45 protein-coding genes, 1 tRNA gene and 1 riboswitch are annotated in these 57,671 nt (G+C 73.0%); of the genes, 21 read left to right on the top strand and 25 right to left on the bottom strand.

The annotated features are described in order from the left end of the window. Positions 1-77: 77 nt before the first annotated feature. The 4 genes from ACIBFB_RS04165 to ACIBFB_RS04180 form a co-directional block, all read right to left on the bottom strand. Positions 78-1,736 carry a glycosyltransferase gene (locus tag ACIBFB_RS04165; RefSeq protein WP_397225995.1) on the bottom strand — a complete coding sequence of 553 codons (1,659 nt, stop codon included), beginning with the start codon at positions 1,734-1,736 and terminating at the stop codon, positions 78-80. Further along, positions 1,733-3,754, bottom strand: coding sequence for a glycosyltransferase (locus ACIBFB_RS04170; protein ID WP_397225997.1), 2,022 nt, complete (start codon positions 3,752-3,754; stop codon positions 1,733-1,735). Before ACIBFB_RS04170 ends, ACIBFB_RS04165 begins: the two co-directional genes overlap by 4 nt. A 64-nt stretch (positions 3,755-3,818) precedes the next feature. Next, positions 3,819-4,847 carry an O-methyltransferase gene (locus ACIBFB_RS04175; protein ID WP_397226431.1) on the bottom strand — a complete coding sequence of 343 codons (1,029 nt, stop codon included), beginning with the start codon at positions 4,845-4,847 and terminating at the stop codon, positions 3,819-3,821. Positions 4,848-5,121: 274 nt separating this feature from the next. Beyond that, positions 5,122-7,200, bottom strand: a complete 2,079-nt coding sequence (locus ACIBFB_RS04180; RefSeq protein ID WP_397225999.1) for an acyltransferase family protein — start codon at positions 7,198-7,200, stop codon at positions 5,122-5,124. A gap of 492 nt (positions 7,201-7,692) precedes the next feature. Between ACIBFB_RS04180 and ACIBFB_RS04185 the strand changes: the two genes are divergently transcribed. Further along, positions 7,693-8,304, top strand: a complete 612-nt coding sequence (locus ACIBFB_RS04185; RefSeq protein WP_397226001.1) for a superoxide dismutase — start codon at positions 7,693-7,695, stop codon at positions 8,302-8,304. A gap of 139 nt (positions 8,305-8,443) precedes the next feature. Here ACIBFB_RS04185 and ACIBFB_RS04190 read toward each other — a convergent pair whose 3' ends face one another. Then, complete coding sequence (locus tag ACIBFB_RS04190) at positions 8,444-9,919, bottom strand: PLP-dependent aminotransferase family protein (RefSeq protein ID WP_397226003.1); 1,476 nt, start codon at positions 9,917-9,919, stop codon at positions 8,444-8,446. A 121-nt stretch (positions 9,920-10,040) separates the two neighbouring features. Here ACIBFB_RS04190 and ACIBFB_RS04195 point away from each other — a divergent pair, with 121 nt between their 5' ends. The 3 genes from ACIBFB_RS04195 (at position 10,041) to ACIBFB_RS04205 (ending at position 11,096) form a co-directional block, all read left to right on the top strand. Then, complete coding sequence (locus ACIBFB_RS04195) at positions 10,041-10,517, top strand: DUF3291 domain-containing protein (RefSeq protein WP_397226005.1); 477 nt, start codon at positions 10,041-10,043, stop codon at positions 10,515-10,517. A 109-nt stretch (positions 10,518-10,626) separates the two neighbouring features. Beyond that, positions 10,627-10,830 carry a hypothetical protein gene (locus tag ACIBFB_RS04200; RefSeq protein ID WP_075926026.1) on the top strand — a complete coding sequence of 68 codons (204 nt, stop codon included), beginning with the start codon at positions 10,627-10,629 and terminating at the stop codon, positions 10,828-10,830. Then, entirely contained in the window at positions 10,827-11,096 is a 270-nt protein-coding gene (locus ACIBFB_RS04205) for a type II toxin-antitoxin system RelE/ParE family toxin (protein WP_397226008.1), read from the top strand. The genes ACIBFB_RS04200 and ACIBFB_RS04205 overlap by 4 nt, the downstream gene beginning before the upstream one ends. 53 nt (positions 11,097-11,149) lie before the next feature. Here ACIBFB_RS04205 and ACIBFB_RS04210 read toward each other — a convergent pair whose 3' ends face one another. From ACIBFB_RS04210 to ACIBFB_RS04220, 3 genes are read right to left on the bottom strand one after another with little or no spacing between them, the layout of a single operon-like run. Continuing rightward, positions 11,150-11,890: a class I SAM-dependent methyltransferase gene (locus tag ACIBFB_RS04210; RefSeq protein ID WP_397226010.1), complete on the bottom strand. Its 741-nt coding sequence runs from the start codon at positions 11,888-11,890 to the stop codon at positions 11,150-11,152. Positions 11,891-11,935: 45 nt separating this feature from the next. Then, the gene (gene bioD / locus ACIBFB_RS04215; RefSeq protein ID WP_397226012.1) at positions 11,936-12,670 is read right to left on the bottom strand and encodes a dethiobiotin synthase; all 735 of its coding nucleotides are present in this window, start codon (positions 12,668-12,670) and stop codon (positions 11,936-11,938) included. Beyond that, positions 12,667-14,004, bottom strand: a complete 1,338-nt coding sequence (locus ACIBFB_RS04220; protein ID WP_397226014.1) for an adenosylmethionine--8-amino-7-oxononanoate transaminase — start codon at positions 14,002-14,004, stop codon at positions 12,667-12,669. The genes bioD and ACIBFB_RS04220 overlap by 4 nt, the downstream gene beginning before the upstream one ends. Positions 14,005-14,383: 379 nt before the next feature. Between ACIBFB_RS04220 and ACIBFB_RS04225 the strand changes: the two genes are divergently transcribed. Beyond that, positions 14,384-15,640, top strand: coding sequence for an 8-amino-7-oxononanoate synthase (locus ACIBFB_RS04225; RefSeq protein WP_397226016.1), 1,257 nt, complete (start codon positions 14,384-14,386; stop codon positions 15,638-15,640). A 48-nt stretch (positions 15,641-15,688) separates the two neighbouring features. Then, entirely contained in the window at positions 15,689-16,993 is a 1,305-nt protein-coding gene (locus ACIBFB_RS04230) for an SGNH/GDSL hydrolase family protein (protein WP_397226018.1), read from the top strand. An 84-nt stretch (positions 16,994-17,077) separates the two neighbouring features. Here the strand turns inward: ACIBFB_RS04230 and rocD are convergent, their stop codons facing one another. Continuing rightward, positions 17,078-18,352, bottom strand: coding sequence for an ornithine--oxo-acid transaminase (gene rocD, locus ACIBFB_RS04235; RefSeq protein WP_397226020.1), 1,275 nt, complete (start codon positions 18,350-18,352; stop codon positions 17,078-17,080). Positions 18,353-18,727: 375 nt separating this feature from the next. Between rocD and ACIBFB_RS04240 the strand changes: the two genes are divergently transcribed. From ACIBFB_RS04240 to thiD, 3 genes are all read left to right on the top strand, one after another. Next, positions 18,728-20,410, top strand: coding sequence for an acyl-CoA synthetase (locus tag ACIBFB_RS04240; RefSeq protein ID WP_397226022.1), 1,683 nt, complete (start codon positions 18,728-18,730; stop codon positions 20,408-20,410). Positions 20,411-20,803: 393 nt separating this feature from the next. After that, positions 20,804-21,733 carry a DUF368 domain-containing protein gene (locus ACIBFB_RS04245; protein WP_397226024.1) on the top strand — a complete coding sequence of 310 codons (930 nt, stop codon included), beginning with the start codon at positions 20,804-20,806 and terminating at the stop codon, positions 21,731-21,733. A 38-nt stretch (positions 21,734-21,771) separates the two neighbouring features. Further along, positions 21,772-21,870: riboswitch (TPP riboswitch) on the top strand. Beyond that, complete coding sequence (gene thiD, locus ACIBFB_RS04250) at positions 21,859-22,662, top strand: bifunctional hydroxymethylpyrimidine kinase/phosphomethylpyrimidine kinase (protein ID WP_397226026.1); 804 nt, start codon at positions 21,859-21,861, stop codon at positions 22,660-22,662. Its footprint overlaps the riboswitch before it by 12 nt. A 161-nt stretch (positions 22,663-22,823) precedes the next feature. On the opposite strand, the gene ACIBFB_RS04255 is transcribed toward thiD, so the two are convergent. Together ACIBFB_RS04255 and ACIBFB_RS04260 are read right to left on the bottom strand one after the other, a co-directional pair. Further along, positions 22,824-24,242, bottom strand: a complete 1,419-nt coding sequence (locus tag ACIBFB_RS04255; RefSeq protein WP_397226028.1) for an alanine/glycine:cation symporter family protein — start codon at positions 24,240-24,242, stop codon at positions 22,824-22,826. A gap of 194 nt (positions 24,243-24,436) precedes the next feature. Continuing rightward, positions 24,437-24,691 carry a DUF6457 domain-containing protein gene (locus ACIBFB_RS04260; RefSeq protein ID WP_397226030.1) on the bottom strand — a complete coding sequence of 85 codons (255 nt, stop codon included), beginning with the start codon at positions 24,689-24,691 and terminating at the stop codon, positions 24,437-24,439. 215 nt (positions 24,692-24,906) lie between these two features. Between ACIBFB_RS04260 and ACIBFB_RS04265 the strand changes: the two genes are divergently transcribed. Then, positions 24,907-26,139 carry a glycosyltransferase family 4 protein gene (locus ACIBFB_RS04265; RefSeq protein ID WP_397226032.1) on the top strand — a complete coding sequence of 411 codons (1,233 nt, stop codon included), beginning with the start codon at positions 24,907-24,909 and terminating at the stop codon, positions 26,137-26,139. A 137-nt stretch (positions 26,140-26,276) separates the two neighbouring features. Here ACIBFB_RS04265 and ACIBFB_RS04270 read toward each other — a convergent pair whose 3' ends face one another. Further along, positions 26,277-27,605, bottom strand: coding sequence for a pyridoxal phosphate-dependent aminotransferase (locus tag ACIBFB_RS04270; RefSeq protein WP_397226034.1), 1,329 nt, complete (start codon positions 27,603-27,605; stop codon positions 26,277-26,279). A gap of 132 nt (positions 27,606-27,737) precedes the next feature. Between ACIBFB_RS04270 and ACIBFB_RS04275 the strand changes: the two genes are divergently transcribed. Continuing rightward, positions 27,738-28,700, top strand: coding sequence for a LysR family transcriptional regulator (locus ACIBFB_RS04275; RefSeq protein ID WP_397226036.1), 963 nt, complete (start codon positions 27,738-27,740; stop codon positions 28,698-28,700). Between the two features lie 118 nt (positions 28,701-28,818). Here the strand turns inward: ACIBFB_RS04275 and ACIBFB_RS04280 are convergent, their stop codons facing one another. The 3 genes from ACIBFB_RS04280 to ACIBFB_RS04290 form a co-directional block, all read right to left on the bottom strand. Then, positions 28,819-29,139, bottom strand: a complete 321-nt coding sequence (locus ACIBFB_RS04280; protein ID WP_397226038.1) for a hypothetical protein — start codon at positions 29,137-29,139, stop codon at positions 28,819-28,821. A gap of 97 nt (positions 29,140-29,236) precedes the next feature. Further along, entirely contained in the window at positions 29,237-30,466 is a 1,230-nt protein-coding gene (locus tag ACIBFB_RS04285; RefSeq protein WP_397226040.1) for a glycosyltransferase, read from the bottom strand. A gap of 10 nt (positions 30,467-30,476) precedes the next feature. After that, entirely contained in the window at positions 30,477-31,373 is an 897-nt protein-coding gene (locus ACIBFB_RS04290) for a DMT family transporter (RefSeq protein WP_397226433.1), read from the bottom strand. Between the two features lie 432 nt (positions 31,374-31,805). Here ACIBFB_RS04290 and ACIBFB_RS04295 point away from each other — a divergent pair, with 432 nt between their 5' ends. Continuing rightward, positions 31,806-33,401 carry a beta-N-acetylhexosaminidase gene (locus tag ACIBFB_RS04295; RefSeq protein WP_397226042.1) on the top strand — a complete coding sequence of 532 codons (1,596 nt, stop codon included), beginning with the start codon at positions 31,806-31,808 and terminating at the stop codon, positions 33,399-33,401. Between the two features lie 10 nt (positions 33,402-33,411). Here the strand turns inward: ACIBFB_RS04295 and ACIBFB_RS04300 are convergent, their stop codons facing one another. Together ACIBFB_RS04300 and ACIBFB_RS04305 are read right to left on the bottom strand one after the other, a co-directional pair. Beyond that, positions 33,412-34,656 (bottom strand): alanine racemase, encoded by a 1,245-nt coding sequence (locus ACIBFB_RS04300; RefSeq protein ID WP_397226044.1) that lies wholly within the window; start codon positions 34,654-34,656, stop codon positions 33,412-33,414. 131 nt (positions 34,657-34,787) lie between these two features. Then, the gene (locus ACIBFB_RS04305; RefSeq protein ID WP_397226046.1) at positions 34,788-35,756 is read right to left on the bottom strand and encodes a glycerophosphodiester phosphodiesterase; all 969 of its coding nucleotides are present in this window, start codon (positions 35,754-35,756) and stop codon (positions 34,788-34,790) included. Positions 35,757-36,014: 258 nt separating this feature from the next. Here ACIBFB_RS04305 and ACIBFB_RS04310 point away from each other — a divergent pair, with 258 nt between their 5' ends. Both ACIBFB_RS04310 and ACIBFB_RS04315 read left to right on the top strand, forming a co-directional pair. After that, positions 36,015-37,517, top strand: a complete 1,503-nt coding sequence (locus tag ACIBFB_RS04310) for a hypothetical protein (protein ID WP_397226048.1) — start codon at positions 36,015-36,017, stop codon at positions 37,515-37,517. A gap of 439 nt (positions 37,518-37,956) precedes the next feature. Then, complete coding sequence (locus ACIBFB_RS04315) at positions 37,957-39,756, top strand: gamma-glutamyltransferase family protein (protein ID WP_397226050.1); 1,800 nt, start codon at positions 37,957-37,959, stop codon at positions 39,754-39,756. Between the two features lie 455 nt (positions 39,757-40,211). Here ACIBFB_RS04315 and ACIBFB_RS04320 read toward each other — a convergent pair whose 3' ends face one another. The 5 genes from ACIBFB_RS04320 to ACIBFB_RS04340 all read right to left on the bottom strand — a co-directional run bounded on the left by ACIBFB_RS04320 (position 40,212) and on the right by ACIBFB_RS04340 (position 45,800). Beyond that, positions 40,212-41,378 (bottom strand): C40 family peptidase, encoded by a 1,167-nt coding sequence (locus ACIBFB_RS04320; protein WP_397226052.1) that lies wholly within the window; start codon positions 41,376-41,378, stop codon positions 40,212-40,214. Between the two features lie 164 nt (positions 41,379-41,542). Then, a complete protein-coding gene (locus ACIBFB_RS04325) occupies positions 41,543-43,213 on the bottom strand; it encodes a bifunctional 3'-5' exonuclease/DNA polymerase (RefSeq protein WP_397226054.1) in 1,671 nt (556 codons plus the stop codon). Between the two features lie 48 nt (positions 43,214-43,261). Further along, the gene (locus ACIBFB_RS04330; protein ID WP_397226056.1) at positions 43,262-44,182 is read right to left on the bottom strand and encodes a 2-hydroxyacid dehydrogenase; all 921 of its coding nucleotides are present in this window, start codon (positions 44,180-44,182) and stop codon (positions 43,262-43,264) included. A gap of 122 nt (positions 44,183-44,304) precedes the next feature. After that, on the bottom strand, positions 44,305-45,123 hold the full coding sequence (locus tag ACIBFB_RS04335) for a TrmH family RNA methyltransferase (protein ID WP_397226058.1): 819 nt from the start codon (positions 45,121-45,123) through the stop codon (positions 44,305-44,307). A gap of 146 nt (positions 45,124-45,269) precedes the next feature. Then, a complete protein-coding gene (locus ACIBFB_RS04340; RefSeq protein WP_397226060.1) occupies positions 45,270-45,800 on the bottom strand; it encodes a hypothetical protein in 531 nt (176 codons plus the stop codon). A 422-nt stretch (positions 45,801-46,222) separates the two neighbouring features. Between ACIBFB_RS04340 and ACIBFB_RS04345 the strand changes: the two genes are divergently transcribed. The 7 genes from ACIBFB_RS04345 to ACIBFB_RS04375 all read left to right on the top strand — a co-directional run bounded on the left by ACIBFB_RS04345 (position 46,223) and on the right by ACIBFB_RS04375 (position 55,359). Further along, positions 46,223-47,959 (top strand): substrate-binding domain-containing protein, encoded by a 1,737-nt coding sequence (locus tag ACIBFB_RS04345; protein ID WP_397226062.1) that lies wholly within the window; start codon positions 46,223-46,225, stop codon positions 47,957-47,959. A gap of 336 nt (positions 47,960-48,295) precedes the next feature. Next, positions 48,296-50,053 carry a substrate-binding domain-containing protein gene (locus tag ACIBFB_RS04350; protein ID WP_397226064.1) on the top strand — a complete coding sequence of 586 codons (1,758 nt, stop codon included), beginning with the start codon at positions 48,296-48,298 and terminating at the stop codon, positions 50,051-50,053. Positions 50,054-50,278: 225 nt separating this feature from the next. Further along, entirely contained in the window at positions 50,279-50,914 is a 636-nt protein-coding gene (locus ACIBFB_RS04355; RefSeq protein ID WP_397226066.1) for a hypothetical protein, read from the top strand. 54 nt (positions 50,915-50,968) lie between these two features. Then, positions 50,969-52,834, top strand: coding sequence for a hypothetical protein (locus tag ACIBFB_RS04360; RefSeq protein ID WP_397226068.1), 1,866 nt, complete (start codon positions 50,969-50,971; stop codon positions 52,832-52,834). 84 nt (positions 52,835-52,918) lie between these two features. Next, complete coding sequence (gene orn, locus ACIBFB_RS04365; protein WP_397226070.1) at positions 52,919-53,569, top strand: oligoribonuclease; 651 nt, start codon at positions 52,919-52,921, stop codon at positions 53,567-53,569. A gap of 67 nt (positions 53,570-53,636) precedes the next feature. Beyond that, positions 53,637-53,712, top strand: a tRNA-His gene (locus tag ACIBFB_RS04370). 291 nt (positions 53,713-54,003) lie between these two features. Then, a complete protein-coding gene (locus ACIBFB_RS04375) occupies positions 54,004-55,359 on the top strand; it encodes a tyrosine-type recombinase/integrase (protein ID WP_397226072.1) in 1,356 nt (451 codons plus the stop codon). A 62-nt stretch (positions 55,360-55,421) separates the two neighbouring features. On the opposite strand, the gene ACIBFB_RS04380 is transcribed toward ACIBFB_RS04375, so the two are convergent. The 3 genes from ACIBFB_RS04380 to ACIBFB_RS04390 all read right to left on the bottom strand — a co-directional run bounded on the left by ACIBFB_RS04380 (position 55,422) and on the right by ACIBFB_RS04390 (position 57,618). After that, positions 55,422-55,685: a helix-turn-helix domain-containing protein gene (locus ACIBFB_RS04380; protein ID WP_397226074.1), complete on the bottom strand. Its 264-nt coding sequence runs from the start codon at positions 55,683-55,685 to the stop codon at positions 55,422-55,424. Beyond that, a complete protein-coding gene (locus ACIBFB_RS04385) occupies positions 55,663-56,058 on the bottom strand; it encodes a WhiB family transcriptional regulator (RefSeq protein WP_397226076.1) in 396 nt (131 codons plus the stop codon). Before ACIBFB_RS04385 ends, ACIBFB_RS04380 begins: the two co-directional genes overlap by 23 nt. Before the next feature lie 711 nt (positions 56,059-56,769). Next, positions 56,770-57,618: a replication-relaxation family protein gene (locus tag ACIBFB_RS04390; RefSeq protein ID WP_397226078.1), complete on the bottom strand. Its 849-nt coding sequence runs from the start codon at positions 57,616-57,618 to the stop codon at positions 56,770-56,772. Between the last annotated feature and the right edge of the window lie 53 nt (positions 57,619-57,671).

Here is a 57,671-nt window from a genome sequence, read left to right on the forward strand (position 1 = left end):
GGACCCGGCCGCCACCGCGCATCGCGGTGACGGCCGGGTGGTCGGAGCGGCCTTCGAGGGGCGCCCGCACCGCAGTGTCAGCGGGCGAGCTTGCGCAGGACCCGCCCTGTCAGCCCCGGGGTGAACCAGCGCAGTTTGCGTTCGGCCCGCTTGGCCCGGGCCCGCAGCCGCTCGACGTCCGCCAGCGCGCGGTCCAGCTCGGCGCGGAGCTTGTCCGGCCGCTGGGGGGCGGACGTCTCGTCGTCGGTGGGCACGACGAACTCCTCACCGGGCATCCAGTGCGTGCCGTGCAGTTCCTCGACCAGGTGGTCCAGTTCCTTGCCGGCCGCCTCGGGGTCCAGGTGACGGGCCCGGGAGAAGGCGGTGGCGCGTTCCAGCCGCAGCACGCCGTCGTCGGCACGGGTCGCGCCGGGCAGCGGCACGCCCAGCAGGCCGACGCGGCGCTTGTTCGCGACCTCCACCAGGTCCGCCACGGCGGTCGGCGTCGGCTTCGGTCCCACGGGCACGCGCAGGACGAACGGCACCCGGTGATCGGCGTCGGGCGTCTCCTCGGTGAGCCGCACGCGGGGGTCGCCCCGGAACGTCTCCCGGATCAAACGCAGGTCCAGGCGCTCCTCGTCCAGCGGGGAGCGGCGGTCGTCGGTCAGCACGCCCCAGGGGCCGCGCAGCCACAGGCGGATGTCGGGCGTGGTCCCGTCGAGCAGGGCGGAGGCCGTGGTGTCGACGTCCTCCAGGGTGTGGCCGTCCACGTCCAGGACCACGTCGGCGAAGGGCACCTCCCACACACGGTCGGGGCGCTTGCGGCGCAGGCGGAAGTCGGGAACGCGGTTGGCCACGTACGGCGACCGGTAGCGCATGCCCGCGTCGCGGCGGGTCTGCATCTGGGAGCGGCCCAGGTGCCAGCTGCTCGTGTCCAGGTCTGGGATGAACACGGCGCCCTGCTGGGACACGCGGTAGGCGAACTCGGTGTCACCGCCCAGCACCATGCCGGCGTCCATGCCCCCGGCCGCCTCGAACAGGCTCCGGTGCAGCGACCCCGTCGCGCCGGTGAACACCCGGTAGGCCTGGTGGCCGGCCTTGCGCAGCCGGTCGTGGTCGGCGATCGGCTTCTCCACCCAGTGCGCATCGGCGCTCGCGCGGTCGAACAGGGTGTCGGCGCGGCCCTCGGCGACCTCGCCTCGGACGTGCTCGGGCGTCATGGCGGCCGGGTCGAAGTCGACGAAGAGCTTGTGCCCCATGGCCACCCCGTAGTCGACCAGGTGGTGCCAGCGCATCTGCGACTCCACGTGCTCGCGGTACACGAGCATGTCCGCGTCCAGGCGGAGGACGACCTGGCCGGAGGAGGCGGCCACCCCGGTGTTGACCGCGTGCGCCGACCCCCAGCCCCCGGGTGCGGAGGTGATCAGCCGCGTGTTCTCGGGGCGCGCCTCGGGCAGGACGAGCGGCTCCGGGCTGCCGTCGTCGACCACCACCACCTCCGTCAGGCGCGCGGGGTAGCTCTGTCCCGCCAGCGCGGCCAGGACCAGCGCCAGCTTCTCCGGGTTCCCGTGTGCGGGGATCACCACGCTGACCGACAGGGTCGGCGTCCACGCGCCCAGGGCCGGCGGTGCGAGCGGCGAGTAGTCGTTGCGCGTCAGGCGCGGCTGGGCCGCGAGGTCCAGTTCCCCCCGAGGCAGGCCGTCCCCGGCTCCAGATGCGTCGGCGTCCGGCCCGAGGCCGGTGTCCAGCGTGGTCAACGGAGTCCCCCCGTGTACTCGGTGGCGGGCTGGCCGAGAGGAGACGGTTCGCCCTCCAGGAGGGCGCTCGGACGCCAGCCGGACCACTGTTGCGTGTGGTTGTGCAGGAAGAAGCCCATGTCCTCGGACCACGTGTGCCCGCCGCCGGTGCGGCGGAGGACGTACCCGAGTCCGTGGGCGCGGTAGATGCGTCCGCCGCCTCGGATGACGGCGATGAGGAGCTGGGTGTCGATCGCCCGGGGCAGCGGCCGGAAGCCACCGGTCTCCTCCAGGACCGCACGGTCGGTGAGGATGGTGCCCCCGGCGATGAAGCGGGTGTTGGCCTCGGACTTGCGGCTGCGCCAGACCATCACGTCCAGCTCCTGGAGGTACACGAAGTCCTGTCCGACGCCGACCAGCTCGGCGCCGGAGTAGGTGCGCGCCAGGACCAGGTCGGCCAGGTGGTCTGGACCGTACCAGTCGTCGTCGTCCCACTTGGAGACGAGGTCGCCGGAGGTCCGGGCGACGGCGTCGTTGAGCACGGTGCCGAAGATCTGGTCCGCGTCGGCCTCGTGCACGATGAGGGGGACGCCGGTGGCCCGGAACTCGGCGACCGCCGAGGCGACCTCCGGCAGGGACGCCGGAAAGCCGTGCAGGGTCAGCACGACCTCGACGTCCACCCCTCGCTGGCGCGCGATCTGCGCGAGCGCGAAGCCGACCATCTCCGGACGGCGGGTGCACAGGATGACCGAGACCGTCGGCTCCGGGGGCAGCGGGACGCCCGCCTGGGCGGCGAGCGCGCGCCACCGGGCGCGGTGGCCGTGCGTGCGCAGAGCGGCGCGGCGCAACCGGACGCTGTACTCCTCGCGTCGCAGCTGGTCGGACAGGTCCGCCTCCCCCGCCCCGGTGACGAGGCCGGTCAACGGGTCGCCCAGCCCGGCGGCCCAGGTCGGAACGGGGCCGCTGACCAGGGGGACCCCGCCTGCGGCGAGCGAGGCCACCGCACGGACCGCCGCGCTGGGCCCGGTGTGCCCCGACCAGTCCACGCGCACGCCGCGCAGGTGCCGCAGCCGCGACAGGTCGACGTCGGTGACCGTACCGTCCGCGCCCACCGTGACGAGGTCCTTCCTCCCCTCGCGCACGACGGCGCGGTCGCCGCGCACGGTGAGGTCGCCCATGGGCCCGTCCGCGGACTTGGTGAACCCGACGGGGTTGACGGTGGTCTCGTCGATCGGCGCGACCGCGTGCGCGCGCGCCTCCGACGGGGCCGCGGCGGCCGCGTTGACCTCCCGCGCGCGGCCGTGTCCGGAGTCCCCGACGATCGCCGACCACGCGTCGGCGCCGGTGGCGGCCCGGTCCAGGACGGGGACGCCGGCGTCCTCCCACGCGGGGGCGCCGTCTCCGGACACGCGCAGCGCGACGTCGCCGTACGGGGTCACCCGGCGCAGCGGAACGGGCCCGGACGCCTCCACCCCGCTGGCGCCCGTGTCACCAGGGCGCCACAGCGCGCCCTCGGGGCCGTTGAGGACGGCCACGGGGGCGAGGGCGGGTCCGCGGCGTCGACCGCGGGTCCCCTGCATGAGGGCGTCGAGCACCTGCGCGGTGTCGACGGCGTTGGGGAAGAACAGCTCGCAGAGCCACCCGCGCCGGTCGAACCGGCGGACGCGCATCTCCTGGAGGTCGCGCCACTGGCCCATGCCGGGGGAGGCCGGGAGCGGGGGGTCCTGGTGCCCCGGGGTGGCCATGAGGGCGACGACCACGTGCACGGCGCGCGGCAGGTGGGTGCTCACCGTGAGCGACCGGTTCAGGTCGGTGGGGGTGGCCGCGACCACCGCGACCAGCCCGACCTCCTGCTCCGGGTCGCCCTCGCGGACCTGCTCGCCCATCGGGTGCGCGTCCAGGTCCACGAGGCGGTCCCCGGGCCCGAGCGGCAGGCGGGCGAGCGGAGCGCGCGCGGTCTCGTGCGCGCCCGTGTGGCACAGCACGGCGGGTTCGCGGCCGCGCATGCGCAGGGCCTTCCGGAGAGCGGTGGTGATCATCGGCTGACCTCGGGATCGGTGAACGGTGGAAAGGGGGATCCGTTGAGGGTTGCGGGGGGCGGGATCAGGCGCCCTTGCGGCTGAACACGTGGGCGCCCTTCTCCGTGTGCTCCTCGGTGCGCTGGAGACCGGGGTGCTCGGCGAGCCAGCGGTCACCGATGGCCCGCTCGTCGGGGCGGTCGGCGTCGTCCAGGACGATGACCGCGTCCTCGGTGCAGTGGGGCAGGACCGCGGGCACGGCCGGGTAGCGGGCGTGGCGGCCGGTGGCCTGCGGAGGGCCGTCGACGAACACCAGGCCGATGCCGTCCAGGTCGGCCAGGACCGAGGCGTCGTACCACCGGTCGGCGGTCTGGACGGTCTCGTCCCCGACCAGGACCTCCACCGACTCGACCTCCGTGAGGGGGGCGTGGCGGACCTCGATCACGTCGTCGAGGCCGTGCGCGGCGACCAGCTCGCGGCTGAGCTCGGCGTACCGGGCGTCGTGCTCGACGGCCACGAGCCGACCGCCGCCGGCCCGCCGCAGCGCGTACCCGAGCCAGACGCTGGAGGCGCCGCTGCCGAACTCCACGACGAGGTCGGGGCGCAGGAGGTCGATCTGGCGGACCAGCACGCGCAGGACGTCCGGGGAGGCCGCCCAACCGCGCAGCGGCGGCATGAACGCGGCGGTGTCGAGGTTCTCGCGCAGCTCGGTCCAGGCGACCTGCTGCTCGTAGTCGTTGCGCCCCTGGACGGTGACGGCGTGGCGGATCTCCCGGGAGACCTTGGGCAGGGAGTGCTCCTGCACGCGGTCGACCCGCCCGCGGATCTCGTCCAGAGCGGCGGTGATCTCCAGCCGGTCCCGGCCCAGCGCCTCGGTGACCGTGCGCGTGTGCGCGGCCACCCCGGCGGGCAGCGCCAGCACGGAACGGCGGAGGCGGATCAGTCCGAGGCCCAGGACGCAGACCAGGCCCCCGAGCCCGGCCATCCCGGCGAGGAGGACCGCTTCGGCCACGGTGACCAGGCCGAACACACCCAGTGCCACCAGGGTGGCCGCTGTCGCCGCGGCGGACACGGCGGCGAGGATCCGGATCGGACGGCGGCGGAGCAGGCGCATGGTGTCGACCTCCACGGGTTTCTGACACGGTCTGGGGGGTGTACGGGGGTCCGCGAAGGCGCTGTGCCGTGCGACACGACCGGTGCCGATCGTTCTCCCAGCCTAGGCGGGAAAAGGGCGGATGACGGTTGTGACACTAACGGTTCAGTGGAATGCCCGGCCCCGCCTGAGCGGGAATCGAAACACGAAGGACGAGCAATTCCCCGTCTGTTCACCGGACAATCACCGAAATCCCTCCCAGTCGAGGTCTGGAATTCTCCGGCAATGCCCGGTATCACCATCCGGTGGCCTCCAGCAGCCCCTCCTCCATCATCGGAGCGAGCGTGCGGGCGTAGGTGGCGGTCATGTGGGTGCGGTCCCAGAAGACCAGCATGTTGCCGATGACCGCGTCACAGGCTCCCTCCGGGCACACGTACTCGGTCAGGTCGAACACGCGGACGTTGCCGGGCAGGTCGGCCCGGGCGGCGGGATCGGCGGGCGCCTGACTGTAGGAGACCGGCGAGGTGCACTCGCCCGGGGAGCGGCTCTCGACGCACTCGGCCCCCGCGTAGTCGCGGCGCGGCAGGTCGCGCAGGCCCACGACGTCGATCCCCAGCTCCTCCAGCTGACTCCAGCGCTCCACGAACCCCGGGGGCACCCGTTCGCCCCCCGGGGCGGCGCGGGTGGAGGACGTGAGCACGGCGTCGGGCCGCAGCCGTTCCAGTTCCTCCATCGCCAGGGCGTCCCACTCCTGGCACTCGGTGAACACGGCGCCGTCGCGCATGGGCACGTCCGCGCTGAACTGGCAGCCGCTCTTGGTGAAGGACACCAGCCGCCACCCCTGCCGTGCCGCCGCGGTCGCCACGGCCGGGTACCAGTGGGCCGTACGCGACGCGCCGACCATCGCCAGGGTGCGCTCGGCGTCGTCCGGACCCCGTTCGCACACCACCAGCTCGGTGGAGGTGAGGCTGACGTGGCACCCGTCGGCGTGGTGGGAGGACACGTCGGCACGCGCGTCGGCGGGATCGGGCAGCACGGGCAGGTTCGGGACGGGGTGGACCGACCGCTCGTCGCTGAGCACGAGGGCCCCGGGGTACCGGGCGGGTTCCGAGACCTCCGCGGCGGCCTGCTCGGCGCGGACCCGCTGCTCCTCCGCGATGTGCGCGGACCACGCCGCCGAGGCGACCAGGACCGGGACGAGGAAGGCTGCGGCCACGCCGAGCGACCAGGCGGGGGTGGACCGGCTCGGCGCCCGGGTGAGTCCCTGGACGCCGCCCTCCACCAGGCGCGAGGTCAGCCAGGCCAGCACCAGGGACAGGCCCAGGACGAGGGACCCCCCGGCGGGGTCGGCCAGGCTCCGGCCGGTCAGGTGCAGGTAGCAGACGAGGACCGGCCAGTGCCAGAGGTAGAACGCGTAGGACAGCGAGCCCAGCCGCATGAGGGGCCGCCACGTGAGCAGGCGGTCGGCGCCGAACGCGCTGCCGGTCGTCCCCGCGAGGATGACCAGGACGGCGGCGCCGGTGGGCACGAGCGCCACGTAGCCGGGGAAGAGCGTGGCCACGGGCAGCACCGCGCCGCAGGCGACGAGCGCGGCCAGTCCGGCCCAGCCCATGGGCACGCGCACCGCGGCGGGCAGGCGTACCCGGGTGACGGCCAGGGCGAGGACGGCGCCCAGTGCCAGCTCCCACGCGCGGGCGCCGGAGTCGAAGTAGGCCCAGGCCTGGCTGGTCCCGGTGATCCACACCGAGTATCCGAGCGAGACGGCGAGGACGGTCGCGGCGACGGTCAGGAGCGCCGTCCGGAGGGGCAGCCGTACGCGGGCCGCCACCATCGCGGTCAGGGCCAGCAGGAGCGGCCACACGACGTAGAACTGTCCCTGGATGGACAGCGACCAGAAGTGCTGGACCGGGCTGGGGCCGGCCTCGCGGGCGAGGTAGTCCACGGAAGCGGCGGCCAGCGCCCAGTTCTCGTGGTAGAGCGCGGCGGCGCGCACCTCGCGGAGGATGTCGGACCAGCGCGGACTCGGCAGCCACAGGAAGGTCGCCACGAGGGTCGCGGCCAGGACGGTCAGCGCGGCCGGGGTGAGCCGGCGCGCCAGCCGCGACCAGAAGGCGACGAAGGCGACGCGTCCGTCGCGTTCCAGGGACCGGACCAGGGATCCGGTGATGAGGAACCCCGTGAGCAGCAGGAAGACGTCGACGCCGCCGGAGACCCGGCCGAACCAGACGTGGTAGACGGCCACGAGGACCACGGCCACGGCGCGCAGACCCTCGATCTCGGGACGGAATCCGGGCACCGTGCGGACGGTGGACCGGGTGGAGACGGAGGCGGCCGGGGACACGGCGGCGGCAACCCCGGGAATGGTGACAGACATGGGTGAGAGGACCCTTGGAGACAAGTGGGAGATGTCAACCGAACGGGGCACACGGCGGGTTCGGGAAGGCGGTTTCGACGTGGCATTGTCGCTCTCCGTGACACCGCTCCGGTGAATGGCGGGAGAACGCGGAGCCAACCCTGGGTCCCGTTTTCGCGGAGGGCCGCACGCCGACTGGGACGGAGATGACCACGGGCGCACGTGATAAATCAACCCAAGATGTGATGATTCGACCACACGCCCTCGGGGTACCGGGCTATCGGCGGCCACGCGCCCGGGGCACCAGCCACCGCCTCACGCCCCGGCGACCGAACACCCACGGTCAGTGACGGCCGGCCGCCCGCATCCCCCGGCCAGGACCCGGTTTATTCCCGCCCCGGTGTGTAGACAGAGCGACATCGGGCCCCCGGCGCCCTGGCTGGTAGCTTGCTGCCTAGCGATCCCATCGCTGGTGAACACGACGAATCGCGTCTTTGGAAAGGTGCGTCAGAGATGTCTGCGCCATACACCCTGCCCGAACTCTCCTACGACTACGCGGCCCTGGAGCCGTGGATCTCGGGCCAGATCATGGAGCTCCACCACTCCAAGCACCACGCCGCCTACGTGGCCGGTGCGAACACCGCGCTGGAGCAGATGGCGGAGGCCCGGGAGTCCGGCAACTTCGGCACCATCCCCATGCTGGAGAAGAACCTCGCCTTCCACCTCGGCGGGCACGTCAACCACTCGATCTTCTGGCAGAACCTGTCCGCCGCCGGCGGCGACAAGCCCGAGGGCGAGCTGGGCGCCGCGATCGACGACCAGTTCGGCTCCTTCGACGCCTTCCGCGCCCACTTCGGCGCCGCGGCCAACAGCATCCAGGGCTCGGGCTGGGCGATCCTCGCCTACGAGCCGCTGGGCCAGCGCCTCATCATCGAGCAGCTGTACGACCAGCAGGCCAACATCCCGCACAGCACCACCCCGCTGCTGATGCTGGACATGTGGGAGCACGCCTTCTACCTCCAGTACAAGAACGTGAAGGCGGACTACGTGAAGGCCTTCTGGAACGTCGTCAACTGGGCCGACGTCCAGCAGCGCTTCGCCAAGGCCCGCGAGGTCTCCTTCTAGGTCCGTTGCGGGACCGCACGCCGTGCCCGGCCGGAGACGGCGGGCGCCGCGGGCACAGCGGGGGGCGGCACCATCCCGACCGGGGGTGCCGCCCTCGCTCCGTTCCGGGCCGGGGGCCGGGCCCCGGCCGCGCTTCCGGTCAGACCACGAGGCGGACCGGGTCGTCCACGACCGGCCCGTGGCGGTCCAGCTCGCGCCAGGCCCGGCTGAGCCGCCAGACCAGCTCCTCGCTGGTGGCCTCGTCGTAGGCGAAGGGCAGGCGGAAGTACTCGGAGAAGCGGTCGTCCTCGCTGGAGGACATCATCGGCCCGGGGACCAGCTCCACGTCGTGGCAGAGCGCGACCTGGGCGAACTCGCGGGCGTTGACGCCGGGCAGCCGCACCCACAGAGCGGCTCCCCCGGCGGGACGACGCCACTCCCACGCGGGCATGGACGCGCGCAGCAGCTTCTCCATGCGGTCCAGCGCCCGGGTCAGCTGGGCGGAGCGCTCCGCCGCGAGGCGGTCGTAGTGGGGAAGCAGGCGCACGGCGACGGCCTGCTCCAGGAGGGGACTGCCGAGGTCCGCGAGGACCTTGCGGCGGCTGAGCCGCATGGCGATCTCGGTGGGCGCCCGCAGCCAGCCGAGCCGGAGCCCCGCCCACCCGACCTTGCTGAGCGAGTCGACGGTGATGATCTCGGCCCCGCGCGGCGCGAAGGCGGCGATCGGCGGCGGCTCGCCCTCGGCGCGGATCCCGGTGTAGGCGCTGTCCTCCAGGAGGGGGACGCCGTACCGGGCGGCCATCTCCCCGAGCTCACGGCGGCGGACCGCGGACGTGAGCGTTCCGGTGGGGTTGTGGTACGAGGGCATGACGTAGATCAGGTGCGGGGAGTGCTCGGTGATCGCGCGCCGCACGCGCATCGGGTCGATGCCCTGGTCGTCGATGCGGACGGGCAGGAAGTGGGCACCCCGGTCGCGCATGAGGTCGAGGCAGCCCGCGAAGCCGGGGTCCTCGGCGACCACCGGCGAGCCCTCGCGCAGGTAGAGCTGGGCGACGAGGGAGACGGCCTGGTGGGCCCCGGTGGTGACGACGATCTGGTCCGGTGTGGTCGGCAGCCCCTGGTCGGTGTAGCGGTCGGCGAGGGCGCGGCGCAGCACGGGAAGCCCGCGGGGGTGGTAGGTGTCCTCGGCCATGAGCGCGGGCAGGTCGCGGTCGACGACCTCGCGGACGGCCTCCTCCACGACCTCCAATGCTGGAGTACGCAGGCAGGCGACGGAGATGACGCGCGAGGTGTCGCGCAGGAGGTTCTGGTACATCGGGTTGGCGACCGTGCCGGACGCCCACCCGTCCGAGCGCACGGGGCCGACGCTGGCGCTGACCCTGGTGCCGCTGCCCTGCCTGCTGTCCAGGATGCCCTCGGAGCGCAGGGCGTCGTAGGCCGACACGACCGTGGTGCGGCTGATCCGCAGGGCCGTGGCGAGCGCCCGTTCGGAGGGCAGCCGCTCCCCCGCGACGAGCGTGCCCTCGGTGACGAGGCCGCGCAGCGCTCCCGCGAGCCGCTGGTAGAGCGGACCGGATTCCGAGGCCCAGGCGCCGAGCCGGTCCACGAGCATGTCCACCTGACGAGAAGAGTCCATTTTCCGCTCCATTGGATCTATCGGACACCCATCCCACCCTCGATACTGGCATCACAGTCCACCAGGCCACCAGAGCCAAAATGGACCCTTTACCACCAGTCCATTCATGTGGGGAGTCCCGATGCCGTCCGTCATCCCGCACACGGTCCCGCACCAGCACACCCGGGTGTCCGACGTCCGCGTGACCCGCGTCCCCGAAGGCCCGGTCCTGGTGGAGAGCCTCCTGCTGGGCACTCCGTCAGGTGACGACCTGGCCCTGGACACGCTCGTCGCGGCCCTGCGGGACCGCGCCCAGGGCAGTCCGGGCTACCTGGGCGAGGTCCGCGTCGACCGCTCGGACGGGCGCCGCAGGGCGGTGGCGCTCTGGCGGTCCCCGACCGACCTGCGGTCCTTCGTGCACGCCGCGCACCCGGACCTGCTCTCCTTCCGCGCGACGACCGGGGAGTTCCCGACAGCGGAACGGACGCTGTGGTGGTCGCCGGAGGGCGCCGCGGGGGTGACCGTCGACGAGGCCGAGCGGCGCGCCGCCCACCTGCGGGAGCACGGCCCCGGTGCGCGGGCCTTCACTCTGAGCTCCCCGGTGCCCGTCCCAGCCTGACCGCCGCGTCCGAACGCGCGGTGAAAGCCCTCCCAGGCCGCCGTCGCGCATCTATGATCAGAGCACAGGCCGGAATAGACGCGTAGCACTCACCATGCTGGGGGAAGAGATGACCGCACAGCCCGTCGAGCCGCCCGAGGACGGCCCCGGAGTCGGCCGAAACCTGGACGGATACGTACTCGTCCCCGCCGCGTGGGTCAAGCACTACGAAGAACTGATCGAGGAACGGGACGACGCCGAAGCGGCCCGGATCGCCGACGAGATCCGGGCCGGAGTGCGGCAGACCACGCCGCTGTCCGAGGTGGAGTGGTGAGCCGATACCGGGTCGAGATCGACAACGAGGCCATCAAGCAGATCAAGAAGCTTGACCGCCCGATCCGCGAGCGCGTACGAGCCGCGATCGAGGCGCTCGCCGATGACCCTCGCCCGGACGGATGCGTCAAGCTCAAGCCGGGCAAGCTGAACTTGTACCGTATCCGCGTCGGCGCGTACCGTATCCGGTACGAGGTCCAGGACGGGATACTCCTCGTCCTGGTACTGAAGGCAGGGCCGCGTGGGCAGGTCTACGACGACCTGTAGCCCATCCATCCGCTTGGTCGTCCGTCACCCCGCGGACCCGGAGCCGTCCCCGCTCAGTCCCGCGGCGTCTCCGGGCGCCGGGCGAGGAACACGAACTCCCTCCCCGGCCGGTCGGGCGCGTCACGGACGTCCTCCACGACGAAGCCGCAGGAGGCCAGGTCCGCCTCGACCTCCCGCCGCTCCCGGAACCGCAGCGTGGAGTCCGACGTCAGTACCTCCCCGTCCGCGGCGAACACGTAGGTCCACCGGAAGCTCACCAGGGGCGGTCGGAGGTCGACCAGCTCGACCCAGGTCTCGACGGCGCCGACCCCGGGGATCGTCGTCACCCGGTGCGTGGCGTCGCGGTTCCACCCCTCCCAGGCGCGCGCCGCCGGATCGCGGGTCTCGAACACCAGCCGCCCGCCGGGAGCCAGCGCGTCGCGGGCCCCGTCCAGGGTGGACCGCCACGCCCCCGGGTCGACGACGGCCTGGGCGACGTTCGCGGTCATCGTCACGAGGTCGACCGCCAGCGGGGGCAGCGCCGACACGTCGCCGTGGACCCACCGCACCCGTCCGGCGCCCGGTTTGGCGCGGGCGACGTCGACGGACGCCCGGGCCGGATCGACGGCGACGACGTCCACGCCGCGAGCGGCCAGCAGGAGCGCGAGGACGCCCGTCCCGCAGCCGATGTCGAGGACCCGACGCGCTCCGGACTCCTCCGCCAACCGGACGTAGGCGTCGAGGTCACGGCGGTCGGGGTCGAGGGGGTCGTAGATCGCGGCGAGCCGCGGATGTCCGAAGCACTCGTCAGCCATGCGGCCGACGGTAGACGCGACCGGGCCGACCGGCCATCCCTTTTCCTACACTCCGGCCGGTGCGCCCGCGGACCACCGGGCCGCCTCCGCGTCCGCGTCCCACGTGCCGCCCAGGGACTGCGCCAGGCTCCGGCGGGCCACGGCCGCGAACTCCGGCGCGGTCAGCCGGCCGCTCCCCTCGGGCAGGACGCCCACCAGGTCGCCCGCCCCCATCGTCGGCAGATCGGTCAGGTTGCACCGCATGGCGAGGTCCGGGCGGTCCGGCCACGCGCCCACGACCACCCCGGCCGGGGCCAGCCCCCGCGCGCGCAGGGCCTCGGCCGTCAGCGCCGTCGCGTTGAGCGTGCCGAGGTCGGGACGGGCCACCACGAGCACCGGGGCGGGCAGGTCCATCGCCACGTCGGCCAGCGTCCGTCCCCCGGTGTTGAGCCGCACCAGCAGCCCGCCCGCGCCCTCCACCAGGACCAGGTCGTGGTCGCGGTCCAGCGCGTTCACGGTGTCGACCACCCGGCCCGCGTCCAGCGGTGCCGCGCCGCACCGCGCGGCCGCGGTCGCCGGGGCGAGCGGATCGGGGTAGCGCGCCAACTCCATGGCGGTCACCCCCGGCACGAGCCGCGCGATCTCGTCCGCGTCTCCGGGCTCGCCGGGCCCCACCCCGGTCTGCGCGGGCTTGACCACGGCCACGCGCCGCCCCGCGTCGCGCGCCAGCGCCGCGACGGCTGCCGTGACGACCGTCTTGCCGACCTCGGTGCCGGTACCGGTCACCACCAGGACGCTCATCGCTCCCCCAGGGACGCCTCGGCGGCGGCGACCATCCCGGCGGCGATCCGTGCCACGTCGTCCGCGGTGCTCACATAGGGCGGCATGGCGTACACGTGGTTGCGGAACGGCCGCAACCACACCCCCGCCGCCACCGCCGCCCGGGTCGCCTCCCGCACGCGCACCGGCGTGTCCAGTTCGATCACTCCGATCGCCCCCAGCACCCGCACCTCGCGCACACCGGGAAGCCGCGCCGCCGGGGCCAGGCCCTCCCGCAGACCCGCCTCCACGCGCGCCACGTCGCCCCTCCAGTCCCCTTCGGTCAGGAGCTCCACCGACGCCAGCGCGGTGGCGCAGGCCAGCGGATTGCCCATGAACGTGGGCCCGTGCGCGAGCACCGGGACCTCGCCCCGCGCGATCCCCCGCGCGACCCCCGCCGTGCACAGCGTCGCGGCGAGCGTCATGTAGCCCCCGGTCAACGCCTTGCCCAGGCACATGACGTCGGGCGTCACACCCGCGTGGTCGGCCGCGAACAGCTCGCCCGTGCGGCCGAGGCCGGTGGCGATCTCGTCGAAGACCAGCAGCAGTCCGAGCCCGTCGGCGATCCGGCGCAGCTCCCGCAGATATCCGGGGTGGTGGAAACGCATCCCGCCCGCGCCCTGGACCACGGGTTCGACGATGATCGCGGCGAGCTCGTCGGCGTGCTCGCGGGCCAGGGCCTCGAACGCGGCCACGTACGCGGGATCGGGCTCGGCGTCGAACCCGGCAGGCGGCGCGGGCGCGAACACCTGAGCCGGGAGCACGTCCCCCCACAGGGCGTGCATCCCGCCGTCGGGGTCGCAGGCGCTCATCGCGTGGAAGGTGTCCCCGTGGTAGCCGCCGCGCCAGGTGAGGAACCGCCGCCGGCGCGGGTTCCCGGCCGAACGGTGGTACTGGAGGCACATCTTCATCGCGACCTCGACCGACACCGAACCCGAGTCGGCCAGGAACACGCGGTCCAGCGCCTCGGGGGTGATCCGCACCAGCGCCTCCCCCAGCTCGGCGGCCGGGGCGTGCGTCAGCCCGCCGAACATCACGTGGCTGAACGACGCCAGCTGCTCGCGCGCGGCGGCGTCCAGCCGCGGGTGGCGGTACCCGTGGATCGCCGACCACCACGAGGACATCCCGTCGACCACCTCGTGGGTGCCCTCCTCCGACCACAGCGTCAGCCGCACCCCTTCGGCGTCCGTGACCACGTACGGCCGGTCGGCCGCGGGCACGGTCGTGTAGGGGTGCCACAGGTGGGCGCCGTCCAGGGCGCTGACCCGGCCGGGCTGGGCCGTGAGCCGGGGCCGCGTGTGATCGGTGGAGGTCATGGATGCGTCTCGGGGCCGGGGCGGGCCCCTTCCTCCCTACGTGGGTGTGGGCGTCGGACCGTCGCGCGGACCCATTGTTCACGGCTCCGTCCGGCGGGGTCCCGTGTGGTCCTACCAGGATTCCGGTCCGAAGTTTGTGGGCTTTCACGGGTGACGCGCCCACCCGGCGACCGGCAGAGTCTAAGGGCGCCTCCCTGGCACACACGGACCGGGCCGACCCAGCGGGATTGGCCGCCGCTGGGTCGGTCCAGCCAGGTGTCGATCCGCCCAGGCGAGGGCAGTCCGCCACCCGCGTGGCACGCCGCGCCGGGTGCGCCCGCCCGGTCCCCGGCCCCGGTTCCCGGGCGTCGGCTTCGACCAGAGGAGGACCCCCGCGCGTATGGAACGCCTCGCGAACGCCGCCGTCGCCGTCCCCCCGCGCCCCTGGCCCCTGCGTGCCACCGACCCGAGGCGGTCCGGCCGGGCCCAGCGCGGGAGCGACCCCTTCGCGTGGCTGGACGGCGCGGCGGGGCGCAGGGCCGCGGCCGGTCTGACCCGCCGCACGGTGCCCAGGACCCTCCGCGACGACCTCCTCGACCTCGCGGGCAACGACTACCTCGGGCTGATGCTGCACCCCGAGGTGGTGGGGGCCGCCGCCGAGGCCGCCCACCTCTGGGGCGCAGGATCCGGGGGGTCACGCCTGGTCACGGGGGACACCGAGCTCCACGGGGAGCTGGAGCGCGAACTCGCCGGCTTCTACGGGACCGAGGCGGCGCTGGTCTTCTCCTCCGGGTACGCGGCCAACCTCGCGATGGTCACCACGCTGGCCGCCCCCGACCCCGACGGCGACACCGCTCCCCTGGTGGTGTGCGACCGCCACAACCACGCCTCCCTGATCGACGCCACCCGGCTGGCCCGTGCCTCCGGGGCGCGCGTCGCGCTGTTCGAGCACGGCTCCCCCGGCCACGCCGCCACGGCGCTCGCCGACGCGCACGGGCGCGCGCTGATCCTGAGCGACACCGTGTTCTCGGTGGACGGCGACCTCACTGACGTCGCCGCTCTGGCCCGCACGGCCCGCGGACACGGCGCCGCTCTGCTGCTGGACGACGCGCACGGGCTCGGCGTCGTGGGGCCCGGCGGCCGTGGCGCCGCCGCCCTCGCCGGTCTGGACGGCGCGGAGGACGTGGTGGTGTCCGTGACGCTGTCCAAGTCCCTCGGCGCGCAGGGCGGTGCGGTGCTGGGATCGCGGCGGGTGATCCGCCACCTGGTGGAGACCGCGCGCACGTTCGTCTTCGACACGGGACTCGCCCCCGCCTCCGTGGGCGCCGCGCTGGCGGCGCTGCGGGTGCTGCGCGACGAGCCCGACCGCGCCGAGGCGGTGCGTTCCCGCGCACTCGGCCTGGCCGCGGGGCTGCGTGAGCGGGGGCTGGAGACCAGTACGCCGGACGCGGCCGTCGTGTCGGTCCTGGCGCCCTCACCGGAGGAGGCCGTGGCCTGGCGCGACGCCTGCCTGGAGGCGGGCGTGCGCGTGGGGTGCTTCCGTCCGCCGTCGGTGCCGGACGGCCGGTCACGGCTGCGGCTGACCGCGCGGGCCACACTCACCGACGCGCAGGTGCGACACGTCGTGGACGTGATCGCGGCGAACCGCCCCGGGTAGTCTGGCGCTTGCACAGAACCCGTCCGGACATGGGAGGCGGAAGCGGCCTTGTCAGCCCCCGATGACGACCCGTCGACCCCCGTTCCCCCGGAAGCCGACCCCAGCCCTCCCCCTGACGCCGATCCGCCGGACACCGGACCCGACGCCGCCGCGGCACGGCCGCCCGGCGCCCGGCGCCGGCGCCGCGCTCGGGCCGTCCTCGCCACCGCCGCCGTCCTGGTCGTGGCCTTGGTCGTCACCCTGGTCGTCCCCGCGGGGCGGGACGGTCTGCTCCGCCTGTGGTGCCAGGCCACCGGCGGGGTGTGCCCGACCGAGGAGCTGCCGCCGATCACCGAGGACGAGGAGATCGACTGGCGGCTCCGGATGGAGCCCGTCGAGGCCGCCCTGTGGGGCAACTACGTGGCGCTCGGCGACTCCTACTCCTCGGGGGACGGCGCCGGGGACTACGACCCCGCCACGGCCGAGCCGGGCGGCTGCTGGCGCTCCGCGCACGCCTACCCCCGGGTGATCGAGGAGGAGTTCTCCTTCGCCGGCGCGCTCGCCTTCTACGCGTGCAGCAGCCACAAGGGCGCGGACATGCTCTCCGAGATCGGCACCCCCGAATCGCAGATCGAACGGGTCACCGAGCACACGTCGCTGGTCACCCTCGGCATCGGCGGCAACGACCTGGGGTTCATCCCCGTCCTGCGCACCTGCATCGTGCGGATGCCGCTCCTGGAGAACGGTGTGTGCACCGCGCAGGAGGAGGACATCGCGGGGCGGATGGACCGGTTCGAGGAGACCCTGACCGAGATCCTCACCGAGATCCGCGACCGCGCCCCGGACGCCCGGATCCTCGTGCTCGGCTACCCGCGGCTGTTCCCCGAGGAGCCGCCGAGCATGTACTACACCCTGACCACGAACGACCAGACCTGGCTGAACTCGGTCGGCGAGCGGTTCAACGAGCGGATCCGCGACGTCGTCTACGAGGTCGACGGCCGGATCTACGGCGGCCGTGGCGTGGGCAGCGCCGAGTACGTCAACGTCTTCTCCGCGCTCAACGGGTTCGAGGTCAGCGCCGAGGACGCGTGGCTGAACGGAATCGTCCTCGGACGCCTCGGCGAGGGGATGCGTGTGGACCGCGCGAGCTTCCACCCCACCGCGCAGGGGCAGCTGTCCATCGCCGAACGCGTGCGCCTGCAGATCGAGGAGGGCCCCGAGCGGGCGCTGTACGTGGCGCGGGAGACCCTGGACAACGTGGACGAGGAGCTGCTCGCCACCGAACTCGGCGGCCCGCTCGACCGCCCCGACGCCTCGGCCTCCCCCGAGGACGGGGAGTCCGTCGAGGGAGCCGGGGCACGGGTCGAGGAGTAGCGCTCGGAGTCCGGCGACGGGGGCGGCGCCCCAGGTGCGGGGCGTCGCCCCCGGCCGATGCCTCCTACACCGGCGGACGCGCGGTCACGCGCGCGCCCTGAGTTCGGCGAGCACCTCACCGAACCGGTCCAGACCCCAGTTGAGGTCCTCCTCGGTGATCACCAGCGGAGGCGACATCCGCACCGTGGAGCCGTGGGTGTCCTTGACCAGGACGCCGTGCTCGGCCAGCCGCTGGCACAGCTCCTTGCCCGTGCCCAGCGCCGGGTCGACGTCGATCCCCGCCCACAGACCGATGCTGCGCGCCGAGACCACGCCGTCGCCCACGAACTCCTTCAGACGGCGGCTGAGCACCTCGCCCAGTCTGCGCGCGTTCTCCAGGTACGGCCCCTCGGTCAGCATCCTGACGACGGTGCCGCCGACCGCGCCCGCGAGCGGGTTGCCCCCGAACGTGCTGCCGTGCTGGCCCGGCTGGATGACGCCGAGCACGTCCTCGTCGGCGACCATGGCCGAGACCGGCAGGATCCCGCCGCCCAGCGCCTTGCCGAACAGGTAGGCGTCCGGCACCACTCCGCTGTGCTCGCACGCCCGGACGGTGCCGGTCCGGCCCAGGCCCGCCTGGACCTCGTCGGCGATGAACAGCACGCGGTTGCGGTCGCAGATCTCGCGGACGCGCGGCAGGTAGTCCTGCGGGGGCACGATCACCCCCGCCTCACCCTGCACCGGCTCGATGAGCACGGCCGCGGTGGTCTCGTCGACCGCGTCCTCGATCGCCTTCGCGTCCCCGTACGGCACCGACCGGAAGCCCGGGGTGTACGGCCCGAAGCCCGTCCTCGCCTCGGGGTCGGAGGAGAAGGAGATGATGGTGGTGGTGCGCCCGTGGAAGTTGGCGCCCGCCACGACGATGGTGGCCTGGTTCTCGGGAACGCCCTTGACCTCGTAGGCCCACTTGCGGGCGACCTTGATGCCGGTCTCCACCGCCTCGGCGCCGGTGTTCATCGGCAGGACCTTCTCCTTGCCGACCATGTCGGCCAGGGCGCTCACCCAGGGGCCGAACTGGTCGTTGTAGAAGGCCCGGCTGGTCAGCGTCACCCGGTCCAGCTGCCGGTGCGCCGCGGCGAGCAGGTCGGGGTGGTGGTGACCGAAGTTCATGGCCGAGTACCCGGCCAGACAGTCCAGGTACCGGCGTCCCTCCACGTCGGTCACCCAGGCTCCGCGGCCCTCGGCGATCACGACGGGCAGGGGTGAGTAGTTGTGCGCGGACCGTGCCTGCGCGAGGGCGATGTGCTCCTCACTGGAGAGTGCCTGTCCGCCGGGGTTTCCCGCGGAGTCCTGCTGACCCATGTTCCGGGTGTCGCTCATCTAGCCGCTCCGATCACCATTGACCGATGTCAGACAGTAGATACCCACCATCAGGCCCGGTAGAGCCCTGAGGCGGAGGTCCCCAAGAGTTGAGCAGATCATCCGGTGAGCACACAAGAGGTAAGGCAGATCACAGTTCCGGCGCCAGGCCCGAAACCCGGGCCCGCGCCGTGCGCCGAGCCCACTGAGCGGGGGCCCCGACACGCGACGTGACCTGGACCGAGTTCCCAGGTGACGCGCTCCACAGCCCCGACCGCGATCGACCCCCTCGCCGCGGGGTACGGTCGGCTCATCAACCACCCCGCCGCGGCGGCCGGGGCGTCGCGCGGACGTCCGGCCGAGGTCGGCCCGAGATCCGTTCCAGGGAGGTCCGGCGTGCCCACCCCAGCGTCCCCCGACGCCCCCTTCTCCCTCCCCCGCCTCCTCACCGCCGTGACCGAGGCCGTCCCCGACCGCGTCGCGCTGGTCGCGGGCCCCCGTCGCCTCACCTACCGGACCCTGCACGACCGCTCCCTGCGGCTGGCCGCGCACCTGGTGCGGACGGGTGTGCGTCCCGGGGAGCACGTGGCGGTCCTGGCGTTCAACCGGGCCGAGTGGATGGAGTCCTTCCTCGGGGTGATGCGCGCGGGCGCGGTCCCGGTGAACGTGAACTACCGGTACGTCGCGGGCGAGCTGCGGCACGTGCTGTCGGACTCCCACGCGGTCGCGCTCATCGCGGAGGACTCCCTGGCCGCGAAGGTCACCGCCGTCCGCCCCGACCTGCCCCGCCTGCGCCACGTGCTCCTGATCGAGGACGGCGGCGTGCGCGACGCCGACCTCGACGGAACCGACTACGAACGGGCGCTGGCCTCCGTGTCCGCCGACGCCGCCGCCCTGCCGGCGACGTCCGGCGACGACCGCTACCTCCTCTACACGGGCGGCACCACCGGCTACCCGAAGGGCGTGCTGTGGCGGCAGGCGGACATCTTCCGCGCCGCCCTGGAACGCCGGGCCCCGGGCGAACCCCGCGCCCGGACCCCCGAGGACGTCGCGGAGCGCGCCCGGCGCTGCTTCCCCCAGCGGATGCTCGTGCTGGGGCCGCTCATGCACGCCGCCGGACAGTGGAACGCGTTGAGCATGATGCTGTGCGGCAAGCGGGTGGTCCTGTCCACGGACCGCAGCTTCCGCCCCGACCGCGTGGTGGAGCTGGCGCACCGCGAGGGCGTGCACGTGGTGCAGCTGGTCGGGGACGCGATGGCCCGCCCCCTCGCCCGGCACCTGCTCACCGAACCGGGGATGTGCCCCGAGCTGACCTCGGTGCGCTCCGGGGGCACCCCGCTCACCCCGTCCGTGCGCGCCCTGTGGCGGGCCTGGCGCGAGGACGTCGCCCTGGCCGACGCCTACGGGGGGTCGGAGACCGGCGTGTGCGGATCCGCGACCCCGCCCGAGGAGGACTCCGAGGGGGCCGGCGACGGCCGCAGCTTCACCATGGGCGGCAGCATCGCCGTGCTGGACGACGCCCTGCGCCCGCTGGGCCCGGGCTCACGGCGGGTCGGGCGCATCGCGCGGACCGGACGCATCCCGCTCGGGTACTACAACGACCCCATCGCCACCGCGCGGACCTTCCCCGTCGGCCCCGACGGTCGGCGCTGGGCGCTGTCCGGCGACTACGGCACCCGGGCGCGGGACGGGTCGGTGATGCTCCTGGGCAGGGGAAGCGTCGTGATCAACACCGCCGGGGAGAAGGTCTACCCCGAGGAGGTCGAGGCGGTGCTCAAGGCGCATCCCCTGGTCGAGGACGCGATCGTCGTGCCCGCCCCGGACGAGCGGCTCGGCCAGCGGGTGACCGCCCTGGTGTCGCTCGCCGACGGCGCCGAGACGGGCGCCGACCAGCTGCGCGCGCACTGCCGGGGGCGGCTGGCCGGATTCAAGGTGCCGCGCAGCGTCCACGTCGTGGACAAGGTGCGGCGGACCGCGGTCGGCAAGCAGGACTACCGGTGGGCGGCCTCGGTCGCGCGGAACGGAGCGGAGAAGGACGCCGGTGCGTCCGGTGCCGCTCCCGAACACGCGGTGCTGTGACCGGTCCGCGGGGGCGGCAGGAGGGTCAGCGCCCCGCCGGTACGGACGTCCGCACCCCGCGTGCGGGCACACCTCGTTTCGGCCCCTGAGTCAAAGCCGTCATGCCCAGCCGAAACCCGGTTTCAGCGGTGTCCCAGGCGGTCCGGACCGCCACCCGCGCCGCTAGACTGACCACGCCCGGACAGCCCGAGTCCCCCCGTCCCCGGTACCGGACCACCGGTGAACCCTCCCGGGGACCGGCACGTCGGAGCGGGCACACGTCGGGTCCCGGACCCCGCGGGACAGTCTCTTCACGCCACCTCCACCCGGTCGAGGGTGGGTACGGTGACAGCATCGGAACGGAGGACGGCGCGCCCCCTCCCGGAGCATCCGGGCACGCGCCCCACAACCCATATGGCCAAGTCAGTAGGCTCCTTCATCTTCAACGCCGTACGCGGCGGGGCCGTGGGCACCTCGGAGGCCCTGCCCGGGATCAGCGGCGGCACGGTGGCGCTCATCGTCGGCCTCTACGACAAGCTGATCGGCGGCGCGGGCCACCTGGTCAGCGGCATCAAGCGCTACGTCACCGACGTCCCGCGCGGCCGCGGCGGAGCACGCGCCCAGGAGCAGTTCCGCCTCGTGGACTGGAGCGTGCTGGTCCCGGCGCTCATCGGCATGGCCTGCGCCCTCGTTCTGGCCCTGCTCCTCATCGCTCCGCTGGTCGAGGAGCACACGCAGTACGCCTACGCGGTCTTCTTCGGGCTGGTGCTCGCCTGCCTGTGGGTGCCCTACTCCGGGTCCGGCAAGCCGTGGCGGGCCTGGCACTACCTCGTCGCCCTGGTCTTCGCGGCCGTCGCCTTCGCGCTGACGGGCCTGCCCGGCGCGAACCTGCCCGCCCACCCCGCGGTCGTCTTCCTCGTCGCCGCCGTGGCGATCTGCGCCCTCGTCCTGCCGGGGGTGTCGGGTTCGTTCATCCTGGTCACGGTCGGCCTGTACGTGCCCACCAAGGACGCGTTGGAGAACTTCGACCTGGTCTTCATCGGGGCCTTCGCCCTGGGAGCGATCACCGGCCTGTCCCTGTTCGTGAAGCTCCTCCAGTTCCTCCTGGAGAACTACCACCACATCACCCTCGTCGTCCTGACCGGCCTCATGGCGGGGTCGCTGCGCGCCCTGTGGCCGTGGCAGACCGAGGAGCGCGAGATCCTGCCCCCCACCGAGGTCCCGCTGACGGTGGCCCTCATGGTGGTCGGATTCCTCGTCGTCGTGGCCGCCATCGTCTACGAGAACCGCAAGAAGGCCCAGATCGGGACCGCCCACGAGCACCACTCCACCCCGGTCCACTAGGGTCGGAGCACACGGATCCACGTCAGGGGCGACGCCGCCCCGACGGCGCGGGGTGCCGGGGGATTCCCCCGGCTGAGAACACACCCGTCGAACCTGCTCTAGTTCGTACTAGCGAAGGGACGCCCATGAGCGCGTACAACATCGTGTCCATCGCCGGAAGCGACCCCAGCGGCGGCGCCGGCATCCAGGCGGACCTCAAGGCCTTCTCCGCGCACGGCACGTTCGGGATGACCGTGATCGCCGCGTTGACCGCGCAGTCCACGCGCGGAGTGACGGGCGTCCACGAGGTCCCGGTGGAGTTCGTGGTCCGGCAGATGGACACGCTGTTCGACGACGCCGCGATCCACGCGGTCAAGGTGGGGATGCTCGCCACGGCCGAGATCACCGAGGCGGTCGCGGACGCGATCGCCCGCCACGGGCTGCCGAACGTGGTGGTGGACCCGGTGATGGTCGCCAAGAGCGGTGACCGGCTGCTGGAGGCCTCCGCGGTCAAGGCGCTGCGCGCGCACCTGCTGCCGCGCGCGGACCTGATCACGCCGAACCTGCCCGAGGCCGCCGACCTGCTGGGCGAGGCGGAGGCCACCGACCTGGCCACGATGCGCGCCCAGGCCGAACGCCTGCTGGAGCTGGGTCCTCGCCGGGTCCTGCTCAAGGGCGGCCACCTGGCCGGGGACGAGAGCGTCGACGTCCTCGTCTCCGGGGACGCCGAGCCGGTCGAGTTCCGGGCTCCCCGGGTGGCCACCCGCAACACGCACGGCACGGGCTGCACGCTCTCCTCGTCGATCGCCGCGCTCCTGCCGCAGCGCCCCGACACGGCCAGCGCGGTCGCGGACGCCAAGGCGTACCTGACCGAGGCGATCCGGCGCGCCGACGAGATCGACGCGGGCGGCGGCCAGGGACCGGTGCACCATTTCCACCTCTGGTGGTAGCAGGCACAGTCACCTCTGGTGGTAGCAGGCACAGTCACCAGTCGTGGTAGCGGCACGGCCACCGGTGGAGGCAGCTGCCCGCCGCCGCTGGCGGACGCACACGGAGGGGGACCGCGCCGGGCGCGGTCCCCCTCCTCGCGTCCACCCCCTGGGGGTGGGCGCTACTTGCGCACGTCCTCCATGACGGCGTCCGGGTTCTTCCAGTCCGGGTGGGAGAAGAACTTCCGGGTCTCGGCCACCACGACCGGCGACAGCAGCAGGAGACCGATGAGGTTGGGCAGCGCCATGAGACCGTTGGCGATGTCGCTGAACAGCCACACCGAGTCCAGCGCGGCGACCGAGCCGACGTAGATGACCGCGATGAACACCAGCCGGTACGGGAGGACGAGTCGGCGGCCGCCGAGGAACTCCACGCACCGCTCGCCGTAGTACGCCCAACCGAGCAGCGTGGTGAACGCGAACACCGCGACGGAGATCGCCACGACGTAGGTGCCCACCGGGGCCAGTCCGGGGCTGATCATGCCGAGACCGGTGGTCATGGCGTCCGTGGTCAGCAGCGAGCCGTCGCCGCTGTTCTCGCCCTGCCAGACCCCGGTCGTGATGATGACCAGGCACGTCATCGTGACGACGATGATCGTGTCGATGAAGGTCTGGGTCATGGAGACCATCGCCTGGCGGACGGGCTGCCGGGTCTTGGCGGCCGCGGCGGCGATGGCGCCGGTGCCCAGGCCCGACTCGTTGGAGAAGATGCCGCGGGCGAAGCCCAGCTGGATGGCCATCATGACGCCCGCTCCGGCGAACCCGCCGACCGGGGCGGTCCCCGTGAACGCGTCGGTGACCACGAGCACGAGCGCCGGAACGATGTTCGCCCAGTTCACGATGAGGATGAGCAGGGCGACGCCGATGTAGGCGATGATCATCAGCGGGACGAGGGCGGAGGCCACGCGGCCGATGCTCCTGATGCCGCCGAGGATGACGGCGCCCGCGAGCACCATCAGCGCCAGGCCTACCATCCACGGTTCGAGCGGCGTGATGTTGGTGATCTGCTGCGAGACGGCGTTGGCCTGGGTGCCGTTGCCGATACCGAAGGCGGCGACGGCGCCGAACACCGCGAAGGCCACGCCCAGCGTGGCGCCGAGCCCGCCCGGCAGTCCGTACTTGAGGTAGAACATCGGGCCGCCGCTCTGCTCGCCCTTGGCATCGGTGCGGCGGAACATGACGCCGAGCAGCGCCTCGCTGTACTTGGTCGCCATGCCGAAGAAGCCGACGATCCACATCCAGAACAGCGCGCCGGGGCCGCCCAGTCCGATGGCGAGCGCGGCGCCGGCGATGTTGCCGACCCCGACGGTGGCGGCGAGCGCTGTGCTCAGGGCCTGGTAGTGGGAGATGTCGCCCTCGACGGAGTCGTCCTCCTTACGGCGGACGAAGGCCAGCCACAGGGCGTGGGGCAGCCGGAGGAGCTGGAGCAGCCGCAGCCGGACGGTCAGGAAGACGCCGACGCCGAGCAGCAGCGGGATGAGGACCCACGGCCCCCAGATGATGCTGCTGACCTGCGCGGCCATGTCGAGGAATTGATCCATGCGGGGATCTCCCTATTCACGATCAGATACCGGGGGATGGTCGTGCGCCCGCGGTCCGCGGGGCGGCCTTCCCGAAGGAACGGTGCCCACCGGGCCGGGACACCCGGAGAGGTGGTGTCAGGTTTGCAGCGGTTCGTCACGATGGCGTCACGGTCGACCGTCGCAACCGTTTCGGCGCCGCGGGATCGGCGTCGTCAGGCGTCCGCGGCGCCGTCTCCCTGCGCCAGGGCGAGTCTGCTGAGGGCCGCCGCGGCGGCGTCGGGATCCGCTCCCCGGCCCACCGCGATGCCGAGCAGGTACGTGGTGAGTGGCGCCGCGGGGCGCGCCACGGAGTGGGCGGCGTCCCTGGCCAGGTCGAGGACGCGGTCGACGTCCGCCTTCTCGACGGGTTCGACGCCGGTCAGGTCCAGCTCGGCGCGGACCAGCTCCGCCCATTCCACGAGGGTCACCGAACGACTCCCTAGGGTTGAAACGCGGCTACGGAAGGCGATCCTATCCACCGTCGGGCCACCGGTTGGCCACGCGGCCGCACGACCCGCGTCACCACGTGCTCGGCGAAACCACCCCTGACCTTCGGCTTCGGTTCCCCGCGGGCCCGATCCCGGTTCACCCCCCGAACCTAGCGTCGGGATCAGACATCCCCCTGGTGTTGGGAGCCCTGCGAATGTCCCCGACCGATGCCCTGAACGGACTGACTCCGGCGAAGCGACCCGCTCGGCCGTTGCGCGTGGCGATCGTGACCGAGTCCTTCCTCCCACAGGTCAACGGCGTGACCAACTCCGTGTGCCGCGTCGCCGACCTCCTCGCCGCCGAGGGCCACCAGGCCGTCGTCCTGGCCCCGGGCCACGGGCCGAGCTCCTACGCGGGCTTCCCCGTCGTCCGCCTGCCCTCGCTGCCCCTGCCCTTCTACCGGGACTTCGCCGTCGGGCTGCCCGCCCGGCGCACGATGACCGCCGCCATCCGCGCCTTCGCCCCCGACGTCGTGCACCTGGCCTCGCCCGCCCTGCTCGGCCTCGCGGCCGTCGAGGCCGCCCGGCGGTGGGCGCTGCCGACCGTGGCCGTGTTCCAGACCGACCTGGCCGGGTTCGCCGGACGGTACGGACTGCCCGGGGGCGAGGCCGTGTGGCCGCTGCTGCGCCGCGTGCACTCCGCCGTCGACCGCACGCTGGTGCCGTCCACGTCCACGATGGAGTCCCTGGCCGACCACGGGTTCCCGCGGCTGGACCTGTGGCAGCGCGGGGTGGACACCGCGCGCTTCTCCCCCGAGCACCGCGACGAGGAGCTGCGTCGCCGGCTGGCCCCCGAGGGCCAGACCATCGTGGGCTACGTCGGACGCCTGGCCAAGGACAAGCGGGTCGATCTTCTGACCCACGTGGCGAGGCTGCGCGGGATCAGGCTCGTGGTCGTGGGGGACGGCCCCGAGCGGTCCCGCCTGCGCCGCCGCCTGCCCGACGCGGTGTTCACCGGGCAGCGGACCGGGGACGAGCTCTCACGGCTGTACGCGTCGATGGACGTGTTCGTGCACACGGGCGCCGACGAGACCTTCTGCCAGGCGGTCCAGGAGGCGCTCGCGTCGGGGGTGCCGGCGGTGGCCCCGAACTCCGGCGGCCCCGTGGACCTGGTCCTCCCCGAGCACAACGGCCTGCTGTACGACCCCGACTCCGTGCGGGAGCTGCGGGTGGCGGTGGGGCGTCTGGCGCACAACGGCCAGGCGCGGGAACGGATGGCGGCCGCGGCGCGCCCGTCCGTGGCGCACCGCACGTGGGAGGCGGTGGGCGCCCAGTTGGTCGAGCACTACCGGTCGGTGATCGCCCCGAGCCAGGAGCTGGCCCGCCAGGCGCACTCGGGAGGGCTCCGGCACGGCCCCCTGTCGCGCACCACCCCCGGCTCCGCCTGAGCCCCGCGGCCGGGACCCGGCGGGCGTCGCGGCGAGGGCCGGAGGTCCGGGGAAGGCCTCCCCCGGAGCGGGTCCGGGGGAGGCCGGCGGGACGCGGCCGTCTCGCCCCCTTAGCGTGACGGGCGCGGTCCGGGTCCTCAGCAGTACAGGGGCTCGGCGCCGTCCCGGCGTTCGGCCGCCCTCGGGCCGGGCTCGTCGCCGAGCAGCGAGTCCAGCACCTCCTCCAGGCGGTCGAGGTGCGCGCGGATCCAGGGCAGGGCCAGCGGGTCCGTGGCGGCGAGGGCGGCGTAGCGGCGCTCCTCGGTGTCGCCGTAGAGCAGGCTGGTGGCGACCCGCATCCGCAGGGCCTCGACCCCCTCGCCGAACTCGGCGGCGGGCAGGACGCCCATGCCGTAGCGGTCCAGGAGCAGGCCGGTCAGCTCCGGCCCGGTGGCCACCCCGTGCGCGGCGGCCAGCCGGTCGCGGTGCGGTTCGAAGTCCGGGTAGAGGTAGAACGCCGCGCGCGGGGCGGCGACCGCGGCTCCCGCGCGGACGAACACGTCCGTGACGGCGCGGGCGACGAGGCCGTGCAGGCGGCGGCTGCGGTCGATGTGGTCGACGAGTTCGGCGGGCTCGGTGAAGGCGTGGGCGGCGGCCGCCTGGACGGGCGCGGAGGGGCTCGACCAGATCTCGCTGGCCAGACCCAGCAGTCCGCCGCGCAGCCGGCGCCCGATCTCGGAGTCGGGCAGGCGCAGGACGCCGATCCGCCAGCCGCCCAGGGCCAGGTTCTTGCTCAGTCCGGTGGAGACGACGGTGCGCTCGGGCGCGAACTCGGCCGGGCTGCGCACCTCGGTCGCCGCCTCTCCGGACGCGGTGGGGTGGACGAGGTCGCGGTAGATCTCGTCCGAGATGACGACGAGGTCGAGTTCACGGGCCACCTCGGCCAGGCGGCGTACCGTGTCCGGCCCGGCCACGGTGCCGGTCGGGTTGTCGGGCAGGGTGACGATGACGGCGTTGACGGTGCGGCCCTGCTCCCGCGCTCCGGTGACCGCGGCGTGCAGCAGGTCGGGCTGGGGCACCCCTCCCTGGCCCGTGGCCGTGGGGACCATGAGCGGCCGCTGGCCCACCAGGCGGCTCTGCGCCGCGTAGCTCACCCAGCTGGGCGCCGCGATGGCCGTGTCGCCGCCGATCTCCAGCAGGAGGCTGTAGAGCAGCGGCTTGCTGCCGGGACCGGCGATGACCATCCCTGGGTCGGTCGCCAGACCACGCCGCGCCCAGTACCCCGCGGCCGCCTCGCGCAGGGCGGCGGTTCCGGCGACCGGCCCGTAGGCGTTGGCGCCGTTCCCGGCGGAGAGTTGGTCCCTCATCACCGGGTGAACCGGGAGACCGGCCTCACCGAAGCCGAGTGGCAGGACGCTGAGGCCCTGGCGTCGCTTCTCGGCGAGGGCTTCGTTGACGGCGAGGGTCGCGGACACAGTGACGGTCATCGAGGACTCATCTCCGGCTCATGTTCTGGCGCTTGACCGCACCATGGGGTGACGGTCTGTCACTACTCAGCATGCCTCCGTACTTCCATCAGCACAAGCGAGTCTTTTCGATGGTGAGCGTAAGCTGAACTTATGCTCGATCTTCGACGGCTCCAACTCCTCCGTGAGTTCAGCGCACGGGGCACGATCGCGGCCACGGCAGCCGCCCTCGGCTACACCCCCTCGGCCGTGTCACAGCAACTGGCGACCCTCGAACGGGAGACGGGGGTGGAGCTCCTCGACCGTTCGCCCCGGGGCGCCGAGCTGACCGACGCCGGGCGGCTCCTGGTCACCCAGGCCGAGGAGATCCTGGCCCTGGTCGAGGCGACCGAGGCGGTCCTGGCCGAGCAGGCCGACGTCGCGATCGGTGTGGTGACCGTCACGGCGTTCCCGACGGCGGCCGTGGCCTTCGCCCCCCTGCTCGCTCCCGCCCTGCGCGCGCACGAGAACATGCAGCTGGTGCTGCGGCAGACGACGCAGTCGACGGGTACGCAGAAGGTGCGGTCACGCGAGGTGGACATCGCCCTGGTCGACGACTGGACGGGTCAGCATCCCGGGCGCGGACCGGAGAGCGGGCTGCGCCACGTCCACCTGTTGCGCGACCCGCTGGTGCTGGCGCTGCCCGAGGGCCACCGGTTGGCGGATCCGGACGAACCCCTGGAGCTGGAGCGCCTGCTCGGCGAGTCGTGGATCGTGGCCCCCGAGGGGGAGCGGTCGCGGTACGGCACGGACCGGCTGCTGGCGGAGGTGGGCGGCCTGCCGGGCGCGGCCTGGGAGTTCGAGGGACTGGGGACGATTCTGAGCCTGGTCTCCCGAGGCGTCGGCATCGCGGCCGTGCCCGCGCTGGCCATGGTGGGCGCCCCGGCCGGCCTGGTCTACCGGCGCCTTTCCGACTCGGCGCCCGTGCGGCACGTGTACGCGGTGCTGCGCCCGGCGACGCTGCGGCGCCCGGCCGTGCAGGTCACCCTGGCCGCGCTGCGCGACGCCGCCGCCGAGGTCGGGGAGCACCTGTCCGGGAGGGGTCCGACCGTACGCGGTCCCGTGCGGGACGTGTGACGCCCGCGCGCACGAGCGCGCGAACCCGTTCCGGGCGGCGGGGACGTGCGCGCACGGAGGGCGGCGGAACGCCCCCGCGGCCCCGGTCGACACGGGGGCGGGAACGCGCTCCGAGGATCTACCTCCGGCGCCGTGTCCGGTTGATGCGCCGCCGCAGCCTCCTGCAGACGTGGAGGGCCCGGTCCCGGTCGTCCCGGGCGTGCCACCAGCGCGCGTAGGCCTCCAGTCTCCTCCGGCGCAGGGCGTCGAGCTCGGCCTCCATCCGCACCACCCGGTGCTCCAGATCGATGCGTTCTCGCTCGAACTCGGACATGTCGCGCTCGTGGGTGTGGGCCTCCCGTTCAGCCCTGATCAGCCGATCGGTGAGGCCCTCCGTCGCGTTGCCGACGCGAACGAGCCGGCCGACCCCGACCCGTCCGCTGATGCCCTCGAACCACACATCGTCAGGTATTTCCTGATGAGACCCGAGTTCACGATCCACCGCGCAAAGAATGCGGAAAGTGACATAACGGACATCAATCGTTGACGTCCTCGGATCAGGCGGCGACCACCCGCTCCAGGCGCACGGGCGCGGGCGCGGTCGCGCCCAGGCCCGCGTAGACGGACTCGAACCGCTCCAGGGAACGGTGGTGGTCGTGCCGCAGCGCCATCTCTCGGCTCGCCCCGCCCATCGCGCGGCGGCGGTCGTCAGACCCCAGGACCGTCCGCAGGCGGTCGGCCAGCACGTCCACGTCGCCCGGAGGGAAGAGGAACCCGTTGCGCCCCTCCTCGACCAGGTGCGGCAGGGCCATCGCGTCGGCGGCCAGGACCGGCAGCCCGCTGGACATCGCCTCCAGCGTCGCGATGCTCTGGAGCTCGGCCACTCCGGCGATCGCGAAGACGTCCCCGGTCGCGTACACCAGCGGCAGGTCCTCGTCCGGCACGAAGCCCAGGAAGCGCACGCGGTCGGCGATCCCGAGTTCGGCGGCGAGCGCGCGCAGCTCCAGCTCACGCTGGCCGGTGCCCGCCAGGACCAGCTGCGCGTCGTGCTCCGGCACCACGCGCGCCAGGGCGCGGACGGTGTCGTCGATGCGCTTCTCCACGTCGAGCCGCCCCACGAAGACGATCGTGTCGCGGTCGGGCAGTCCGAACCGGGCGCGCGCGCCCGCCCGCTCCCCGGCACGGGGGTGGAAGCGCTCCAGGTCGATCCCGCAGGAGATGGCCTCCACCGCCCGGGCGAAGCCCTTCTCCCGCAGGAGCCGGGCCGCGCGCGGCGTCGGCGTGGTCACGTGGTCGGCCGCGGCCGCCACGCGCACCATGTCGCGCCAGGCGATCGAACCCGCCACCGTGTGCACCCCCTGCGGCAGGTGGGCGTGCGCGTACAGGTTGTCCGGCATGAAGTGGTTGGTGAACACGACCGGCACACCCGCCGCGCGGCCCCTGCGGAGCGCGGTCCGGCTGACCGGGAAGTGGCTCTGCACGTGGACCACGTCCGGGTCCAGGCGCGCCACGAGCCGCGCCGTGTGCCCGCCGATGCCCAGCGGGACCGCCATCCGCATCGACTCCTGGAGCGGGATGGAGGCCGACCGCAGCCGGTGCTCGGTCACTCCGCCGTTCACGGTCACGTACGGGTCCCCGTGGTCGGAGGGGCAGATCACGTGGACGCGGTGCCCGCGCCCCGCCAGCCCCTCGGCCAACCGGTGGGTGAAATACCCGGCGCCGTTGACGTCGGGCGGGTACGTGTCCGTGGCGATGAGCACGCGCAGCACACGGTCGGACTTGGCCATGGGTTCTCCTTCAACGGGTACGGGTACGGGCGCCGGACCGCACCGGCCCCCCGGCCTCCAGGGCCTCGGGGTTGCGGTGGCGGGTCCGGGCCAGGGCGATGGTTCCGGCGATCGCCAGGGCGGCGAAGCCCGCGGCCGCCGCCTGGGCGGCGGTGGTCTCGGGGACCCCCTCCCCCAGCAGGAGGGCGCCGATCCCCACGCCGACGACGGGGTCGGTGATGAGCAGCGTCGCGTAGGCCGCCGCGAAGTGGCCGGTCCGATAGGCGTTCTGCATGAGCAGGGCGCCGAAGACCGCCGTGAGCACGGCGAGCGGGGTCAGCCAGCCGAACAGGTCGGTCCAGTCGCCGACGGTGTTGGCGGCGATCACACGGGCCAGACCGGACGTGGTGCCCATGGCCGCTCCGCCCGCCAGGGCCAGGAGCAGGGCGCGCGCACCGCTGGGCGTCCAGTGCGCGGTGAGGTACACGGCCAGGCCGAGCCCGAGGGCGGCGCCCGCCAGCGTCAGCGCCGTCCCCACCCGCATGACGGGCGTCTCGGCGCCGTGCGGGAACAGCCACAGGAGTCCGACCAGGCCCGCCATGACGGCCACCCCGGCGGTGACCTGCCAGGCACTGACCCTCTGGTGGTTGAACAGGGTCGACAGGACGATCGCGAAGAGGAGGCCGGTGACGCCGATCGGCTGGATGATCGTGAGCGGGGCCCCGCTGAGCGCCACGAGGTGCAGGCACGCCCCAAGGACCGCCGCGCCGCTGCCGATCAGCCACCGGGGCTGGCGCAGCAGGTGCAGCAGGAACCCGGCTCTGGCGACTTTCTTCCCCGGCGCCCTGACGGCGTCGCGCTCCTGGAGCGCCGAGCCGAGTGCCAGGGTGAAGGCCCCCGCCACGGCGATGAGGACGGACCACAGCATCAGCACCACCGCCGGGTGGCTGACGCCGACGTTCCGCGCCGTGACCGCATCGCCGCATCCCCTGACACTCGGTCCCGTCCCTTCGCCGGCTCCGGATGTGGCTCTCACGCTACGGACGGGCGACCGGGGTTGGCGATAACGACAGCCCCCGTCCGGCGGTGGTGCCCGCCCTACCCCCGGGTCAGGGGTCCCGGTTGGCCTCCCGCGCCCGCCATCGGCGTTCCGAGCCTGGTCGGAGCACCTGTTCCTACGTGTGCCGCACGGCGGGGAGCCCTAAGGGATCGGACCGGTCAAGACTGCGTATCGGGTGTCCAGGACACGGCCGCGGACCGGGCGCGTCGCGTCGTCGCCCCGTCGGACCGGGATGCGGTCCCGGGCCCGCTCATGGCAGGATGTCCGGTATTGGTCTAGACCGGATAGGAGCACCTGCCCGTGCCTGACACTTCCTCCCCCCGTCTCGACGACCGGCCGCTCGTCCCCCGTCCCGACCAGGCGGTTCCGGGTGACTCCGGCGGTTTCACGCTCACCACGGCCACCAGGGTCTCCGCAGACCCCGAGGCCAGGGGAACACTCGCGTGGCTCCAGCGTGAACTCGGCGCGTCCACTGGACTCCCGCTGCACGCCGGTGACGAGGACGACGCGCGGATCCGGCTCAGCGTGGACCGGACGGCGGGGCTCGGCCCGGAGGGCTACCGGTTGATCGTGGACGAGGAGGGCGCGATCGTCGTCGGCCACGACCCGGCCGGGGTGTTCTACGGCGCCCAGACGCTGCGCCAGCTGCTGCCCGCCGACGCCTACCGAGGCGCGCCGCTGGACGGGGTCGCGTGGACCCTGCCCGCGGTGCGCGTCACCGACGGGCCGCGGTTCCGTTGGCGCGGCGTGATGCTGGACGTGGCGCGGCACTTCGCGCCCAAGCGCGAGGTCCTGCGGTTCGTCGACCTGCTGGCCATGCACAAGCTCAACGTCCTCCACCTGCACCTGACCGACGACCAGGGGTGGCGGATCCAGATCCGGCGGTACCCGAGGCTGACCGAGGCCGGTTCCTGGCGCGCCGAGAGCCAGGTCGGGGCGGGCCGCCCGGCGGTGTTCGACGGGCGTCCCCACGGCGGGTTCTACACCCAGGACGACATCCGCGAGATCGTCGCCTACGCGGCGGCCCGCCACATCACGGTGGTTCCGGAGATCGACGTCCCCGGACACTCCCAGGCCGCCATCCACGCCTACCCCGAGCTGGGCGAGAGCGGGGCGATCCCGGTCGGGACCCAGTGGGGGGTCTTCGACGAGGTCCTGGGCGTCACCGACAACGTGCTGGAGTTCTACAAGAACGTGTTCGACGAGCTGCTGGAGCTCTTCCCGAGCACGTACGTGCACGTGGGCGGCGACGAGTGCCCCAAGACGCAGTGGAAGGGGAGCGCGTCCGCCCAGCGCCGGATCCGCGAGGAGGGGCTGGGCGGCGAGGACGGGCTCCAGAGCTGGTTCGTCCGGCAGCTCGACGCACACCTCACCGGGCGGGGACGCAGGCTGGTCGGGTGGGACGAGATCCTGGAAGGGGGGCTCGCCCCGGGCGCGACGGTGATGTCCTGGCGCGGCCAGGAGGGCGGCGTGGCCGCGGCGCGCGCCGGACACGACGTGGTCATGGCCCCGACCGCCACGTCCTACCTCGACTACAAGCAGTCCGACTCCCCCGACGAACCGGTTCCGGTGGGCACGCTGCTGCGCACCGAGGACGTCTACACGGCCGAGCCCGTGCCGGGAGGGCTCACCGACGACGAGGCGCGCCACGTGCTGGGGGCCCAGGTCAACGTGTGGACCGAGCACATCGACACGCCCCGCGCGCTGGACTACATGGTGTTCCCGCGCGCGACCGCCTTCGCCGAGCAGGTGTGGTCCTCCGGGGAGCGCGACTACGCCGAGTTCGAGCCCCGCCTGCGTCGGCACCTGGAGCGGCTGGACGCGGCCGGGGTGGAGTACCGGCCGCTGGAGGGGCCGCGTCCGTGGCAGACGCGGCCCGGTGTCCGGGGCTGGTGAGGCGCGCCGGTCAGAAGTAGGTGGCGACCACGTCGACGACCGTGTCCCGGTCGTCCACGACGGGAATCACCTGCCAGCGGTCGAAGGCCGTGCACGGGTGGGAGATCCCGAAGGAGACCAGGTCGCCGGGTCGCACGTCCAGTTCCGGCGGGACCCGCAGGTACGCGTGGTGGTCGTTGAGGCCGGTGATCTCCACTCCCGTGGCCCGCACGGCCGTGCCGTCGGCGCGCCGCAGCGTACGGGGGATCGGGAAGCCCTGGTCGTGGTTGGCCTCGCGGCGGCCCAGGGCGGCGACGGCCCGCCCCCGCTCCGGCGCGGAGACGACCTGCGCCCACAGCTCCAGGGCGCCCTCCAGGGCGTCGGGACCCTCGGGGAGGCGGCGGTAGGGGGTGGTGCGCCGGTACAGGCCGTCGTCGTGCGCGACGTAGGCGCCGCTGCGCAGGATCGGCAGGACGTCGTCGCGGCCGCCGATCTCCTCGGCGACCAGATCGAACCACGCGCTGCCGCCCACGGTCAGCACCGGCCGCTCCAGGCCGTGCTCGGCGGCGAGGGCCGCCGCGTCGCCGCTCAGGTCGCGCAGGAACGCGCGCACGGCGTCGGCGTCGTCCCCCAGGGGCCCCTCGTAGCCCGCCGCACCCGCCAGCTCCAGGCCCGGGGCGGCGACGACGGCGCGGGCCACGGAGAGCAGGTCCTCGCGGGTCCGGCAGCCGGTGCGTCCGCCCGGAACGCCCCGTTCGACCAGCACGCGCAGGGGCCGGCCGCCCGGTCGGTCGGCGAGGGCCCCGGCCGCGGCCGTCACGCCCTCCGCGGAGTCGGCGTAGAAGAGGAAGTCGAAACCGGGGTCGCGGTCGAGTTCGTCGGCGACCCAGCGCAGCACCCGCCGGTCGAGGAGTTCGTTGGCGAGGATGATCCGGCGGACCCCGAAACGGCGGTAGTCCAGGACCTGGTTGGCGGTGGCGGCGGTGACCCCCCAGGCTCCCGCGTCCAGCTGGCGCTGGATCAGCGCCGGCGCCATGGAGGTCTTCCCGTGCGGGGCCAGTGGGAGGCCGTGCCGTTCGGAGAACGCGGCGAGCGCGGCGATGTTGCGGTCCAGCGCCGAGGAGCGCAGGACCATGAGCGGCCAGGTGAACGGTCCGGTGAAGAGGTCGAACCGCCGGTCGGCGAACTCCTCCAGGGTGACGGGGTCGCCCGTCCACCACAGTCCCTTGGTCCGCCAGTCGATGTGTTCACGGGGAATGTCGAGCCGGTCGGTCACGGTCGGTCCACGCCTCCTGCGCGCCTGGGCCCCGCCCCGGTACGCGGCCAGCGGGCCGCGTCCGGGGCGGGGCCGGGTGTGCGGTCGGTCCGATCCTCCCACCGGTGTCCACGCGGGCGGACGGCCGGGTGTCAGCCTCCGGTGACGAGCGGGAACCCGGGCGGTGCGATCGTGACGCGCTCGCGGCGCTGGTACTCGTCGACGGCCTCGCGGCCGACCTCCGGGTAGTCGGTGATGAACCCGTCGACGCCCAGCTCCAGCACGGCGTCCATGACGGCGCGGTCGTTGATCGTGTACGGCATGATCTCCAATCCGGCGTCGTGGACGCGCTCCACGTAGTCGGCGTCGACGCGCCGGTGGTTGGGGTTGATCATGTGGGCCCAGTCGTATTCGGCGATCCGGTCCTCGGGGACCACGCCGAGCAGGCCGTGCGGCACCGAGGGCAGCAGGTCCTTGGACTCGCGGACGGACTCCCAGTCGAAGCTCTGGACGACCAGGCGGCGGGGCCGCCAGGGCGGGGTGCGCCGGAACCAGTGGCCGCGGCGGTCCTCCAGTTCGTCGGCGACCGCCCGCTCCAGTCCGGGGTAGAGCGCGGGCTCCTTGAGCTCGAGCAGGAGGTTGAGGCCGTGCTCCTCCATGCGGTCGAGCACCTCGCCAAGGGTGGGCACGGGCTCCCCTGCGAACTCGGCGTCGTACCAGGATCCGGCGTCGAGCCGACGGATCTCCTCCATGGTGAAGTCCGCGACCCGGTAGGGCGCGCGGTCGGGGAAGACGTCCTCGACGTCGGTGGTCCGCTCCAGGGTGGTGTCGTGCAGGACCACGGGTTCGCCGTCCGCGGTCAGCTGGACGTCGACCTCGACGGTCACGGCTCCCAGTTCGTGGGCGCGGTCGATGGCGGCGAGGGTGTTCTCCGGTGCGTGCCCCGACGCGCCGCGGTGGGCGACGGCGATCAGCGGGCGCTCGAAGACGGGGTGTTGGACGGCGACGGGTTCGGCGGTGCGGAGCCCCGTGGCGTCGGGGGCGGGCGCCCCGACCGAGACTCCGGCGCCGGCGGTGACGAGAAGTGAAGCGGCTCCGACGACGATTCCGATGCGGCGCACCGGACCTCCCAAGTTCGCGTGGACTGGCCGATTGCCCCCTCAGGGTGAGTGCGACTGGTGACCGCTCGGTGACCGTGCGCGGAGCGTCGGGTAATGGGCGTCCCATCATCTGGTGCAAGGCAGGTCACACCGTTCCCGCGCTTTCACCCAAAGAAGCGCATGAATTACGTCATGTGCCGGTTTTGGCTGGAGAGCCCCCTGTGAATCACATAGAGTCCTGGAACCATCACTAGTAGTAGTCGATGGGAAGGGACGACGATGCGCAAGCACCACACGAGGTGGGTCGCGCTCCTGGGCGCCGCCACGCTCTCGACCACCGGGCTGACAGGCCTCGCGGGGCCGGCGGTGGCGGCGGACGACAAGGACCCGCGGGTGATGAGCTGGCCGATGGTCGAGCAGGCGATCTCCTCGTACAAGCTCGACGGGTTCGAGATCGGATACCTGCCACCCGGGCTGGACAGATACGGGATCAACGCCTCCTCGCTGTTGGACCGGCGGGGCAACAGCCAGTCGCAGATCTCCTGGGTGCAGGGACCCGACCAGCTCTACGGGCGGGTGACGGTCCTGCGCTCGGAGCAGGTCCAGAAGCTGGAGGACCTGCGGGAACTGCGTTACTCCCACCTGCCCGAGCGGGGTCTGGAGCGCGTGGGCGAGGCGGGTGACGTCGAGCGCGAGGCCTACGTCTCCGAGGCGACGGGCGACATGTTCTGGATGGTGGAGCCGGGGGTGGCGGTCGCCACCCACCTGCGGCCCGAGCGCTGGGACGGCGACGAGCTCCGGCGGATGGCCGAGTCGGTGGTCGAGTTGACCGACGCGGACGTCGAGGAGGGGCAGGAGGAGGACGCCGAGAGCGAGGCCCAGGACGGGGCCGAGGAGACCGGAGACGCCGCGGAGGCTGCCGAGACCGGAGAGGACGAGGCCGCCGAGGAAGGCGAGTCGACCGGAGCGGACGCTCCGGGGGACACGGACACCGCGGCGGAGGAGAGCGGTGAGACCGAAGAGTCCGAGGAGGCCGCCGAGCAGGACGCCGGGACGGCCGAGGGCGAGGCGGGCGAGGCCGCGGAGGAGTCCGCCGCGGGCGACGAGGAAGCCGAACAGGCTCAGGAGAGCGACGCGTTCGACGGGGTCGAGGTGACGGAGGCGTCGATCGGGGGCGCGCCCGAGGAGGCGGCCGGGGAGTCCGAGGGCACGGCTGAGTCCGCCGGGGAACCCGCTGAGGAGGACGCCGGGCAGGACACCGGGACGGACCAGGGCGACGCGGCCGAGGAGGCGGACACCGGATCCGGACTTCCCGAGGGTGTCAGCGCGCGGCGCGTCAAGCAGTGCCTGATCGAGGAGTTCGTGGTCTTCGAGTACATCGGCACCGACCGGGAGGGGACCGGCCGCGCGCCGGGCGAGGGCGTCGAGCGGCCGCTGACCCGCGAGCAGCTGACCGACCAGGAGCAGGACCAGCTGCTCGCCAGCGTCTGGTACCACGGCACCGAGGACGAGAAGGACGCGGCGACCGACCACTGCGCCGACAGCCTCGACGTGGAGCGCACCGACGTGGAGTCCGTGCTCGGCCAGATCTCGGACCTGATCGCCCAGCTGGTGCGGGAGGCCGAACAGAGCGCCACCGAGGGCATGGACCAGGTGACCGTCGCCAGCGAGACGCTCGCGCCCGGCCTGGGCGGGGCGGGCGGCCTCGAACCCATGGACGACGCCGAGTGGGAGGAGCTGTGGAACTCCCTGCCGTGGGCCTTCGAGATCACGGCCCCGTGACGCGCGCGATGTGACGGGGTGTGCGGGGTCCGTGGGGCGTCCAGGGGTACCCGTGAGGTGTCAGGGGTACGCGTGGGGCGTCCGGGGGCTTGGCCGCGGGACGCGTGCCCGTGGAACGTGACGCGGGGGTGGCTGTCCGAGTTCCGTGCCCGGTCGAACGGGGTGGGAGGCGTTCGGCCGGCAGCACGAAGCGGCCGGGGAGCAGGGGCCCCCGAACCAATGGTGGCCCGGGGTGGGGTGTAACGCCAGCCCCGGGCCACCGGCCTGTGGACAACCGGGCGCCGCACGTTTCGGCCTGTGGACGGCGCTCCGCGGGGCCCTCCCGTGGGATACGGTCGCATCGACGGTCAGACCCGGTGACCACGGCCACACCGGTGCGGCACGCGCCCCTCCGGGCGCGGTCGCGTCGGATCACCGTCCCCGACCTCCGAGGAGAGCCATGCCCGGTTTCACCACGCGCCCCCAGCTCCGCGGCGACTTCGGGATGGTCGCCTCCACGCACTGGCTCGCCAGTGCCACCGGCATGTCGGTACTCGAACGCGGCGGCAACGCCTTCGACGCCGCGGTCGCCGCGGGCTTCACCCTCCAGGTCGTCGAGCCCCACCTGAACGGCCCCGGCGGCGAGGTCCCGATGATCTTCCAGTCCGCCGGAGCCGCCCCGCGCGTGCTGTGCGGACAGGGCGTCGCGCCCGCCGCCGCCACCGTCGGCGCGTTCGCGGACATGGACCGCATCCCGGGCAACGGCGTGCTGGCCGCCACCGTTCCCGGCTCCTTCGACGCCTGGATGCTGCTCCTGCGCGACCACGGCACCATGACCGTGCGCGACGTCCTGGACCACGCCATCGGCCTCGCCGAACGCGGCTACCCCCTCCTGGAGCGCATCGGCGAGACCGTCGCCGCCCTCGCCCCGGTCTTCTCCCGGCACTGGCCCGGATCCGCCGAGGTCTACCTGCCCCGCGGCTCCGCGCCCAGACCCGGATCCCGCCTGCGCAATCCCGCCCTGGCCGCCACCTACCGCCGTGTCGTCACCGAGGCCGAGCACGCAGGGACCGACCGGGAGGCCCAGATCGAGGCGGCCCGGCGCGCCTGGTCGCAGGGGTTCGTCGCCGAGGCCGTGGGCGACTTCCTCTCGGCGCCCGTGCCCGACGGCTCCGGAGTACCACGGCAGGCCCTGCTGACCGCCCAGGACCTGGCCGACTGGAGCGCCTCCTACGAGGATCCGGTGAGCGTCGCGCACGGCGCGCACACCGTGCACAAGACCGGCCCCTGGGGACAGGGACCGGTCCTGCTCCAGCAGTTGCGGATCGCCGAGGCGCTGGGCACGGGCCACGACGTGCGCGACGGCGTCAGCGCCGAGTTCGTGCACCGCGTCACCGAGGGCGCCAAGCTCGCCTTCGCCGACCGTGAGGCCTGGTACGGCGACCCCGACCACGTCGACGTCCCCCTCAAGGAGCTCCTGGGCGCCGACCACACCGCGCGGCTGGCGGGCCTCGTCGACGACGCCCGCGCGAACCCCGCGCCGCGCCCCGGACCGGTCGCGGGACGCACCCCCTTCGAGCCGCCCGTGTACACACCCGACGGGGTCCCCGCCGACCGCACCACCGGCGAACCCACGGTCGGCCCCACCGGGGCCGCCCCCGCCGACCTGCGCGGCGACACCTGCCACGTGGACGTGGTCGACGCGCACGGCAACATGGTCTCGGCCACGCCCAGCGGCGGCTGGCTCTCCAGCTCCCCGGTCATCCCCGCCCTGGGCTTCCCGCTCGGCACCCGGGCGCAGATGTTCTGGCTCGACCCCGCCTCGCCCAACGCGCTCGCGCCCCGCAAACGCCCGCGCACCACCCTGTCCCCCACGCTCGTGACCAGGCAGGACGGGCAGGCGGTCCTGGCGATCGGCACACCCGGCGGCGACCAGCAGGACCAGTGGACGTTCACCGCCCTGCTGAGGATCCTCCACGGGGTCGACGACCTCCAGGAAGCCCTGGACACCCCGATGTTCCACACCAGTGCCTTCGCGAGTTCCTTCCACCCGCGCGAGACCGTCCCGGGCCACCTGATCGTCGAGCGGGGCGTGGGCGAGGACGTCATCGCCGAGCTGGTCCGCCGGGGACACCGGGTCGAGGTCGCCCGTCCCTGGACGCTCGGCCGTCTGGCCGCCGTGGCGCGCGACCCGGACTCGGGCGAGCTGCGGGCCGCCGCCGACGCCCGCGCGTCCCAGGGGTACGCTGCCGGGCGCTGAACATCACGGGACCGGGCCCGGAGGGCGGCGACCACCGACCCTGTCGACCACCGACGCGAGCGAGCGCAGGAGGAGGAGTCGAACACGCGGGGAACGGCGCCGAACGCCCGTGCGGTCCCCGAACGACGCGTCGTCAGCACGTGTCCGAAGCGTGATCCCGGCTGGTCGGATCCCCTTGCCAAATCGCCCTGGCACTGCTTATGTAGACCCTGTGCGACGGGACCCCCGGTGTCGACCGGTCGTGTGTCCCGGCAGAACTCAATACCACCGAAAACAGGGTGCGCGCGCTGTCTCCCCCTCCCTCAGCGACGGCCCTGTCCCCCCTCCTGAACCGAGGCCTGCCTTCCCCTCCCGGCTGGGTTCTTCGGGCAAGGAGAGACGAGCGGGCCGTGGTGCCACCAGTGCGGTGGCGCCACGGCCCGCTCTCGTGCCGCCGGAGGCAGAGCCGCGCGGCGTCAGGTCCGCACGCGCACCACGCCCGCGAAGTTCGCCGTCCGCACCTCGGTCACGCGCACGTCCAGACCGGTCCTCGGCGCCTCCAGCATCCTGCCGTCGCCCAGGTAGATGGCCACGTGCGAGATGTAGTCGGGCGCGGTCGGGTCCGAGCGCCAGAAGAGCAGGTCGCCGCGCTCGGCGTCCTCGAAGTCGACGCGCTCCCCGGCGTTCCACTGGTCGTGCGTGACGCGCGGGATGTCCACTCCCGCCTCGCGGAAGGCCCACTGCAGCAGTCCCGAACAGTCGAAGCCGCCCTCGGGGGTCTCTCCGCCCCACACGTAGGGCACGCCGATCTGGCTCTCCGCGTTCGCGATGACCTGCTCGATGACCGAGGAGGGAACTGCCTCGCCGGGCTCGGCGGGCGCGTCGGCGTCGGCGACCAGTTGGAGGGAGACGTCCTCGCCCAGGGTGTCCGACAGGGCGTCGTACAGCGCCCACAGGTCGGCGTCGGGAGCGGACACGAGCAGCGCGTTGCCCTCGGGCATCCCCAGTTCGGCGGCGCGGTCGCGGGAGATGAGGGCGTCGATCCCGGCGATGCCGGAGGTGGCGTGCGTCCACACCTCCAGGTCCACCTGGCCCCGGCCGCCCGCGACGCCGACCTCGCTGCCCAACTCGAGGTCGCGTTCGGTGCCGACCGCGTTCGACAGTGCGATGCGGCCCTCGGCGACGCCCTGCCAGATCTCGTCCGACTCCGCCGACGGGGCGGGGGCGTGGTTGCGGAAGGTCGAGGGGTCGACGCCGAGCACGGAGGTGGGTTCTCCGTCGATCCCGACGCGCGCGGCGTCCACGGTCACGACGTGCTCGACGCCCTCGATGTCGCGGACCGCCCTGACCACCTCGCGGGGCAGGCTCTCGGGAGCGACGGCGAAGTACTCGACGCTGCGCGCCTCCCGGAAGGGGGCGACACGGGCGTCACGCCGCAGCGCGTCGGCGTCGGCGACGTTGGGCGCGGGGGTGCCGTCGCTCGGGTCGACGCCGCTGGGGCCCTGGTCGCCGGCGAGCCGGTCGGTGACGGGCGGCCGGTCCTCCACGATCGGCTCCGCCCACGCGGGGGCCGCGCCGAGGGCGGTGAAGGCGACCGCGAACGCGGCCGTGGTTCCCGCACATGATCTGAAACGGCTCCGCACGGGGGGATCTCACCCTTTCTGAGTACCGCCGGGAGGGGCTGGGGCACCCCTGAAGCGGCGGGCCGACGATACGTCCGCGTCCAAGAATGGGCGTAGCCGGGCGAGTTTGCAAGAAGTCCACGCCGTCCGGTAGCGGACGCGCGACGCCGCGTGTCCCCTTTCCGTCAGTGTCGTGCGTAGTCGTCCGTGACGACCGTGTCCAGGGGGAATCGGACCGGAGTGTCCCCGAACAGGGTGGTCCGGGTGCGGGTCTCCGCCTCGGAGACGGCGTGGAGGGCCTCCTCCGCCATGGGACCGGGGACGTGGAGGACGACCTCGTCGTGCACGAAGAAGACGATTCCCGCGCCCTCCGGCAGCGACGGCAGGCGTTGCCGCAACGCCGCCAGCAGGACGAGCGCCCACTCCGCGGCCGTGGCCTGCACGACGAAGTTGCGGGTGAATCGGCCGTGGGCGCGACGGCGGCGGTCGCCGCCGGGAGCGGACACGGTGGTCGACCAGGACGGCGGCGCGGGCGAGGTGCGCCCCAACCACGAACGCACGGTCCCGCCGTCCTCTCCGGTCCGGGCCGCCCGGTCCACGTACTCCAGGGCCCGGGGGTACAGGCGGCGCATGGTGCTCAGCAGGGGCGCGGCGTCACCGGAGGTCTGTCCGTACATGGCCGCGAGCATGCCGATCTTGGCGCGCTCGCGGTCACCGCCGACGTGGACGGCCAACCGGGCGTACAGGTCGTCCTCCGCCGCCGCGGCCGCCAGGGCGTCGTCCCCGGACACGGCCGCCAGGACGCGGGGTTCGAGCTGGCCGGCGTCGGCGCGCACGAGCACCCACCCCGGGTCGGCCCGCACCGCCCCGCGCACGGCCTTGGGTATCTGGAGGGCGCCGCCGCCGCGGGTGGCCCACCGGCCGGAGACGACCCCGCCGACCACGTAGTCGGGGTGGAAGCGGCCGAGCCGTTCGCCGTGCGGCCCCGGGCGCTCGCGTACCCAGGTGTCCAACCAGGCCCACCCGTTGGCGGAGTGCAGGCGGGACAGCTCCTTGTAGCGCAGGAGCAGGGGGACCACGGGGTGGTCGACGCGTTCCAGCACCCAGGACCGGGTCGACTCGACGGGGTGGCCGACCCACGCCATCGCCCTGAGCACCTGGGTGGGTGAGTCCGGGTTGACGTCGCGGCCGACGATGTCGCTGATGCGCGCGGCCAACTCGGCGAGGACGCGGGGCCGCTGCCCGGCCGGGGGCCGGGGCCCGAGCAGGTCGGTGAGGATCTGGTCGTGGACGTCGGTCCGCCAGGGCAGCCCGTCGTGGCTCATCTCCGCGGCGGCCAGGCCGCCCGCCGACTCCACCGCGGTCAGCAGCCGCATCCGGGACGGATCAGGCAGTCCGGCGGTGCGGCGCAGCTGGTCCCCGTGGACCTCGACCAGCGCGGCCAGGCGGTCGGTGCCCGGGGGCAGGGTGGAGCGGTCGGCGTCGAACAGGGCGGGCTGGGCGGTCGCGCCCTCTCCCAGCGGGCGCACCGGGTCGTCGGGGACGGGGCGGCCGTGCAGCCGGGCCCAGGCGGCGCCCAGGGAGTGCGCCTCCCCGTGGCGCCCGCGGTATCCGAGCAGCAGCGCCTCGGTCAGTGCGACGTCGTGGCAGCGTGCCACGCGCACCCCGGCGCCGACCAGGTCGGGGTAGACGTCCTCGCTCGCGGACCACACCCAGCGCGGCGGTTCGGGGAGGGCGTGCTCGGCGCGGCGGACGGCGTCGGCGAGGTCGGTGACACGGCGGACCGAACCGGGGGTGTCCCCCAGTTCCTGGAGCCAGCCGCCGCCCTCGCCGTCGGCGACCAACGCTATCCGCATGCTTCCAGTGTGACCCGTGATACCGACAATCCACCCAGGTCGGGAGGATCAGCGCGCCGGGCGGACGACGTTCGCGAGCGGCTCGCCCTTGGCCCACCGGGCCAGCTGCTGGTCCAGGAAGGCACGCGCGCGGGGATGGAAGGCCGACGACCCGCCCGCCACGTGCGGTGTGAAGAAGACACCCGGCGCGTCCCACATCGGGTGGTCGGCCGGGAGCGGCTCCGGGTCGGTGACGTCCAGGGCGGCCCGCACACGGCCGTTCTGCGCCAGCAGGGCCTCCGTGTCGAGGACCGGGCCGCGCCCCACGTTGACCACGAGCGCGTCGTCCCGCAGGAGGGCGAACTCCCGCGCACCGAACAGGCCGCGCGTACGCTCGGTGAGCGGTGTGACGAGGACGACGATGTCCGCACCGGGCAGCAGGGCGTGCAGGTCGTCGACGCCGTGCACGTCCTCGTCGGGCCGGGCGCGGCTGGCCACCCGCACGACCTCTGTCTCGAAGGGGAGCAGGCGGCTCTCCACCGCCTTGCCGATGCTGCCGTATCCGATGATCATCACCCGGGAGTCGGCCAGCGAGCGCTGCGGAACCGGCTCCCAGCGGCGGTCCCTCTGGTCGAGCGCCCACCGGGGCAGGTCGCGCTGGGCCGCCAGGATCAGGGCGAGGGCGTGTTCGGCGGTACTGGCGTCGTGCAGTCCCCGTCCGTTGCACAGCGTCACGTGGTCCGGAACGAAGGGCAGGACGTGCTCGTACCCCGAGGACAGGAGTTGGACGACCTCCAGGTCGGGCATCCGCGCGATGATGTCCAGACGCGCGTCGGCGCTCTGGGTGGAGGGCGTGTACGGCACCTGGTAGAAGGCCACCTCCTCCAGGCCGGACTCGGGCGCCGCTCCTCCCGTGTACAGGTCCACTCCGCGTGGATCGGGGGCGTTGGTCCGGTTCTGCTCCCACTGCACGAGTGCTCGGCCGCCCATGTGGCTGTTCCCTCCGCTCAGCTCGGGCGCGCCCCCGAGGCGGCGCGGTCGCGCACCCGGGAACACGCCGTGAGGTCCGTGTCAGGCGCCACCCTAGCCTGGCCCGCGCGGCGCCGATCGGGTCACCTCGGGGCCCGCACCAGTTCGTAGCAGGCGATGGCGGCCGCGGCGGTGACGTTGAGCGAGTCCACGTCCCGGTCGGCCATCGGAATGTGCACACGCGCCGTGGCCCGCTCGAGCCAGCGCGACGAGAGCCCGTCCCCCTCGGTCCCCAGGAGCAACCCGACCCGGTCCGAGGGCCCCAGGGCGGACATCGCGTCGCGCAGCGGCAGCGAACCCTCTCCGGGGGTGAGGGCCATGAGGTGGAAACCGGCCTCCCGAAGCGTGTCCAGACCTCCGTGCCAGTCGTCCAACCGCGTGTACGGGAGGGTGAAGACCGCGCCCATCGACACCTTGACGGACCGCCGGTAGAGGGGGTCGGCGCAGCGCGGGGCGAGGACCGCGGCGTCGACACCGAGACCGGCGGCGCTGCGGAAGATGGCGCCGACGTTGGTGTGGTCCACCAGGTCCTCCAGCACGACGACGGTGCGCGCCTTCGCGAGGACGTCGTCGAGGCCGGGCAGCGGACGGCGGTGGAAGGCGGCGAGCGCGCCCCTGTGCAGGTCGAACCCGACGAGTCGGCGGGCGGTGTCCTCACCGACCACGTAGAGCGGGGCGGTGCCGCCGGCCACCACGTCGTCCAGCGCCTCGGCCCGCCGCTCGGTGAGCAGGAAGCTGCGGGGCTCGAACCCGGCGGAGACCGCGCGGCGGATCACCTTCTCGCCCTCGGCCATGAACAGCCCGTACTCGGCCTCCAGGTGGCGGCGGAGGTTGACGTCGCGCAGGCTGGTGTAGTCGGCCAGACGGGGATCGGCGGGGTCGGTGACCCTGATGACGCTCATGGGTCCCATGATCCCAGCTCCTCGCGCCCGGGTGGTCGGCCCCGGTCCGGCGGACGCGGGCCGCCGGGCTTCGACGGTGTCCGCGGGCGGCGCGGGAGGCGGCCGGCAGGGGCCCGGAACGACGTCCGGGGACCGGTGGGGGCGCCTCAGCCGATCCGCTCGGTGAGAGGACGCAGCCGCTGCCAGCGCGCCTCCTCGCAGGAGCCGGTCCGCGACAGCGTCGTCTCGACCTCCTGGCCCTCCCAGGTGCCCGCGATCGTGGCGTGCTGCGGGCCGTACACCTGGTCGGTGCACACCGTTCCCTCGCGCACCTCGGTGAACAGTCCTTCGGAGACGTCGTCCAGCCCCGCCGCGACCTGGGCCAGCGCGGAGCAGGCCTCGGGGTCCCCCTCCGGGTCCCCGGTGCAGTCGAGGGTCCGCACCCACGCGCGGTCGCGGTCGCTGACCTGGATGCGCAGCTGCCCGACCGGGCCGGTCTCGACCGTCTCCTCGGCGTCGTCCGCGATCGGACCGACCAGGTCCGGGGTCATGGCCGCCGTCGCCTGCACGTCCTCCGCGGGCAGCAGCGCCGGACCCGCGAGCAGGGCGTAGGCCACCGCGCCCGCGCAGCAGGCGCCGGCGAGCAGGGCGGTGCCGAGCGTGCCTCGGTTCCGATGGTCTCGGTGCTTCTGGGACATGCCATAACCCTCGGGGGTCGGTGGTCACACGGACATCCGCGGCACGGGTTCGACGAGGCGGCCGCCGCGGGGGTACGGGAGAGGCCCCAGCCTATCCGTGGGAGCGGAGTACTTCTGCGGAGAGCACGGTAACAAAGGGATCACCGTCGGCCGACCCGGCGCCTCGCGCCGGCGGTCGTCCCGCGGTCGACGGCCGACCTCTTTCGCACCCCCATTACCAACGAGTAAGGTCCTGATGAAGACAGGTTCGTCACAGGTTGACCGGTCGTTCGTGACTCATCCTGTGAGACGCCGCCCTCCCCGACATGGTTCGCACCCCTCACGGTGCCCCGCCGGCACGGCGCCGTTCCGAACCCCGACCCGCCGGGCCCGCCGACGGCCCCGTCGGAGAGCCGCGCCCCGACACTCCCCGGAGAAGCCCGTTGCCCAGTGGACGTCACCGATTCCCCGCGCCGACCGAGTCCGCCGCCCGCGGGGCGGTCTGGTCTCCGCTGGGGTTCACCGTCATCGCCGTCGCGCTCATCGCCGTCGCCGCGATCGCGGTCCCGGTCGGTCTGAACGCGCTCGGCTGCGGCGACGTCCGGTACCTGCGCGTGTCCGCGACCCAGAGCATCGCGCCCGTCCTGCGCGAGGCGGCCACCGAGTTCAACGACCGGGAGCCCAGCTACGGCGGCGACTGCGTGTACGCGCAGGTCGACGAGATCGCGCCGCACCGCATCATGTCCGCCCTGGCCGGAGGCCAGCGCGGTGACTCCACCATCGCCCCGCACGTGTGGGTGCCCGAGTCCTCGGTGTGGGTCGAGCTCGCGCGGGTCTCGGCGGGCGGCACGCACACCATCGGGACCGACCCGCCCTCGCTCGCCAGTTCGCCGGTGGTGCTGGCCGCCCCCGTGGGGACCGAGGGGCTGCCGGAGCCCGGGGAGGCCAGTTGGGAGCTCGTCCTTCCCGGCGAGCGCGAACCGGACCGCCCCCTGGTCATGGTCGACCCCAACCGGGGCGCCGACGGCATGGCCGTCATGCACGCGGTCCGCCGCATCCTGGGCACCGGCGACGACGCCGACACCGCGATGACCGACTTCGTCCGCGACGTCCAGCTCGACAGCGCGTTCGGCGAGATCGACCTGGGGACGTTCTTCACCGGCTCGCCCGCCGCGGACCAGCGCGTGGACCCGGTGATCGTGGTGCCCGAACAGGCGGTCGCGTCCTACAACGACGAACGCTCCTCCTCGGCCCCGGAGTTGGCGGCCCTCTACCCGGACGAGGGCACGGTCAGCCTCGACTACCCCTACGTCACCGCCACCGACGACCCCGCGCTCCGGTCCGCCGCCGCCGACCTGTACGCGGTGCTGGGCGGGGAGGGACACCGCGCACGCCTGTTGGACCTGGGCTTCCGCGATCCCGGGGGCAACGCCCCGCCCGCCCTGACCGCGCAGCCCTGGGACGTCCCGCGCGAGCCGACGACGCACGACGACCTGACCGGGGACGCACTGCTCGCCTCCGTCACGGACTGGAACCGGCTGTCGATGCCCAGCCGCTCCCTGGTTCTGGCCGACACCTCCGCGAACATGGCCGCTGACCTCAACGGCGGGCCCAGTCGGATGGAGGTCGCCCAGCAGGCGGCCCTGCTGGGGCTGTCCCTGTTTCCCGACGAGACCGACATGGGCCTGTGGCTGATGTCGGACGAGTACGGCGGCCAGGGCCGCGACGAGGCCGCCGAGATGCGCCGGCTGGGCGACTCGGACGGGGAGGGCGACACCACCCGGCGCCAGGAGCTCGTCGAGGTCGCCGAGGGGATCTCGGTGCGCGGCGGCGAGTCCCGGCTGTACGACAACATCCTGGACGCCTACGACCTGGTGCGGGACAACTACCACGAGGACAAGATCAACAGCGTCATCCTGCTCACCGCCGGACGGGACGGCGGTTCGAGCGAGATCTCGCACGCGGAGCTCGTCGCCGCGTTGCAGGACCGGTTCGACCCGGAGCGCCCGGTCAGCATGTTCGTCATCGCCTTCGGGACGCAGGCTGAGGAGGCCGAACTGCGCCAGATCGCCGCCGCAACGAGCGGCTCCCTGTTCGTGACCGACGACCCCGACGAGATCGGAGACATCTTCCTGAGTTCGATCTCTCGGCGGCTGTGCGTTCCCAACTGCGACAACTGACCACTTGGCCCGTGTCCTGGTTCCGAACGGACGCGGGCCGGTTGCGATTCGGTATCGGATGGGCTTTTCGGTTCAGCCGAACCCGGGCACGCCAGCGCGTCCGATCTACCCGAATTCCCCCAGTCTGACCGGAACAGCGACCCCGATCACACCGAACACGCACCGGCGGGACCCGACCGGCCGCCCGAGTCGGCCCGCCGCCCGACCTGACCGGTTGAGTACTGTTCCGACCAGTAACACCCGGCCGGTCCGGACACTTCGGACACCGGGCGTGTGCGACCCGTACCCGTCGCCGACCCCGACCCCCGTCCGTACACCACCCCCGTGAGGAAAGCTGTGGGACGTCACCGCGGAAGATACGCAGAAGAGCCCGACCGCCGCCGGAACCGGCGGCGTCGCGGGCGCGGCGGAGCCTTCGCCGCCCTGGCCGCCGCACTGGTGATCGTGGTCGGCCTGGCCGTGGCGGGCGTGTACATGTTCGAACAGGCCGACGGCTGCCGTGGTTCGGACATCGAGCTCGACGTGGCGGTCAGCCCCGAACTCGCCCCCGCTCTGGACACCGTGGCCACGGACTTCAACGCCCAGGAGAACACCGTGGACGGGCGGTGCGTGACCGCCGAGATCCGCCAGGTCGACTCGGCCAACGTCGCGTTCGGCATCACCGGTGCGGGCGCGACCATGGGCGACACCGACTCCGACGTGTGGATCCCGGACTCCTCCGTGTGGCCGCGCCTGGTGCAGAGCCAGTCCGGCGACGCCGTCATCACCGAGACCGGCACGTCGGTCGCCCGCTCCCCGCTCGTCATCGCCGAACTCGCTGAGTACGCGGACGGCGAGGCCGAACGCAGCTGGACGGACGTCGTCCCCACTACCGCCCCCGGCGAGCAGGCCGAGCGGACCCTCCGCATCGTCGACCCGGCGCGCAGCTCCACCGGGCTGGGCACCCTCTACCTGCTCAGCGGAGCGCTGGAGGAGGCCAGCGAGGACGAGAACGCCTACAACGCGAGCATGACCGCGGCCCTCCAGGCGCTGCACCAGGGCGCCTCGCCCGACGAGGACGCGGCCTTCCTCGCCCTCAGCGGCGGCACCGAGGAGGCCCCGCCGGTGATGCTCATGTCCGAGCAGGCCGTGTGGCGCTACAACACCGCCCACCAGAACGCCAGCGCCCAGGCCAGCTACCTGGAGGGCGGGACCTACTACCTGGACTACCCCTACGTGGTGCGCAGCGAGGAGAGCGACGTCACCCGGGCAGCCGAGGTGTTCCGCAACGCCGTGCGTTCCGACGAGGCCCAGTCCGCTCTGCTCGCCCAGGGCTTCCGCGGCCCCGACGGCGAGATCGACGCCTCCGTGCTCGCCGAGGAGGTGGGCTTCCGCGCGGCGGCCCCCCAGGAGCTGCCGACGCCGCCCGAGGGGTCGGTCACCGAGCTGACGCGCACCTGGAACCAGCTGAAGATGGACTCCCGGGTGCTCACCATCGTGGACGTCTCGGGATCCATGCTCGCCGAGGTACCCGGAACCGGCATGACCCGCATGCAGGTGACCAGCGCCGCGGCCACCGAGGGACTCCAGATGTTCACGCCCACCTCCGAACTGGGGCTGTGGCAGTTCTCCACCAACGTCAACAACGACCTCCACTACGCGGAGCTGGCGCCCGTGCGGGAACTCCAGGCGACCGACGAGCAGGGCGCCGCCCAGCGCGACGTCCTGGCGACCGCGCTGGCGGGGCTGACGCCGCTGCCGCAGGGGGACACGGCGCTCTACGAGACCTACCTCGCCGCCTACCAGGAGATGTCGCGCACCTACCGGCCGGACCGCACCAACGTCATCCTCATGCTCACGGACGGGGACAACGACAACCCCGGCGGACTGGAGCTGGACGCGCTGCTCTCCCAGATCGAGGACATGTCGAGCGCGTCGCGCCCGATCCCGATCATCACCATCGCCTTCGGTCCCGACGTGCAGAACCTGGAGCCGCTCCAGCAGATCGCGGCCGCCACGGGCGGAGCCGCCTACATGACGGAGGACCCGACCGAGATCGGCGAGATCTTCCTCCAGGCGTTCTCCCTGCGCATCACGGGGGACGAGGAGGAGTAGCCGCCGCCCTGCGGGGGCGGTCGGCGTCGCACCGCCGCCCCCGCGTGGCCGCGGACCCCTCCCCCAGTCGGTACCGGGGACCGGAAGGTGACATGACCCTGTCCGCGCGAACAAGGGCTATGGACTTCTCGCCCGAGTTGGCGTACTCAGTGGAAGACCAGGCCCGACCGGGAGCCGACCGGCCGCGCGGTGCCCGGACGCATGACGACCGGATGGGGAACTGCCATGTTCGATGCGTGGATGCCCGGTGCGGAACGGATCGACGGAGGCCGCGCCCCGGGCCCCTCGGGGATCGGCGCGCCCCGCGCGGTGTGGACGGTGACCGGATCCGGCCCCGACGCGTGGTCGGCCGAGGAGGAGGCGCGGCGGCTGGTCGAGGAGAGCCGGTCGGTGCACCTGGTGTGGAACCCGCTGACGGGCGAGGTCGTCCAGTCGTTGGCCGCCACCCGCCGCAGCCGGATGCCGATGGGGCGCACGTACCGGTACGCGCTCCACGTCGACCACGGCAACGAGGGTCGCGTGTGCCTGACGGTGGCGGTGGTCGCCCGTGCCGAGGAACCCTTCACGGACGGGCCGATGCTCGGCCTGTCACCGATCCTGGAGTGGCTGGACTCCTGGGACGTGCCGCGCCGGTGGCCCGCGGGCCCTCCGGGGCACGGAGGGGCGCCAGCCGAGGAACTGGAGCGCGCGTGGTCGCGCGGCGGGCACTTCAGCCACGACCAGGTGCCCGGTTCCCCGTCCAAGGGTCCGGGGCCGCTGGACGGCGCGCGGTTGTTCTCCGCTCCCGACGATCCGGGTATGCCGACGCCGCCCGAACCGCGACTGCCCGCGCAGCGGCCGACAGCGGTCTCCCGAGGGTGAGGAACAGGACTCCAGTGGTCTCCTCCGACGCTACGACCCCTTAGTCTGTCGGCCATGGGTGGAACAATCGAGCCGGGTTGGTACGCGGATCCGCACGGCGACGCGCAGACGCTCAGATGGTGGGACGGCGAGGCGTGGTCGCGGCACACGCGCTCGCTGAGCGAACTCCAGGGCGAGACCGAGACGTCGGAGAGGGGAGAGCCCGCCACCGAGGACGAGGGGACCGTCCGACTGGGCCCGTCCGTCGTGCCCGTGCCGGTGGACGACGAGCCCAGCACGATGCGCATCGACCCCTCCTGGGTCCAGTCCGCCACCGCCCCCGAGCAGGACCGCCCCGCCACCCCTGTCGACGACGAGCCCAGCACCATGCGCATCGATCCGTCCTGGGCGCACGATGCCACCCCCGCCCCCGTGGAGGACGAGCCCAGCACCATGCGCATCGACCCCTCGTGGGTCCGGAGCGACTCCGAGGACGAACTCCCCACCGCCGACCTGGGCGGAGTGGGCGCCACGATGCGCGTGGACCCCGCCGACCTCCCCCGCCCGCCCGAGGACGGCGACGGACTCCCCACCTCGGACATCACCGACGCGATCGACGAGGCTCCGGGCACGATGCTGCTCGATCCTCAGCGGATCGAGGACACCCCGCGCACCGCCGTGTTCAACCCGGGCGAGATCGCCCAGCCCCCCGGTACGGACGCGGAGGCGCCGCGCACGGCGGTCTTCGACCCGAACGACCCGATGTTCTCCGGCGCGGTGGACGAGACCGACCCGGCCGCCGAGAGGAGGGGCGGCCGGTTCAACCGTTTCCTCGGCAGCCTGAAGGAGGGCTGGTCCGACCTCAGCGAGGAGCGCCGCGAGCAGCGCCGCAAGCAGGAGGAAGCGGAGCGCGCCCGTAGGGAGGCGGAGGCCAGGAAGCGGGCCGAGGAGGCCGCCCAGCGCCAGGCCGCGGCCCCGGCCGCCGAAGCTCCCCAACAGGAGGGCCAGGGCGCCCCGCAGCAGCCCGCCGAGCAGCCGCGCCCCGAGGAACGCTCGGGCCCCCAGGAGCCTCAGCAGAACCAGCCGTCCGGACCGCAACAACCCCACCAGAACCAGCCGTCCGGTCCCCAGCAGCCCTACAACCACCAGCCCTCGGGGCCCCAGCAGGCGTACCAGAACCAGCCCGCCGATCCCCAGCAGGCGTACCCGCCCTACCCAGGACAGCCTTCGGGTCCCCAACCGGCCTACCCTCCGGCCGCGCCCCAGCAGTATCCGGGCTACCCCCCGCCGCACGGCTACCAGCAGCAGGCCCCGAGCGCGCCGCAGCAGCCGTATCCCGGCCCCCAGCAGGGGCGGAGTGCCCCTCCGCCCTACGGCCCACCGCAGGGCGGCTACCCCCAGCCCGGCCCGTACCAGCAGGGCTACCCCCAGTACCAGCAGCCCAACGCTCCCCGCCCCGGCGCCTACAACGCCCCGCCCGGGTACCCGCCGCCCGCGCCCCCGAACACTCCGGGGCGCCCGCCGCAGGGGCCGCCCGCCCCGCCGCCGCACCAGATGAACCGTCCTCCGCAGGGGCGCCCGCCCCAGGGCTACCCCCAGCAGGCGCCGCCGCCCTACCCGCCGCCCGCGCCCGGGCAGCCTCCCATGGCCGGTCAGCCTCCCCAGGGTGCGCCCGGCGGACAGCCCGGCAACGCTCCCCGCCGCCCGCGGTGGGGACGGCGCAAGAGGTCGGGCGGAGGCGGTCAGCAGCCGCCGCAGCGACCCCACCCTCCACCTGAGGCGAAACGGAAGAAGAAGGGCGGCTGCGGGTGCGGCTGCACGACGTTCCTCCTGATCCTCGCCGCCATCGGCGTACTCGCCTACCTTCAGCTGGGGGGCGTGTACGACTGGATGTACCAGGTCTTCGCCGTCGGCGTCCCAGGCCAGTACGTCTGGTTCTGAACGACACCAGGGGCGGTCGGACGACCCAGGTCCGGGCGCTCTCCGCCACCCCCGGCACTCCCGACACGGCCTAAGCTGGCCGGTATGAACGACTGTCTGGTGTGGATCGACTGCGAGATGACGGGGCTCGACCTCGAGAACGACGCGCTGATCGAGGTGGCGTGCCTGGTCACGGATGGCGAGTTGAACATCCTCGACGAGGGTGTGGACATCGTCGTCAAACCCCCGCAGGCCGCACTGGACCAGATGGGCGACTTCGTCCGGGACATGCACACCACCTCGGGCCTCCTGGCGGAACTGGACAAGGGCGTGTCCCTGAAGGAGGCCGAGGACCGGGTCCTCGAGCACATCCGCCGCTACGTGACGGAGCCGCGCAAGGCCCCGCTCTGCGGCAATTCGATCGCCACCGACCGCACGTTCCTGGCCCGCGACATGAAGCGCATCGACGACTTCCTGCACTACCGGATGGTCGACGTGTCCTCCATCAAGGAGCTGCTGCGGCGCTGGTACCCGCGCGTGTACTACGCGAGCCCGGAGAAGAACGGCGGCCACAGGGCCCTCGCCGACATCACCGAGAGCATCCGTGAACTGCGCTACTACCGCGCGGCCGCGTTCGTGCCCGAGCCGGGTCCGAGCTCCGAGACGGCACGCGCCATCGCGGCCGACGTGGCGGCCGGCGGCACTGGTGTTTCCGCTCGCGAGGCCGCGGCGGAACGGCGCAACGCCGATAACTGATCGAAGCAGTGCTCGGAGTCCGCTAAGATTCTGGATGTACGCAGGGCCGCGAGGCCGGGCGGACATGGTGGGTGTAGCTCAGCCGGTAGAGCACTTGGTTGTGGTCCAAGAAGTCGCGGGTTCAAGTCCCGTCACTCACCCCAGAGCTGATAAGGCCCTGACCAGCGCAAACGCGCGAAGGTCAGGGCCTTTCGCGTTGCCGGGGGTGCACCAGCGGGTGCATGGGGGTAAAGATTCGTCTGGTGAGTGTGCACCACCCACCCCGTCACTCACACCGGTGTGGGGGTGCACGGGGGTGCACCGGTCGGGGGTGACAGACCGACATCCTGCGCGAATGCGGACGAAAGACCCGTAGTGGCGTCCGGGTCGAAGGTTCTCGAAGATCTTTCGCCGATTCCCTTCGCTTCGGCCCGCACCCAAGCGATGGTCCACGCATGGCAACCATCAACCAGCGCACACTGGCCGACGGGCGCACCCGGTACTGGGTGAAATGGCGCCTGGGCGGCACCCGTGGCGGGGCACCCCAGTCCGAACCGTTCGACGTCCACGCCGACGCCCACACCTTCCGCCTGCATGTCGAAGCAGCCGACCATCAGTGGCCGGAGAACTGGATCCCCCGCCAGGGGTGGGCACAGGGGTGGGTTCCCGGCCACGGCTGGGTCACGGTCGACGAAGACGACGGGCCCGAGGCGGAGCCGGTGCTGTTCGCCGACTTCGCCCGCGAACTGATCGACTCGATGACCGGCATCGAGGAACGCACCCGCGCCGACTACCACCGCGACCTCACCAACCACCTGCTCCCCGCCTTCGGGCAAGTGAACCTGCGCGACACGTCCCAGCTCAAGCCGAAAGACGTGCGGGCCTGGGTCAACCAGCTGCGCACCGGCACCCCTGACCCCACAGCCCCGTACCGGACCGACACACCCAGCCGAGGCCGCAAGAAGGAACCGGGATGGCTGCGCAAGCCCCTGTCTCCCAAGTCCATCCACAACCTCCATGCGCTGCTGTTCACCATCTGCGAGGCCGCCGTCCGAGAAGACCCACCCATCCGGCCCTCCAACCCGGCCTCACGCACCCGCCTACCCCGCGTCGACGACGGCGAGGGCGACTGGGAGATGTGCTTCCTCACCCGCGAGGAACTCACCCTGTTGCGGGACTCCATGGCCGAGGACGTCCGCGACATGGTGGAGGTGTTCGCACGCTCCGGGATGCGCTACAGCGAACTCACCGCCCTCCAGGTCCGCGACATCACCCTCACCCGAGCCGTCGGGGCCGACGGCACCACGACCGTACGCGGGTACCTGGACGTACGCCGAGCCTGGAAGCGCCGACCCGACAACACCTTCAAACTCGGCGCGCCCAAGACCCGCAGCTCACGCAGGCGCATCCCGCTCTCCCCCGGCACCATCGACCTCATCCGCCCCCGCCTGGAAGGCAAGGGCCCAGAAGAGTTCGTGTTCACCACCAAGCAGGGGTCCTGGTGGCGGCACTCCTCGTTCTACGGGCGCAGGTGGGTGCCCGGGGTCAAGGAAGCCCAGAAACGGGGGTTGGGGAAGAAGCCGCGCATCCACGACCTGCGCCACACCCACGTGGCGTGGCTGATCGACAAGGACGTGCACGTGTTCAAGATCCAACGCCGCCTGGGGCACACCTCGATCACCACGACGATGGACCGGTACGGGCACCTGGTCACCGACATCGACGACACCATGATCGAGGCCATCGACGGCCCGCCCACCGGGCCGTGGACCGACCCCGACGGTGAACGACGCCTCCGACTCATCTCCTGACCCCGGACATGCCGGTGGGGCGGGTGCACACCCGCCCCACCGGCTCACTCGTTGCTCCTCCCCTACCGCAGCCCCTGCCGCCCGTAGAAGGTGCGCCGTGCGGGGACGACCACCTGCTGGGCAGCCTTCTCCACGATCTGCTCCAGATCGGTGCTGGAGAACCGGACATGCTTGCCGAGCCTGCGATGCGGCACCCGCCGCAGCCGGACCCGCTCACGCAACCACGACTCCGGCACCGCCAACACCCGCGCCGCCTCCGGGATCGTCAACAACCGCTCCGGCACCACATCTTCGCGATCGTTGTTAGGCCGCTCGTCCTCGGCCATGAGCACCTCCCCCACGCTCGTCACGGACAGCGGTGCGGAACTGGCGCCGTTCCTCCTCCGAGGCGCCACCCCACACCCCGTACAGCTCACCGCGCTTCATTGCCTCGGCCAGACAGTTGACCTGGACCGGACACACCCGGCACACCCGCTTGGCCGCGCGCACCGACCCACCCTGGGGCGGGAACCACAGGTCCGGGTCCATCCCCCAACACGCGGCACGCGCCTGCCAGCCCCCGTCACGGGCATCGGGGCGTGTGGGGCCACCAAACCGCCCGTCCGCCCCCACCACACCGCCCCGGCCCGTGGGGCGCGGGTGCGGTGTCCCCGCCGCCACGTGGCCCACCAGCGGTGTCTGCCGATTCGCGTCCCCCATGTCCGCCCTTTCGTGATCCGTCCGGATCCGTCGGCGCTTTCCCTCTGACGACCTCCTAGGAAGACGGCCCCACCGCAGATGCGACACCCGACCTGCGAGCACGAGGTGGCGAACACGCGGCGCCGCCGGTGCTCGCCCGGCGAGCCGCGAAGCAGTTCACGGCAACCAAGAAAAAGCGGAGCGAGAAAAACGCGCGCCGCCATCGCTCTCACCTGCCTGCGCGATCTTGACCGCGTCAAGTTGTGCCATAGAGGTGCATCAATAAATGGAGGGTGTGGTGGACAAGAAAGGGTGGGAGGGGGCGGGTGGGTGGGAGTCGCAGGGGCGTCGCAGAGAGGGTGTGCGGAGGCGGGCCCGCCCCCGCACACCCCGGGCGCCGCGCGCCCTACGTGAAGAGGACTACCCACTTGGGTATACAGCCGGGGCGGCCGGCGGACCACCCCACAGCCCGCCCGACCTGCACTGAACACACCACCGAGGGTGGTCCACCCAAGGCAGGAGCCCCAGGCGGAGGCCACGGCGGACGCGGTAACGGCCCACTTACCGGCCCAGTCACAGGCGGAGTCACAGGCCCGCCAATGGAGTACCCCCCACGGCCACGACCACCCGTCAAGGCTTCACCGACCCTGCCAACCATCCCCTCCCTCTTCTCATCTCCACCGAACGCAGATCCGATTTTCCCGGCGGCCACAATCGGGAATCCCGACCCCTCTACCAGGACGAGGAATTGTCGTTATCCTCACAGGGATAAGCATTGGGGATATCGCACAGCTCCACCCGGTCACGGCAGTGGGCCAACCGCCAGATCGGCGCGCCCGCCCCTTCCACCGCCAGACGGTGCTGGGTGGTCAGGTACACCCCCACCGTGCCGGTGCAGGCGGAGGCGATCGTGCGCGCCGCGTTGTCCTCGCGCCGGTCGGAGTGGACTATGAACAGCACGATCGAGGGCAGCTTGCTGGCCTGGGCCAGGAGCGCATACCCCGGCATCTTCCGCTTGAGCTGGGTGAGGGGTTCGGTGCCGGTGTCGTACTCCACGAACGCGTCCAGGACCACCTCGCCCTCCTCCCATCGCACGAGGGCGTCCGGGCGGACGTAGCGTCCCCACCTCTCCTTACACTCGTGCTCCGACCTCCATCGGAGCAGATCAGCGCCCACCTCACGGGCGCTCTCGACGAACTCCGCGCGGGTCGCGGCCAGGCCGAGGATGTGGTCCAACCTTGGCGAGTGGGCCAACGCCAGAGCCCGGTCGGAGCGGAAGTTCAGCTCCTCGGGCTCCTTGCCCTGGTACAGGGCGACCAGCACCGCTCCGGTGGGGGACAGGATCCAGTGGTCGGGGGCGTTGCGGTCGTGGGCGTGGCGGCGGAACCGGTTGAGCAGCCCGTACCGGTACAGGGCCAGCAGCCGGGAGCGGGCCCGGCGAGGTCCGGCGTCGGGGAAGTAGATGCGGTGCAGGTGGTGGGTGGTCATCACCTGGTGCTCCCACAACCCGACCAGGATCTGCCGGTCCCGGTCGGTGATCCTCGGAGCCAACCGTGACAGTGTCTGCTCGTACTCGTTCACGCGCACCCTCCCAGGGGTCGTCGCCCTTCTCCGCCTTACGTCCCTCATAGGGA

It is taken from the genome of Nocardiopsis sp. NPDC050513 (assembly GCF_044457925.1).
GTDB lineage: Bacteria > Actinomycetota > Actinomycetes > Streptosporangiales > Streptosporangiaceae > Nocardiopsis.

Bases quoted from the DNA above. Each gene is read 5' to 3' on its own strand.
- rocD (WP_397226020.1), bottom strand. From the start codon at position 18,352: ATGAGCGACACCCGGAACATGGGTCAGCAGGACTCCGCGGGAAACCCC.
- ACIBFB_RS04175 (WP_397226431.1), bottom strand. From the start codon at position 4,847: ATGCGCCTGCTCCGCCGCCGTCCGATCCGGATCCTCGCCGCCGTGTCC.
- ACIBFB_RS04270 (WP_397226034.1), bottom strand. From the start codon at position 27,605: ATGACCGTCACTGTGTCCGCGACCCTCGCCGTCAACGAAGCCCTCGCC.
- ACIBFB_RS04340 (WP_397226060.1), bottom strand. From the start codon at position 45,800: ATGTCCCAGAAGCACCGAGACCATCGGAACCGAGGCACGCTCGGCACC.
- orn (WP_397226070.1), top strand. From the start codon at position 52,919: ATGAACGACTGTCTGGTGTGGATCGACTGCGAGATGACGGGGCTCGAC.
- ACIBFB_RS04380 (WP_397226074.1), bottom strand. From the start codon at position 55,685: ATGGCCGAGGACGAGCGGCCTAACAACGATCGCGAAGATGTGGTGCCG.
- ACIBFB_RS04195 (WP_397226005.1), top strand. From the start codon at position 10,041: ATGCCGTCCGTCATCCCGCACACGGTCCCGCACCAGCACACCCGGGTG.
- ACIBFB_RS04265 (WP_397226032.1), top strand. From the start codon at position 24,907: ATGTCCCCGACCGATGCCCTGAACGGACTGACTCCGGCGAAGCGACCC.
- ACIBFB_RS04220 (WP_397226014.1), bottom strand. From the start codon at position 14,004: ATGACCTCCACCGATCACACGCGGCCCCGGCTCACGGCCCAGCCCGGC.
- ACIBFB_RS04285 (WP_397226040.1), bottom strand. From the start codon at position 30,466: ATGGCCAAGTCCGACCGTGTGCTGCGCGTGCTCATCGCCACGGACACG.
- ACIBFB_RS04170 (WP_397225997.1), bottom strand. From the start codon at position 3,754: ATGATCACCACCGCTCTCCGGAAGGCCCTGCGCATGCGCGGCCGCGAA.
- ACIBFB_RS04335 (WP_397226058.1), bottom strand. From the start codon at position 45,123: ATGAGCGTCATCAGGGTCACCGACCCCGCCGATCCCCGTCTGGCCGAC.
- ACIBFB_RS04190 (WP_397226003.1), bottom strand. From the start codon at position 9,919: ATGGACTCTTCTCGTCAGGTGGACATGCTCGTGGACCGGCTCGGCGCC.
- bioD (WP_397226012.1), bottom strand. From the start codon at position 12,670: ATGAGCGTCCTGGTGGTGACCGGTACCGGCACCGAGGTCGGCAAGACG.
- ACIBFB_RS04375 (WP_397226072.1), top strand. From the start codon at position 54,004: ATGGCAACCATCAACCAGCGCACACTGGCCGACGGGCGCACCCGGTAC.
- ACIBFB_RS04225 (WP_397226016.1), top strand. From the start codon at position 14,384: ATGGAACGCCTCGCGAACGCCGCCGTCGCCGTCCCCCCGCGCCCCTGG.
- ACIBFB_RS04275 (WP_397226036.1), top strand. From the start codon at position 27,738: ATGCTCGATCTTCGACGGCTCCAACTCCTCCGTGAGTTCAGCGCACGG.
- ACIBFB_RS04355 (WP_397226066.1), top strand. From the start codon at position 50,279: ATGTTCGATGCGTGGATGCCCGGTGCGGAACGGATCGACGGAGGCCGC.
- ACIBFB_RS04200 (WP_075926026.1), top strand. From the start codon at position 10,627: ATGACCGCACAGCCCGTCGAGCCGCCCGAGGACGGCCCCGGAGTCGGC.
- ACIBFB_RS04255 (WP_397226028.1), bottom strand. From the start codon at position 24,242: ATGGATCAATTCCTCGACATGGCCGCGCAGGTCAGCAGCATCATCTGG.
- ACIBFB_RS04290 (WP_397226433.1), bottom strand. From the start codon at position 31,373: ATGCTGTGGTCCGTCCTCATCGCCGTGGCGGGGGCCTTCACCCTGGCA.
- ACIBFB_RS04245 (WP_397226024.1), top strand. From the start codon at position 20,804: ATGGCCAAGTCAGTAGGCTCCTTCATCTTCAACGCCGTACGCGGCGGG.
- ACIBFB_RS04185 (WP_397226001.1), top strand. From the start codon at position 7,693: ATGTCTGCGCCATACACCCTGCCCGAACTCTCCTACGACTACGCGGCC.
- ACIBFB_RS04330 (WP_397226056.1), bottom strand. From the start codon at position 44,182: ATGGGCGGCCGAGCACTCGTGCAGTGGGAGCAGAACCGGACCAACGCC.
- ACIBFB_RS04210 (WP_397226010.1), bottom strand. From the start codon at position 11,890: ATGGCTGACGAGTGCTTCGGACATCCGCGGCTCGCCGCGATCTACGAC.
- ACIBFB_RS04310 (WP_397226048.1), top strand. From the start codon at position 36,015: ATGCGCAAGCACCACACGAGGTGGGTCGCGCTCCTGGGCGCCGCCACG.
- thiD (WP_397226026.1), top strand. From the start codon at position 21,859: ATGAGCGCGTACAACATCGTGTCCATCGCCGGAAGCGACCCCAGCGGC.
- ACIBFB_RS04360 (WP_397226068.1), top strand. From the start codon at position 50,969: ATGGGTGGAACAATCGAGCCGGGTTGGTACGCGGATCCGCACGGCGAC.
- ACIBFB_RS04315 (WP_397226050.1), top strand. From the start codon at position 37,957: ATGCCCGGTTTCACCACGCGCCCCCAGCTCCGCGGCGACTTCGGGATG.
- ACIBFB_RS04385 (WP_397226076.1), bottom strand. From the start codon at position 56,058: ATGGGGGACGCGAATCGGCAGACACCGCTGGTGGGCCACGTGGCGGCG.
- ACIBFB_RS04180 (WP_397225999.1), bottom strand. From the start codon at position 7,200: ATGTCTGTCACCATTCCCGGGGTTGCCGCCGCCGTGTCCCCGGCCGCC.
- ACIBFB_RS04325 (WP_397226054.1), bottom strand. From the start codon at position 43,213: ATGCGGATAGCGTTGGTCGCCGACGGCGAGGGCGGCGGCTGGCTCCAG.